Origin of the sequence: Streptomyces sp. NPDC046716, from assembly GCF_040645755.1 — a bacterium.
Classification (GTDB): Bacteria; Actinomycetota; Actinomycetes; order Streptomycetales; family Streptomycetaceae; genus Streptomyces.
The window spans coordinates 1-57,671 of the sequence record NZ_JBEYYU010000045.1 but is presented as its reverse complement, the minus strand read 5'-3'; the positions used below and the strand labels follow the sequence as shown (position 1 = coordinate 57,671).

Genomic DNA, 57,671 nt, shown 5'->3' with positions numbered 1-57,671 from the left:
GCCGTCACCGTCGCGACGAACATGGCCGGCCGTGGCACCGACATCAAGCTCGGCGGCAACCCCGACGACCTGGCCGAGGCCGAGCTGCGCCAGTCGGGTCTCGACCCGGTCGAGCACGTCGAGGAGTGGGCCGCGGCCCTGCCCGCCGCCCTGGAGAAGGCCGAGCAGGCCGTCAAGGCGGAGTTCGAGGAGGTCAAGGACCTCGGCGGGCTCTACGTGCTGGGCACCGAGCGGCACGAGTCGCGGCGCATCGACAACCAGCTGCGCGGTCGTTCCGGCCGTCAGGGCGACCCGGGCGAGTCCCGGTTCTACCTGTCGCTCGGCGACGACCTCATGCGCCTGTTCAAGGCGCAGATGGTCGAGCGCGTGATGTCGATGGCGAACGTGCCGGACGACGTCCCGATCGAGAACAAGATGGTCACGCGGGCCATCGCCTCCGCCCAGTCGCAGGTCGAGCAGCAGAACTTCGAGACGCGCAAGAACGTCCTGAAGTACGACGAGGTGCTCAACCGCCAGCGCGAGGTGATCTACGGCGAGCGCCGCCGCGTCCTGGAGGGCGAGGACCTTCAGGAGCAGGTCGTGCACTTCATGGACGACACCATCGACGAGTACATCGGGGCCGAGACCGCCGAGGGCTTCGCCGAGGACTGGGACCTGGACCGGCTGTGGGGCGCCTTCAAGCAGCTCTACCCGATCAAGGTGACGGTGGAGGAGCTGGAGGACGAGGCCGGGGACCGTGCCGGGCTCACCGCCGAGTTCATCGGCGACGCCGTCAAGGACGACATCCACGCGCAGTACGAGGAGCGCGAGGAGCAGCTCGGCTCCGAGATCATGCGTGAGCTGGAGCGCCGCGTGGTGCTCAGCGTGCTGGACCGCAAGTGGCGCGAGCACCTCTACGAGATGGACTACCTCCAGGAGGGCATCGGTCTGCGCGCCATGGCGCAGAAGGACCCGCTGGTCGAGTACCAGCGTGAGGGCTTCGACATGTTCACCGCCATGATGGAGGGCATCAAGGAGGAGTCCGTCGGCTACCTGTTCAACCTGGAGGTCCAGGTCGAGCAGCAGGTCGAGGAGGTCCCGGTGGAGGACGCCGCGCCCACGTCCCTGGACAAGGACGGCAAGGAGGACGCGGTGCCGGCGCAGGCCCGCCCGGAGATCCGGGCCAAGGGGCTCGACGCTCCGCAGCGGCCCGACCGGCTGCACTTCCAGGCGCCGAACGCCGAGGGCGGGGTCGACGAGGGTGACTTCGTCACCGAGGGCGGGCCCACCCGGTCCGCCGCGGACGGCCTGACCCGGGCCGAGCGGCGCAAGCAGCAGAAGGGGCGCCGTCGCAAGAAGTGACGTCGCTTGTCCGAAGGGCCGGGTACCTCGGGGTGCCCGGCCCTTCGTGTCGGGCGCGTGGTTTCCCGCGCCCTTTACGGAGCTTCCGGTTCTCTGGGGGTCCGGCCGTCCAGTTCCACCGCCGTGCAGCGCCAGCGGAGGTCCTCGGCGCGGGTCAGCCGGAAGGCCAGGGCGTGCAGGCGCGGGCCCACCGAGATGCGGGCGAAGACCTCGAAGGTGCCGGTGTCGGGTTCGTAGTGGCCGACGTCGTGGATCCTCGGGCGCGGGCCCGTGCGGTCCAGCGGGCGGTGGGCCAGGAGCCAGAGCAGGTCCTCGAAGGCGTGGCCCCGCGTGTGCCGGGCGAACCAGACCGCGGGCCGGTGGCCGGTCAGGACCAGCAGGAGCAGGTCCGTGAAGTGTTCGGCGGGGTGCGGCGGCTGCTGCGGCCGCACCCGGGGCGCGGCGGGCCGCCGGGTGTCCCGGCGTGCGGGGGGACGGCTGGTCCGTCGAGGGCCTCGCCTGGAAAGCACCTTCTGCACGTCGCCTCCGGATAGGTACCAGTCGGTAACTCTTCGTGATCACCTTCTACGAGGTCGGGGAACGGCTCCGCAAGAGCCGGCGGCCGGCCGGGGAGGGGCACCGGGGATTCACTTATCCGGGTGACGCCGGGGCGCGCGGGGCCCGTGCGGCGGGGCGGGGGCGGGTGACGCGGCGGAGCCGGGGTGACAGGGGGCGGCGAGGTGGGCGGCAGCCCGAAGGGGGACCGTCGCACGTATCCTGAAGGCCTCCGGGACGATCACCGACGACTACGAAAGCGGACCGTCATGCGCGTGTACGTACCTCTCTCCCTGCCGCGACTCGCTCAGGCGTACCAGGCGGGCGAGCTGGGGCCCGCGCCGCTCACCGCCTACGCCGTCACGCCCGCGCTGCGCGAGTGGTACCTGTCGGACGACATCGAGGAGCTGGAGTACGCCGCCCTCAACCGGGCGGGGCTCGCCTCCCTGCGGCTGCTCGCGGGGGAGCCGGACGCGGCGCGGCGACGGGTCGTCGTCGCCGTGGACGTCGCGGACCGGGCCGCCGTCGCCGATCCGGACCGCGGGCTCGACCCGTCCTCCCTCGGTGAGGTGACCGTGCGCGAGGTCGTGCCGCTGGCCAAGGCCGCCGCCGTGCACGTGGACGCCGACGACGCGGAGGCCGATGTCGCGGCCGCCGCCGATGCGCTGGGCGCGGCCGATCACGGCGACGACGACGCCCAGTTCGTCGTGGACGGTGCCGAGGACCACGAGCTGCTCTGGTTCGCCACGCAGGAGATCCCGAACCTGGTCGGTCAGGGCGACTGAATCGGGGCGCACCCGTGCGGGGTACGTTCCCGGTATGGGGAAGCACATAGCCGGGGGCTCGTTCGGTCCGCCTGCCGGGCACATCGTCTGGGACTGGAACGGGACGCTGTTCCACGACATCGACGCCGTCATCCACGCCACCAACGCCGCGTTCGCCGAGCTGGGGCTCGCGCCGATCACGCTGGAGAAGTACCGGGCGCTGTACTGCGTACCGATCCCGAAGTTCTACGAGCGGCTGATGGGCCGGCTGCCCACCGAGACCGAGTGGCTCGTCATGGACGAGGTCTTCCACCGGCACTACGCGCACCACTCCGTCGACTGCCGGCTCGCCGACGGTGTGGAGCCGCTGCTCGCCGGGTGGCAGGACGCCGGGCGCAGCCAGTCCATTCTCAGCATGTACGGGCATGAGGAACTGGTGCCGCTGGTCGGTCGGTTCGGGATCGCCGAGCGGTTTGTGCGGGTCGACGGCCGGGTCGGGCCCTCCGGGGGGAGCAAGGCCGAGCACATGGTGCGGCATCTCGCGGCGCTCGAGAGGTCTGCCGGGGTCGCGGCCGAGCAGGTCGTGGTGATCGGTGATGCGGCCGATGACGCGGTGGCTGCGCTGGCTGCCGGGGCGCGGGCTGTGCTTTATACCGGGGGGTCGCACGGGCGGGCCAGTCTTGAAGGGGTGGGGGCGCCTGTGGTGGATTCGTTGGCGGAGGCTGTGCGGGTCGCTGCCGCGGGGTAGTGGGTTCGGGTAGCCGTCGGTGGGGGGGCTTGCGCAGTTCCCCGCGCCCCTGGCGGGGCTGCGTCTGCCCCGTGGGGTTCGGTGCTGTGTGCTGGGCGGTGGGTGCTTCTCGCGCGGTTCCTCGCGCCCCTGGCGGGGCTGCGTCTGCCCCGTGCCGTTCGGTGCTGTGTGCTGGGCGGTGGGTGCTTCTCGCGCGGTTCCTCGCGCCCCTGGCGGGGCTGCGTCTGCCCCGTGGGGTTCGGTGCTGTGTGCTGGGCGGTGGGTGCTTCTCGCGCGGTTCCTCGCGCCCCTGGCGGGGCTGCGTTTGCCCCGTGCCGTTCGGTGCTGTGTGCTGGGCGGGGGGTGCTTCTCGCGCGGTTCCTCGCGGCCCTGGAGGGGCTGCGTCTCGGGCGCTTTTGCTTACGCTCCGCTTGTGGGTGCGTACGCTTGGTGTGTGGTGGGAGAGAGTGGGGGGAGCGCGGCATGGGCTTTGGGTTCGGGCAGCGGCGTGGTGGGCAGCTTCCGGTCGAGGTGACCCCGTTCGTCGGGCGGGCGGCCGAACTCGCGCAGGTGCGGGCCGCGTTCGCCGGCGCCAGACTCGTGACCCTGGTGGGGCCCGGAGGGGTGGGCAAGAGCCGGACGGCGTTGCGGGGCGCGGCGGAGCTGGCGGGCGGGTTCGCGGACGGGGTGGTGCTCGTCGAGCTGAGCGCGCTGCGTGATCCCGAGCTGATTCCGGTGACGCTCGCCGCGGTGCTCGAACTGCCGGAGCAGGCGGGGATGGAGCCGCTGGACGCGGTCGTCGCCCATCTGCAGGGCCGGCGGATGCTCGTCGTGCTCGACACCTGCGAGCATCTGGTCGACGCGTGCGCGATGCTCGCCGATGTGCTGCTGCGGGAGGCGGCCGGGGTGCAGGTGCTGGCCACCAGCAGACAGCCGCTCGACGTGCCGGGCGAGCACTGCGTCCCGATCGCGCCGCTGGAGCCCGACGACGCCCTGGAGCTGTTCGTGCAGCGGGCCGCCGCGGTGGTCCCCGGGTTCGCCGCGCACGACGGCAACCGGGAGCAACTGGCCGCTCTGGCGAAGAGGCTGGACGGGATTCCGCTCGCCCTGGAGCTGGCCGCGGTGCGGCTGCGGGCCGTCTCCCTCGATCAGCTGGTGGAGCGGCTCGGGCAGCGGTTCGAGGTGCTGACCGGGGGGCGGAGGACCGCGCTGACCCGGCATCAGACGTTACGGACGGCCATCGGCTGGTCGCACGAACTGTGCACCCCGCGCGAGCGGCTGCTGTGGGCGCGGCTCTCGGTCTTCGCCGGGTCGTTCGAGCTGCGGGCCGCCGAGTACGTGGGCGCGGGCGAGGAGCTGTCCGGCGGCGAGGTGCTGGAATGCCTCATCGGGCTCGTCGACAAGTCCGTCGTGCAGCGGCTCGGAGTGGACGGCAACCGCTACCGGCTGCTCGACACCATCCGCGAGTACGGCGCCGAATGGCTGGTGGAGTCCGGCCGGGCGGACGCCGTGCGGGCCCGGCACTTCGCGTACTACCGGGATCTCGGGCAGCGCTACTGGGACGAGTTCCTGACCCCGGCGCAGCCCGTCCTGCACCGGGCGCTGCGCACCGAGAGCGCCGATGTGCGGTGCGCGCTCGAGTACGCGTACGGCCCCGCCGGGCCGGCCCCGCAGGGGTTGTGGCTCGCCGCGCAGCTCGGGCCGTACTGGCGGGCGCTCGGCGCGCTCTCCGAGGGGCGGTACTGGATCGAGAAGGGGCTCGCGCTCGTCGACGAGGTGGGCGAGGAGCAGGCCTGGGGGCAGTTCATGGTCGCCCTGTTCTCGGTGTGGACCGGGGATCTGCCGACCGCGCTCGAACAGTTCCACCGGGCGCTCCGGATCGCCCGGGACGCCCGCAACGACCGGGTCGAGCTGTTCTGCGACGCGTACCTCGGCGGGCTCGGCGCGCTGTGCGGCGAGCCGGACGGGCCGGCCGCGCTGGAGGACGCCCGGCAGCGGATCCTGGCGCGCGGCGACGGGCTCGGCACCGCCGTCATCCACTACGAGGGCGCGCTGGTGCTCGGCGTGCTCGGCGACGCGGAGGCCGCCCTGGAGTGGTGCCGCACCGGGCTCGCGTATCTGGAAGGCACCGGGGAGCGGCAGATGTACGCGTCGACGCTCACCGTGCAGGGGCTGATCCTGTGGCTCTCCGGGGAGCGCGAGGAGGCCGTCGGGCTGCTGGGGCGGGCCCTGGAGGCCGCCGCGGAGATCGACGAGATCCTGGTCGCCGCCATGTGCTGCCTGATGCTCGCCTGGTCCGCGTCGGCCGAGGAGCGGCATGTGCGGGCGACCTGGCTGCTCGGCTACGCGGAGAACGCGCGGCGGCTCGGCGGCGGTGACCCGGTCGGCATGCTTCCCTCGCTCTTCGACGAGCAGGAGGCCGTGCGGGCCGGGCTGCGGCGGGCGCTGGGCGACGAGGACTACGAGCGGTGGCACGCGGTCGGGGCGCGGCTCTCCGGGGCGCAGGTGCTCGCCGCTGTGCGGGAGGGGGCCGATGTGCCCGGCGACCGGGTGCCCGCGGCGCGGGGGGCCGGGGTGGACGCGCTGACCCGGCGGGAGCGGGAGGTGGCCGCGCTGGTGGCGCGGGGGCTGTCCAATCGGGAGATCGCGGAGCAGTTGGTGATCTCGAAGCGGACGGCCGACGCGCATGTGGAGCATATTTTGGCGAAGTTGGGGGTGGGGTCGCGGACGGAGGTGGCCTCCATCGCCGGGGGTGGGGAGCGGGTCGAGAGTTCGGGGGGCTGATTTCCGGGGATCAGGGGAGCGTTGTCGGGTGCGGGCCGGTGGCCTCTTCTCGCGCAGTTCCCCGCGCCCCTGAGGGGTTGTCGTTCGTCTGCGGGCCGGTGGCCGCTTCTCGCGCAGTTCCCCGCGCCCCTGTCGGGGCTTTCTCTAGGTATACGGAGATCGCCCCGGCCCCGGACATGCGTATACCGGTCTCCGGCGATACCGATGTCCGTCGGCTCTGGCTGAGGGTTAGCTGAGGGTGTGCCGCGGGGCTTCGGGAGGAAGCGGTGCGGTGGAGCGTCGGGCAGTAATGGTCAACTCCCCACGGCTGTCGTGGCAACGGCCCTCCGTCGTGGCGCCCGGAGCGCGGCACACCCGGTGGCTGCCCTCGTCGGCGGGGCAGCCACCGCACAGGGGCTCAGACCGCCGGGGCCTTCGCCCGCAGCACCTTCAGGAACTCCCGCATCCAGGCCGCGTGGTCCGGCCAGGCGCGGGACGAGACCAGGGTGCCGTCGACGACCACCTCCGTGTCGCGGAACGCGGCGCCGGCCGTCTGCATGTCCGTCTCCAGCGCCGGATAGGCCGTGACGCGCCGGCCCCGCAGACCGTCCACCGCCGCCGTCAGGAGCGGGCCGTGGCAGATCTGGGCCACCGGCTTGTCGGTGTCGAAGAACGCCTTGACGATCTTGCGCAGCTCGGCGTCGCCGCGCAGGTACTCGGGCGCGCGGCCGCCCGGGATCACCAGAGCGGCGTACTGGCCCGGGTCGACTTCGGCGAAGGCCAGATCGGCCGGCCAGGTGTATCCCGGCTTCTCCGTGTACGTGTCGAAGCCGGGCTCGAAGTCGTGGATCACGAAGCGGAGCTTCTTGCGGGTGGGGGCCGCGATGTGGACCTCGTAGCCCTCCTCCAGCAGACGCTGGTACGGGTAGAGGACCTCCAGCGACTCCGCCGCGTCGCCGGTCACGATCAGGATCTTGAGTGCCATCGGTCACACGCTCCCGGGTCGGTCGTGGGCGATGCGGGCCGAATCCGCCGCCGTGCCCAACGTGCCGCCGCCCGGGAGTCCTGACAAGAGGCGCCGTTCTGTGCAGAGTGTCAAAGTTCGGCCACCGGATTTGTACACATGCGGCTCATGACGTGCCCCCCGTAGGGAGCGATAGCCTGGTCCCGTGATCAGCGCGATATCTCGCGGGGGCATCGTCGCCCCCTGCCCGCGCCGGGAGAAGACGGACCGCCACAGCGGCCGCCCCCGGCGCTCGGACGCTGATCGTTTCCGGCGGATGGCCAGTTCGTTGAAAATGGCGCATTACCGTCCGCTCTTCTCCCAATCCGGCATAACGTCGAAGCAGACCGGACACCCCGCGTCGCGGCGTTACGTCGAGCCAAACATGTCTACGTCACGCAACGGCGCGCGACAGGAGCCAGAGGACAATGCAGACCAAGCTGGACGAAGCCAAGGCCGAGCTGCTCGAACGGGCCGCCCGGGTTGCTGAGAACAGCCCGGTAGGGGGGCACCTACCGACGGGCGAGGGCACGCACACCGTCGAGAACATCGACACCGTGCTCACGTTCCTCCAGCGCTACTACCTGCACACCGCGCCCGAGGACCTGGCCGACCGTGACCCGGTCGACGCCTTCGGAGCCGCCTACTCGCACTACCGGCTGGCCGAGAACCGGCCACAGGGCACCGCGAACGTACGGGTGCACACCCCGACGGTCGAGGAGAACGGCTGGACCTGCAGCCACTCCGTCGTCGAGGTCGTCACCGACGACATGCCGTTCCTCGTGGACTCGGTGACCAACGAGCTGTCGCGGCAGGGCCGGGGCATCCACGTCGTCATCCACCCGCAGGTCGTCGTGCGGCGTGACGTCGCGGGCAAGCTGCTCGAGGTGCTGCCGGCCGGGACCACCGCCGAGGGCCACGACGTGCTCACCGAGTCGTGGATCCACGTCGAGATGGACCGCGAGACCGACCGCGCCGACCTCAAGCAGATCACCACCGACCTGCTGCGCGTCCTGTCCGACGTGCGCGAGTGCGTCGAGGACTGGGAGAAGATGCGCGACGCGGCGCTGCGCATCGCCGACGAGCTGCCGGGCGAGCCCACCGCGGGCGACCTGCGCGACCAGGAGGTCGAGGAGGCCCGCGAGCTGCTGCGCTGGCTCTCCGCCGACCACTTCACCTTCCTCGGCTTCCGCGAGTACGACCTCACCGACGACGACTCGCTCACCGCCGTCCCGGGCACCGGCCTCGGCATCCTGCGCGCCGACCCGCAGCACGACGGCGACGACCTGCACCCGGTGTCGCCGTCCTTCAACCGGCTGCCCGACGACGCCCGCGCCAAGGCCCGCGAGCACCGCCTCCTGGTGCTGACCAAGGCCAACAGCCGCGCCACCGTGCACCGGCCGTCCTACCTCGACTACGTCGGCGTGAAGAAGTTCGACGAGAACGGGAACGTGGTCGGCGAGCGCCGCTTCCTCGGTCTGTTCTCCTCCGCCGCGTACACCGAGAGCGTCCGCCGCGTCCCCGTCATCCGCCGCAAGGTCGCCGAGGTCCTCAAGGGCGCGGGCTTCTCGCCCAACAGCCACGACGGCCGCGACCTGCTCCAGATCCTGGAGACGTACCCGCGCGACGAGCTGTTCCAGACCCCGGCCGACGAGCTGCGGTCCATCGTCACGTCCGTGCTGTACCTCCAGGAGCGGCGCCGGCTGCGGCTGTACCTGCGCAAGGACGAGTACGGGCGCTACTACTCCGCGCTCGTCTACCTGCCGCGCGACCGGTACACCACCGGCGTCCGGCTGCGGATCATCGACATCCTCAAGGAGGAGCTGGGCGGCGCCAGCGTCGACTTCACCGCCTGGAACACCGAGTCGATCCTCTCCCGGCTGCACTTCGTCGTCCGGGTCGCGCCGGGCACCGAGCTGCCCGCGCTCACCGACGCCGACTCCGACCGCATCGAGGCCCGGCTGGTCGAGGCCGCCCGCTCCTGGGCGGACGGCTTCGCCGAGGCGCTGAACGCCGAGTGCGGCGAGGAGCGCGCCGCCGAACTGCTGCGCCGCTACGGCCAGGCATTCCCCGAGGGCTACAAGGCCGACCACTCGCCGCGCGCCGCCGTCGCCGACCTGGTCCACCTGGAGCAGCTCAGCCACGGCGACCGCGAGGGCAAGGACTTCGCGCTCTCGCTGTACGAGCCGGTGGGCGCCGCCCCCGGCGAGCGCCGGTTCAAGATCTACCGCACCGGTTCGCCCGTCTCGCTCTCCGCCGTCCTGCCGGTGCTCCAGCGCCTGGGCGTCGAGGTGACCGACGAGCGCCCGTACGAGCTGCGCTGCGCCGACCGCGCCACCGCGTGGATCTACGACTTCGGCCTGCGGATGCCGAAGCCGGGCAACGGCAACGGCGGGGAGCTGGGCGCCGACGGCCGCGAGCGGTTCCAGGAGGCCTTCGCCGCGACCTGGACCGGACTCGCCGAGAACGACGGGTTCAACGCCCTGGTCCTGGGCGCCGGGCTGAACTGGCGGCAGGCGATGGTGCTGCGCGCGTACGCCAAGTACCTGCGCCAGGCCGGCTCCACCTTCAGCCAGGACTACATGGAGGACACCCTCCGCACCAATGTGCACACCACGCGCCTGCTGGTGTCGCTGTTCGAGGCGCGGATGTCGCCGGACCGCCAGCGGGCCGGCACCGAGCTGACCGACGGGCTCCTCGAGGAGCTCGAGGGCGCGCTCGACCAGGTGGCCTCGCTCGACGAGGACCGGATCCTGCGGTCCTTCCTCACCGTCATCAAGGCGACCCTGCGCACCAACTTCTTCCAGAGGGCGGCGGACGGTGCCCCGCACACGTACGTCTCCATGAAGCTGGACCCGCAGGCCATCCCCGACCTGCCCGAGCCGCGCCCCGCCTACGAGATCTGGGTGTACTCGCCGCGCGTCGAGGGCGTCCACCTGCGCTTCGGCAAGGTCGCCCGCGGTGGCCTCAGGTGGTCCGACCGCCGCGAGGACTTCCGTACCGAGATCCTCGGGCTCGTGAAGGCGCAGATGGTGAAGAACACCGTCATCGTGCCGGTCGGCGCCAAGGGCGGCTTCGTCGCCAAGCAGCTGCCCGACCCGAGCGTGGACCGGGACGCCTGGATGGCCGAGGGCGTGGCCAGCTACAAGACGTTCATCTCGGCGCTGCTCGACATCACCGACAACCTGGTCGCCGGCGAGGTCGTGCCGCCGTCCGACGTCGTGCGCCACGACGAGGACGACACCTATCTCGTCGTCGCGGCCGACAAGGGCACCGCGTCCTTCTCCGACATCGCCAACGGCGTCGCGGAGTCGTACAACTTCTGGCTGGGCGACGCCTTCGCGTCCGGCGGCTCGGCCGGGTACGACCACAAGGGCATGGGCATCACCGCGCGCGGCGCCTGGGAGTCCGTCAAGCGGCACTTCCGCGAGCTGGGCGTCGACACCCAGTCCGAGGACTTCACGGTCGTCGGCGTCGGCGACATGAGCGGTGACGTCTTCGGCAACGGGATGCTGCTCTCCGAGCACATCCGCCTGGTCGCCGCCTTCGACCACCGGCACATCTTCATCGACCCGAAGCCGAACGCGGAGACCTCGTACGCCGAGCGCCGCCGCATGTTCGAGCTGCCGCGCTCCTCGTGGGCGGAGTACGACAAGGAGCTGATCTCGGCGGGCGGCGGCATCTTCCCGCGCTCCGCCAAGTCGATCCAGCTCAACGCCCACATCCGCGAGGCCCTCGGCATCGCGTCCGGCCAGGCCAAGATGACCCCGGCCGAGCTGATGAAGGCGATCCTCCAGGCGCCGGTCGACCTGCTGTGGAACGGCGGCATCGGTACGTACGTGAAGGCGGCCTCGGAGTCGAACGGGGACGTCGGCGACAAGGCCAACGACGCGATCCGCGTCGACGGCCAGGACGTCCGCGCCAAGGTCATCGGCGAGGGCGGCAACCTCGGCGCGACCCAGCTGGGCCGCATCGAGTTCGCCCGCACCGGCGGCAGGGTCAACACCGACGCCATCGACAACAGCGCGGGCGTGAACACGTCCGACGTCGAGGTCAACATCAAGATCCTGCTCAACGGCCTGGTCTCCGAAGGGGACATGACCGTCAAGCAGCGCAACAAGCTGCTCGCCGCGATGACCGACGAGGTCGGCCATCTGGTGCTGCGCAACAACTACGCGCAGAACACCGCGCTCGCCAACGCCGAGGCGCAGTCGTCGTCCCTGCTCCACGCCCACCAGCGCTTCATGCGCCGGCTCGGCAAGCAGGGCCACCTCGACCGCGGCCTGGAGTTCCTGCCGAACGACCGGCAGATCAAGGAACTCCTCAACAACGGCCGCGGCCTCAGCCAGTCGGAGCTGGCCGTCCTCCTCGCGTACACGAAGATCACGGCCGCCGACGAGCTGATCCAGACGTCGCTGCCCGACGACCCGTACCTGCGCCGGCTGCTCCACGCGTACTTCCCGCAGGACCTGCGCGACAAGTACGGCGAGGCCATCGACGGGCACGCGCTGCGCCGCGAGATCATCACGACGGTGCTGGTCAACGACACGGTGAACACCGGTGGTTCGACCTTCCTGCACCGGCTGCGCGAGGAGACCGGCGCCTCGCTGGAGGAGATCGTGCGGGCGCAGCTCGCCGCGCGCGAGATCTTCGGCCTGAGCGAGGTCTGGGACGCGGTGGAGGCGCTCGACAATGTCGTCGCCGCCGATGTCCAGACCCGGATCCGGCTGCACTCGCGGCGGCTCGTCGAGCGCGGCACCCGGTGGCTGCTCAACAACCGGCCGCAGCCGCTCCAGCTCGCCGAGACGATCGACTTCTTCCGGGACGGTGTCGCCGAGGTCTGGGCCGCGCTGCCCAGGATGCTGCGCGGCGCGGACGCCGAGTGGTACCAGTCGATCTTCGACGAGCTGACCGGTGCCGGGGTCCCGGAGGAGCTGGCGCGCCGGGTCGCCGGGTTCTCGTCGGCGTTCCCGACGCTGGACATCGTGCAGATCGCGGACCGGATGGGCAAGGAGGCGCTGGACGTCGCCGAGGTGTACTACGACCTCGCCGACCGGCTCGGCATCACCCAGCTCATGGACCGGATCATCGAACTCCCGCGGGCCGACCGCTGGCAGTCGATGGCCCGTGCCTCGATCCGCGAGGACCTGTACGCGGCGCACGCGGCCCTGACGGCCGACGTGCTCGCGGTGGGCAACGGCGCGGCCACGCCGGAGCAGCGGTTCAAGGCGTGGGAGGAGAAGAACGCGGCGATCCTGGGCCGGGCGCGCACGACCCTGGAGGAGATCCAGGGCTCGGACGCCTTCGACCTGGCGAACCTGTCGGTGGCGATGCGCACCATGCGCACCCTGCTGCGCACGCACTCGTGACGCGCCGGGCCTAGCCCGTACGTTCACCGGGGCGCCCCGGGCCACTGCGGCCCGGGGCGCCCCTGTGTCGTTCCGCTGATCCGTCATCTGCCGTTCCCGCAGGCGCAGTTGGCCGCGCGGCGGCCGTGGCTCCCCGGGCCCGGCGCCGTATTCTGCCCCTGTTCTTGACGTGCTCTTGCCTGCCTCCTGACGTCGTCCGGCTTGATGGACTCCCTGCCCCCGGGGCCACGTCTCGGGGCAATGCGGGACATTGCGTCTAAAGTGGACTCCGATTGTCTGATGACCGCTCAGGGAGAGCCGATGCCGTCGAAGCCAGCCGATTCGCCGAGGTCGCCCCGGACGGCGGACCGCGCCCTCGCGCTGCCCGACACCTGGGCCGCGACCCCGCTCACCGTCGTGATGCCCACGTACAACGAGGCCGGGAACCTGCCCGGCATGGCGGATGCCCTGATGGGGCTCGAGCTGGCCGGGCTGCGGCTGCTCGTCGTCGACGACTCCAGCCCCGACGGCACCGGCGACATCGCCGAGGAGTACGTGCGACGCTTCGGCGCCGACCGGATCGGCGTGCTGCACCGCGCGGGCAAGGAAGGACTCGGCCGCGCCTACGCGGCCGGGATGAGCCGGGCCGTCGCCGACGGCGCGCGCTACGTCCTGCAGATGGACGCCGACGGCAGCCACCCGGTGGCGAAGGTCCCCCAGATGCTGGGGGTCGCCCTGGCCACCGGCGCCGGGGTCACCATCGGCAGCCGCTACGTCCAGGGCGGCACCCTCTCCGACGCCTGGGGCGCGCACCGCCGGCTGCTCTCCCGCTGGGCCAACGCCTACGCGGGCACCATCCTCGGCACCCGGGTCCGCGACATCACCGGCGGCTTCAACCTGTGGCGCGAGGACACCCTGCGCGCCATCGACCTGGCCTCCGTCGACAGCGCGGGCTACAGCTTCCAGGTCGAGATGAAGTACCGGGCGCTGCGCCGCGGACACGGCGTCGTCGAGATCCCCATCCACTTCGAGGACCGCACGGTCGGCGAGTCGAAGATGAACCTGATGGTGCAGCTGGAGTCGGTCGCGATGCCGTGGAAGCTGCGCGCGAGGGCCCGTTGACCGCTGCGGAGGCCGCGCGCGAGGGCCCGTTGACCGCCGCGCCCGCCCGCATCGCGGCCGGCGCCGCGGCCTGCGGTGTGCTCGTGCTGCTGCTCGCCGTCGTGCTGCGGCTGCCCTGGGCGGGCGACCTCGGCATCCACGCCGCCACCGTCGAGCGCCTGCGCCACGACCTGCTCGACCCGGGCGATCCCCTGGTCAGGGCCGACGCCGACAGCCCGTACTACAGCCCCTGGACGCTGCTGCTCGGCCTGGTCGCGAAGGTGACCGGCCTCGGGGTGTTCGTCGTGCTGCGCGTCGGGGCGTTCGTCTCGCTCGCGGTGCTCGCGGGCGGGGTGTGGGCGTTCACCGGTACGTTCCTGGAGCGCGCGGCCGCGCGCTGGCGGCGGGCCGCCGCGGCGGGGCTCGTCCTGCTCTGCCTGGTCCTGCTGTGGGGCACGACGCTGTTCAACTGGAGCGGCTACTCGGGCCTCAACTCCCTGGCCCTGTGCGTCGCCTACCCGAGCACGTTCGCGCTCGGCGCCTCGTTCTGGCTGTGGACGCTGCTGCGCCGGGCGACCGCGTGGACGCACTTCCTGGGCGCCGGGGTGCTGTGGGCGGTGATCCTGCTCAGCCACCAGTTCACGGGCGTCGTCGCCTCGCTCGGCGCCCTCGCCATGGTCCTCGGCGCCCGCCCGTGGCCCCGACCGCCGCACTGGCTGCGGCTCGCGGGCGGGCTCGCGACCGGGCTCCTCCTGCTCGCGCTGTGGCCGTACTACTCGTTCTTCGCGCTGTTCGGCGCGGGCGACAACCTGGAGGCCATCCACCGCTCGCTCTACCGGGACCTGCCCGCCCGGCTGTGGCTGGTGGCGCTCGTCGGCGGCGCGGCGCTCGTCCTGCGGTGGCGGCGCGACCGGCGCGACCCGCTGGTCCTGTTCTGTCTGTCGGGCCTTGCCGTGTTCGCGGCCGGCGGCCTGACCGGTCACTGGTCCTGGGGCCGGGCGCTGCCGGCCGTCCTCGTCCCCGCGCAGGTCGCGGCCGGCGTCGAGGTGTTCCTCGCCCCGCGCAGGGCGGTGCGGCTCGGCCTCGGCTGGGCGGTGGCGGCGGCGCTGGTGCTCGGCGCGTGGACCCAGTCGGGGACGCTCGGCTATGTGCTGCCGCGCTCGGCGCTGCCCGCGACCGTCGCCGCCAAGTACCGCGAGCCGTGGGGCGGTTACCACTGGATCACGCCCTGGGCGGCGTACGGCGACGTGGTGCTCGCCAAGACGTTCCCGGCCCGCCAGATCCCCGCCTACGGGCCGTACACGGTCGCCCCCGGCTATCCGGACTTCTTCCTCGCCGACGAGCGGGCGCGGGAGGCCGCCGTGGAGACGTACTTCGCGGCCGGGACCGCACGCCGGGACCGGCTCCGGGTGCTGCGCGAGTACGGCGTGCGGTGGGTCGTCGCCTATCGCGGTGACGGCGGGCTGCGCGCCGGGGACCCGGCCCTGGAGCGGGTGGCCGTCGGTCCCCGGGGGCAGCAGCTGTACCGGGTGCGCGTCAGCGGGTGAGGACCGACACCAGGCGTACGGCCCGCCGCACCCGCCGCGCCATCGGGTTGCGGCCCACCTTCCGCGCCACGGGCCGCACCACGCGGGCCGTCAGTCCGACCGCCGCCCAGCGCACCTGGAGCCGTCCGGCGCCGCGCCCCTCCGGTTCCACCGTCACCCGGTGCTGGTGGAACTCCGACGTGAACGACGGGAAGTCCAGCGGCGCGAGCAGCAGCCCCGTGTTGCGCAGTCCGCCCGGCGCCTGGAGCTGGAGGAGCGGGTGCCGGGTGCCGTCGAAGCCCTGGGCGGGCAGCGCGGCCTGTGTGAGGTCCAGGTCGACGCGGCCCTCGAAGACGCCGGGGCGCACCGGGTCGAGCCGGAAGCGGACCGTGGTGCGGCGGCGCCCGGGGGAGAGCAGCAGCGCGGCGACCTGCGGGCCGACCGGCAGGCGCAGCGCCGGGTCGTGGGTGCGGATGTGCAGGGCGAGCGAGGCCGGGCCGGGATTGCGCTTCACCGAGACGATCTCGTGCCGGAACTGGGCGCCGGGGAACGGCCGGGAGTCCAGCGCCAGGTCGTCCAGGACCAGCTCGCGGCGTGCCTCGGGTGTGGCGGGGAGCGTGCCGCCCCAGTAGAGGCTGCCCCCGTCGTCCGTCACCGCCTCGCGGGGGGCGACCCCGTGGCCGAGGCCGCGCGCGGCGAGCCGGGCCTCGTCGAGGCGGCCGTCGCGGACCAGCTGGAGGACGACGCGCTCGGCGCGCGGCAGCCGTGCGTAGGCGCCGGGGGCCAGGCCCGCCAGATACGGGTTCACGATCCCGGCGAACCCTTCGAGCCAGTCGTCGGCCCGGTAGGGCAGGTCGCCCGCGTACATCCGGAAGTCGTGCTTGAGGAACTTGTAGTCCTTGGCCTCGCGCACCGCGTCGCTGAAGCCGCCCTGCTCCAGGAAGGCGTCGATGAGGGTCTGGACGTGGACCCGGTCACGGACGTTGGCCAGTTTGTGCCGCTGGTTGGAGATGGAGGCCGCGGACTCGGCCGCGTACGGCGCGATGTACCAGCGGTAGACGGTGTCGGGGACGACGGTGAAGGATCTCGCGAGGCCGTACGCCTGCGCCGAGAACAGCTGGTCCTCGTAGTGGATGCCCTCGGGGAAGCGCAGGCCGTGGCGGTCGAGGAAGGCGCGCGCGTACATCTTGCTCGTCGACAGGTGCTCGAAGAGCAGCGCGGGCTCGGCCTCGATGCCGGGGACGCTGCGGCGCTCGGCGACCAGGTGCGGCATCCACGTCGAACGGTGGCCCGTGTCGACCCTGATCCGCTGCACCGCGCCCATCGCGAAGTCGATCGCCGGGTTCTCGCGGTGGGCGGCGAGCAGTGACTCGACGGCGCGCGGCGGGAGTTCGTCGTCGCTGTCGAGGAACATCAGGTACGGGGCGCGGGCGATGTCGAGGGCGCGGTTGCGCGGGGCGCTGCACCCGCCGCTGTTCTCCGGCAGCCGCAGATACGTGATGCGGTCGTCCTGCGCGGCCAGTTCCCGGGCCACCTCGGGCGTGCGGTCCGTCGAGTGGTCGTCGCTGATGACGATCTCGATGTTGTGGTGGGTCTGCGCCTGGAGCGAGGCGACGGCGCGCGGCAGCCGCTCGGCGTCGTTGAAGACGATCACGGTGACGGTCACGTCGGGGGTCTGCGCGGGCATCAGCCGGTCGCCTCCTCGGGGGTGGGAGCGGGGGTGCGGGACTCGACGGGGAGCACCGGCGGCAGGCTCTCCTCCGGCTCGCCCAGGAAGACGCGGCGCACGACGCGCTCGGCGGCCCGCCCGTCGTCGAACTCGCAGAACCTGCGCCGGAAGTGGGCGCGCATCTTCGCCGACGCCTCGTCGCGCCAGGCGTCCGTCGCGAGGATCTCGGTCAGGTCCTCCTCGGTGCGTGCCACGTGGCCCGGCGGCTCGGCGAGCAGGTCGAAGTAGGTGCCGCGGGTGCGGGCGTACGTCTCCCAGTCGTCGGCGAAGCTGATGATCGGCCGGTCCAGGTTGGCGTAGTCGAACATGATGGACGAGTAGTCCGTGACGAGCGCGTCGGAGGCCAGCGCCAGCTCCTCCACCGGGTCGTACGCCGATACGTCGATGACCCGGCCGGTGCGCCGCAGGCCCGCCAGCGGGGAGGCGCCGCCGCCGTAGAAGTAGTGGCCGCGTACGAGCAGGACCGTGTCGTCGCCGAGCCGCTCGGACAGGGCCGCCAGGTCCAGGCGCGGGGTCCAGCTCGCCTCGTAGTCGCGGTGGGTCGGCGCGTACAGGACGGCCCGGCGGCCCGGGGCGATGCCGAGGCGGTCGCGGACGGCGCGGATGTCGGCGGCGGTCGCCCGGTAGTAGACGTCGTTGCGGGGATAGCCGTGGTCCAGGGAGACGTAGTGCGACGGGTAGGCGTGCTCCCACATGCGGGTGGAGTGGCTGTTGGCGCTGACGCTGAAGTCCCACTTGTCGACGCGGGCGAGCAGGGCGTCGAAGTCGAGGCCGCGGGAGGCCGTCGGGTAGGCGCGCTGGTCCAGGCCCATCTTCTTCAGCGGGGTGCCGTGGTGGGTCTGGAGGTGGATCGCGCCGGGGCGCTTGACCACGGCGTTCGGGAAGTTGACGTTGTTGGTGAGGTAGCGGGCGCGGGCCAGCGTCTCCCAGTAACGGCGGGTGCCGGGCACGATGTGGTCGGTGCCGGGCGGGACGAGCGGCTGGGCCGCCTTCGACACCACCCACACCGGGCGGATGTGCGGGGCGAGTTCGCCGAGTTTCGCCGCGATCGCGGCCGGGTTGCAGGCGATCCCGCGGTCCCAGTAGGCGGAGAAGACGGCGAGGTCCGGGTCGACGGGCTCGCGCAGGGCCTTCTGGTAGTGGTGGTCGAGGACCTTGGCGCCCAGCTGCCGCTTGCGGGTGCGCAGGGTGGTGCGCAGGCCGCGCCGCCGCTGGTTGGCCGCCTGGAACGCCCGGTACTTGGCGTACGCGTCCTCTTCGAGCAGTCTGCGCCGGATGCCCTCCATGCCGCCGGGGCGCCGGTATCCGGCGGGCTTCCAGCGGACGGCCGCCGCCGAGGCGCGGTGGAAGAACTCCCGCGCCACCGCGTCCGGCATGGTCTCGCGCGCCACGACCCGCATCGTCTCGGTCGCCATCAGGTCGTACAGGACCGCGCGCGGCCGGGGCGCGGACTCCCGCCGGTGCAGCAGGCGCTGGAGGCGGTCGTAGGTCTCGACGAGTCCGTAGCGCTGCTCGGCGGTCACCGCGGGCAGGCTCTCGCGCCGCAACTCCCGCACCTCTACGACCACTTGGTCGAGGCAGGCGATCCGGTCGGCGAGGGCCAGGGCGGCGCGGGCGGCGAACATCTCGTCGGGGTCGGCCAGTTCGGCCTCGTGGGTGCGCCAGAAGGCGGCGCGCAGGGCGCGCTTGGCGAGCAGCGGGGTGACGCGGAGCAGGTCGGGGGCCTGGTCGAGGGTGACGTCGCGGCGGGCCACGCGGGCGAGCCGGCCGGCGTCGGCGCCGGACGTGCCGGTGGAGCGCCAGGTGGTGCGGACATGGTCGGCGACCACCACGTCGACCGCCGGGTCCACCTCGGCCAGCCGGTCGAGGAGCGTCCGCACCGCACCCGCGGGCAGCCGGTCCTTGGCGGGCACGAACCACAGCCAGGTGCCGCGCGCCCGCTCGGCGCCGGCCGCCCGTGCCGCCGCGTCGCCGGTGTCCCCGGGCAGCGGCAGGACCGTGCCGCCGGACCGTGCCGCCACGTCCTGCGCGTCGTCCCCGACGGCCGCCGTCACCAGCTCGGCCTCGGGTGGCAGCTGGGCGGCCACGCCGTCGAGGCAGACGCCGAGCAGTCCCTGCACGTCACGCCCGTACACGATGATGCTGAGCAACGGCTCGCCGGTCCGGGTTATCTGCACAGGGACTCCTCGCTTCTTCTGGTCCTCTTCTGGCCACCGCCCATGAGTCATATTTGCACTAAGCGGACAAAAGGGTAAGCGCAGTTGTGCCTCACTGGGCCTCATGGGGGAAGAGGCGGCCCGGTGAGGTCAGGTTCCCTTTGCGGTGTTCTTGCCGGTTGCGGGCGTCTTGGGCTTCTTGGCCGGGTTGGTGAACGCCTCGTAGGCCGCGAGGACCTCCTCCGTCGGTCCGTCCATCCGCAGCTCGCCGCGCTCCAGCCAGAGCACCCGGTCGCAGGTGTCCCGGATCGACTTGTTGCTGTGGCTGACCAGGAAGACGGTGCCCGCGCGCCGGCGCAGTTCCTTGATCCGCTGCTCGGAGCGCTTCTGGAAGGAGCGGTCGCCGGTGGCGAGCGCCTCGTCGACGAGGAGGACGTCGTGCTCCTTGGCGACGGCGATGGAGAAGCGGAGCCGCGCGCCCATGCCCGACGAGTACGTGCGCATCGGCAGGGTGATGAAGTCGCCCTTCTCGTTGATGCCGGAGAAGTCGACGATCTCGTCGTAGCGGTCGCGGACCTGTTCGCGGCTCATGCCCATGGCGAGGCCGCCGAGCTTGACGTTGCGCTCGCCGGTGAGGTCGTTCATCAGGGCGGCGTTCACCCCGAGCAGGGAGGGCTGGCCGTCGGTGAAGATCCGCCCGTTCTCCGTGGGCAGCAGTCCGGCGACGGCCTTGAGCAGGGTCGACTTGCCCGAGCCGTTGGTGCCGATCAGGCCGATGGCCTCGCCGCGGTAGGCGGTGAACGACACGTTCCGCACGGCGTGGACCTTGCGGACGCCCGCGCGCCGCTCGACCTTCTTGCGGCCGCGCAGGATGCGGCTGAGGGCGGCGGTCGCGGCGCCGCGGCCCGCGCCGGTGCCGTTGACCCGGTAGACGATGTCGACGCCGTCGACGATGACGGTGGGGACGCGCTCGTCCTGGGGTTGCGGGGTCTTGTCGTGGAGGGCGATCGCCTCGGTCCGGGTCTCAGTCACGGCCGTACGTCTCCTCTGCCTTCCAGAAGTAGATGAACCCGCCGACGCCGGCGAGCAGCGCCCAGCCGAGGGCGAAGGCCCAGACGTGGGGCGGAAGGTTGTCCGCGGTGAAGCTGTCGATCAGGGCGAAGCGCATCAGGTCGATGTAGACGGCGACCGGATTGAGCTGCACGGCCTGCTGGACGGCCACCGGAAGGTCGGTCTTCGGCAGCTTGTCGCTGAGGCTGAACATCACGCCGGACAGGTACATCCACACGCGCAGGATGAACGGCATCAGCTGGTTGAGGTCGGGGGTGCGGGCGCCGAGCCGCGCCATGACCAGGGCCAGGCCCGCGTTGAAGACCGACTGCAGGGCCAGGGCGGGCAGCACCAGGATCCAGGAGGGGCCGGGCGGCACGCCGAAGGCGAGCAGGATCACGATCAGCGCGACCATCGAGAACAGCAGCTGCTGGAGCTGCTGGAGGCAGTACGACAGCGGCAGCGAGGCGCGCGGGAAGTGCAGGGCGCGCACCAGGCCCATGCTCCCGGAGATCGCCTTCACCCCGGACATCACCGAGCTCTGCGTGTACGTCCAGATGAACACCCCGGTCACCAGGAACGGGATGTAGTCCGGGACGCCTCTGGAGGTCTTCAGGATGACGCCGAAGATGAAGTAGTAGACGGCGGCGTTGAGGAGCGGGGTCAGCACCTGCCAGAGCTGGCCCAGGCTCGACTTGCTGTACTGCGCGGTCAGCTTGGCGGTGGCGAAGGCGGTGATGAAGTGCCGCCGCGCCCACAGCTGCCGCACGTACGCGGACAGCGTGGGGCGGGCGCCGCTGACGCTCAGGCCGTATCTGGCGGCGAGGGCCGCGGCGTCCTCGGTGGCGGCGGCCGGGGGCGCCGGCGTGGGAGGTGTGTCCCTGGGAGGCGTGTCCAGAACCTGACTCACGTCCGCTGCTTCCTTCGATGGCTTCGGTGAATGGAGGACGACGGGCGTTCACCTCCCGTTTACGTCGGGACGGGTCCGTATCGTCGTCACGTGATGGCGATGACGATAGGGCGGATCTACGTCGGAACGCAACCGTTTCGTCGTTACGCCTCTATGCTTTGCCATATGACGACCAACGCCGACCCCGCCCATGACAAGGCCAAGCCGACGCGTCGCCGGGCCCCGGCCGGGGCCGCCGTCCTGCGCGAGGACGTGACGGACGCCATCCGCGCCGCCGTCTTCGAGGAGCTGGCCTCCGCCGGCTACGCCCGGATGTCCATCGAGGGCATCGCGCGCCGCGCCGGGGTCGGCAAGACGGCCGTCTACCGCCGCTGGCGCTCCAAGCTGCACCTCGTCCTCGACCTGGTCTCCGCGATAGCGGTGCAGGGCCTGCCCGCGCCCGACACCGGCTCCCTCCAGGAGGACCTGCTGCTCCTCTACAAGGTCACGTCGCGCGCGCTGCGCCACCCCGTGGCCGGCCAGATCATCCCCGACCTCCAGGCGGAGGCGGCCCGCAACCCCGAGATCGCCGAGGCGATGCAGAAGGCGCTGCGCGAGGGCCAGCACGGGGTGGCGAGCGGGATCGTGCGGGCCGCCGTGGACCGGGGCGAGCTGCGCGAGGGCCTCGACGAGGAGCTGGCGCTCGACCTGATCTCGGGCCCGCTGTACTGGCGCTCGGTGGTGGTGCGCACGCCCGAGCTGCCCAAGGGGCATCTGAAGCGGCTCGCGGCGGCCACCGCGGCGGGGCTCAAGGCGCTGTGAGGCACGGCGGTTCACGCCGAGCAGGATCCCGGCCGAAGTTTCATGAAAGGTAAGGGCGGCACACAGCCCGGGTAAAAGTTCGCCCGGCACAGTCCTCGTCATGGGAACTGTGAAAACCGGGATACGGCGCAGGGCGCGCCTGCTGAAGGAGGCGCTGAGCGCGCCGGCATCGAGGGCGACGGAGCCGGTGACTCCGCCGGCCGGCGGCCGGCGGCCGCCCAAGCGGACGGTCCCCCTGGAGGTGGCGGTGCCGCCCGCGCCGCGCCTGGTGGAGAGCCCGGTCTTCGTCCTGACCCCGGTCCGCGCGGGCTCCACCCTGCTGCGGATGCTGCTCAACAGCCACTCCCGCGTCCGCGCCCCGCACGAGCTGCACCTGCGCAGCGTCGAGGTGGACCTCGCCCCCGACTTCTCGGGCCGGGCGCTGCGCGCCCTCGACCTGGACAAGGCCGAGCTGGAACACGTCCTGTGGGACCGGGTGCTCCACCTGGAGCTGGAGCGCTCCGGCAAGGACGTCGTCGTCGACAAGACCCCCGGCAACGTCTGGGCCTGGCAGCGTCTGGAGCACGCCTGGCCGCGGGCCCGCTTCCTCTTCCTCCAGCGCCACCCGCGGGCGATCATCGACTCGCTCGACGGCCGCAGGGGCAACACGGCGACGACGGCGGAGAACGAGCGCAACGTCCTGAAGTACCTCGGCCCCCTCGAAGAGGCCCGCCGCCGTCTCGACCCGGCGCTCACCCACACGGTCCGCTACGAGGAGCTGACCGCCGACCCGGCCGCCGTCACCCGGTCCGTCACCGACTGGCTCGGCCTGGACTGGGAGCCCGGCATGCTCGACTACGGCTCCCACGCCGACGAGCACGGCCCGCTGCTGCCGAACCTCGGCGACCGCAGCGACAAGATCCTCTCCGGCCGCGTCCAGCCCGCGCCCGTGCCGCCCGGCCTCGACGGGCTGTCGCCGCGGGTGCGGGAGGTGGCGGAGACCTGGGGGTACGGGGGCCCGCTCGCAGCGTAGCGGTTGTCCGCATCGCGGGACCGTCTCCGCCCGCTGCCCCAAATGGGCTAAATGTCCATTACGCTCCATCCCTATGCGTGTGACGACCGACACCGAGGCCAGCGCCACGCCCTGGCTGACCGGAGCGCTGCCCCGGCTGCGCGGCCTCGAACCCACCAGGAACTACGGCTACGCCGGTGAGCTGCTGCACGACGACGGCCGCGCCGACATGGAGGCCTACGGCGCCCGCGTCGCCGATCTCGCCATCCGGCTCGGGGACGCCCTGCTGTCGTACGGCGGTTCGGCGGAGGAGGCCGTCGCCGGGATGCTGGTGACCGCCGAGACGTTCGGGCTCAGTTACTGCGAGCCGGGTGTCACCCTCTCCGAGGTGGTGCTGTCCGGCTACGCGCCCGGAGAGCTCACCCCGCTCCACGCCCGCCGGGTGATCCGCAGATACGGCACCGACTACCGCGCCCTGGGCCGCGTGCACCGGCTCGTCGACCGGATCGGCGCGCGGGAACTCACCCTGGACGAGGCGCGGGCCGAGACCGCGCGGATCCTCGACGCGCCGCCGGGCGGCGGGCGGTGGGCGCGGTGGCGGGTGCCGGTGCAGACCGGGTTCGTCGCCGCCGGCGCGGCCGTCGTCTTCGGGGGCGGGCCGCGGTCGCTGCTCTGCGCGTTCGTCGCCGGGCTTCTCGGGGGGCTGCTGTGCGGCTGGCTCGGGCGGCACGGGGTGCCCGCGTTCTACCGGTTCGCCGTGGCCGCCATGCCGGCCGCCGTCATGGCGCTCGCCGTGAGCCGGATCGCGCCGCCGTCCGTCGTGCCGGCCGTCGTCGTCGCCGGGGTGCTCGGGCTGCTGCCCACGGTGACGTTCGTCAGCGCCGTGCAGGACGCGCTCACCGGGCACTATCTGACCGCGCTCGGGCGGTTCTGCGACGCCGCGCTGATCTTCGCCGCCGTGGTCACCGGGGTGGTGATCGTGCTGGGGGTCGGGGATCTGCTCGGGTTCGGGGTGCCGTTGGTGCCGGCCGTCAGCGTGGGCCGGGCCGGACATCTCGGGGCGCCGGTGGCCGGGGTCGTGGTGTTCGCGGTCGCGGTGGCGGCCCGTGCGCGGACGCCCCGGCGGGACTGGTTGCCGGCCGCCGTGCTCGGGGTGATCGGGTTCGTGGTGTCCGTCGAGTTCCGGGTGCTGGGGTTGTCGGCGCTGGTCGGTACGGCGTTGGTGGCGGCCGGGGTGGGGTGTGCCGGGCACTGGGTGGCTCGGCGGCGGCGGGAGTCGGCGTTGCCGTTGGTCGTCCCGGCGATCGCTCCGCTGTTGCCGGGTGGGGTGCTGTACGGGGCGCTGGGGGCGCTGGCCTCCGGGCGGACCATCGTGGGGCTCGGGGGGATGGTCAATGTGGCGGCTGTGACGTTGGCGTTGGCTGTGGGGGTGGGGTTGAGCGGTGAAGTGGGGCAACTGGTTCGCCGGGTGCGGGCTGCCGGGTTCGGGTGAGTGTGTCGTCTCCGGGTCCGTGGGGGCTGGCCGCGCCCCTGGGTGGTTCTTCGTGTGCGGCCCGGTGGCCGCTTCTCGCGCAGTTCCCCGCGCCCCTGAGATGCGCACTTCGCGCGCCATCTCATCGAGAGAGGCGCGGCGGAGCCGCAGCCTCCGGGGGAAGGCTGCGCGCAGCGCATGCCTTCAGGGGCGCGGGGAACTGCGCGACCAGCCACGACGAGAGCCGCGCGTGGGGGTTGCGCGGGATGGGGGCACCGGTGCGTAGAGGGGAGGCGGAGCTCGTCGCGGGTTACGGCGAGTGGGGCCAGCCCGCCCAGGCCGAGGCGATCATTTCGGGGACGTCGTGCTTGGCCGACCAGCCCAGTTCGGCGGTGACGCGGGCAGCGGATGCGACCACGCGGGGCGGATCGCCCGGGCGGCGGGAGAGGACGGTCGCCGGGACGTCCAGGCCCGTTTCACGGACGATGGCGTCGATCATCTCGCGCACCGAAACACCCACCCCGCGCCCGATGTTGAGCGTGAGATCGGTGCCCGGCGCCGCCCCGGCGAGCCGCTGCGCGGCGGCGACATGGGCCTCGGCCAGATCGGCGACGTGGATGTAGTCACGGACACAGGTGCCGTCCGGCGTCGGATAGTCGGCGCCGAAGATGCGCGGAGCGTCCCCGGCGGTCAGCCGCTCGAAGACCATCGGCACGATGTTGAAGACCCCGGTGTCGGCCAGCGCGGGCGAGGCGGCGCCCGCCACGTTGAAGTAGCGCAGGGACGCGGTGGCGAGCCCGGTGGCCCGGCCCGTCGCCCGCACCAGCCACTCACCGGCCAGCTTCGTCTCGCCGTACGGGGACATCGGCGCGCAGGGCGTGTCCTCGGTGACGAAGCCGCCGGTCAGCGAGGCGTCGTCCGGCATCCCGTACACGGCGGCCGAGGAGGAGAACACGAACGCGCGGACCCCGGCCGAGGTCACCGCGTCGAGCAGCACCCGCAGCCCCTCGACGTTCTCCCGGTAGTAGTGCAGCGGCCGCGCCACCGACTCACCGACCTGCTTCTTGGCCGCGAGATGGACGACACCGGTGACGGACCGGCCGGCGAGGGTGCGCTCCAGCAGCGCCCGGTCCAGGGTGGAGCCGACCACCAGCTCGACGCCGGCCGGCACCCGGCCGGCGATGCCCGTGGACAGGTCGTCGTAGACGAGCGCCTGTTCGCCCGCCGCGCGCAGCGCGCGCACCACGTGCGCCCCGATGTAGCCGGCCCCGCCGGTGATCAGCCAGGTCATGTCGGAGAGATCCCCTCGTGCAGAGAAGCAGGCGGAACGCCTTGCGGTCAGTGAAGCAGGCGCCGTGCCCTGCGCCCCACCACCGACACCACCCCGCGCAGCCCCGGCGCCGTGCGCAGGGCGAGGGCGCCGGAGTGGGTGGCGTACGGCTGGGCGAGCAGCACGCCGTGGCGGCGGCTCGGGACGGCTGCGCGGCGCAGCAGCCCCGGCCCCCGGACGGCGTGGGCGGTGGTGTCGCGGTGGCTGCCGTCGGCGAAGTGCAGCCGGAGCCGGATGTCCCAGGTGCCGGGCCGGCCCAGCGCGGAGAGGTCGAGCAGGACCGTCGCCGCCCACTGCGCGTCGGGCAGCGCGGTGACGGCGGCGGTGCGGCGCTGGACGACGCCGCCGCGCTGCCGGTCGACGAGTTCCACGTCCATCGTGCGCGGTCCGGCGTCGGCGACCCGCCCGTACAGCTCGTGTATGCGCAGGGAGAGGCGGGTGCCGCGGGGGCTCGGCCGCAGCTCGCCCTCGACGGCGACCGGGAGCAGATGGACCGGCCGGTGCAGCAGATGGCCGAGCGTGACCTGCGGCAGCTCCGCGGACCAGGCGGGGGTGCCGTCGGGCGCGTACGCGTACGGCGGCAGGAGACGGGCCGGGCGGGCGGCGAGTTCCTTGACGCGGGGCAGGTCGCGCGGCTCCTCGGTGGCCTCGACGACCCGGCCGACGACGCGGCCCGGCGCGGGCGCCAGCTCGAAGTCGGCCGTGTCGAAGGTCTTCAGGTACGTGCGGGTCCTGGTCCACCACTCGGTGCGGTACTCGGGTCCGCGCAGATCGAGTTCACGCGCGTACATGCGCAGCGAGTGGTCGAGGAAGTGGGCCCGCGCCGCGCGCGCGAGCCGCTTCTGCTCCGCGCCGAGGAGGATGTCGACGGCCGTGCGGTGGGCGTCGAGCCGGGCCTGCCAGTTGTCGATGCGGGCCCGGTCGAGGGAGAGGGAGAGCCGGTCGGCGGTGCGGCGCACGTGCCACACGTAGACCGGGTCGGGGATCAGGGCCATGCGCGGCCCGGCGGCCAGCACCCGCGCGGTGAACACGAAGTCCTCGTAGACGAAGCGTCCGTCGGGGAAGCGGATGCCGTTGCCGCGCAGAAAGTCCGTCCGGTACAGCTTGTTGACGCACAGCGTGTCGTGGACCAGGCGTCTGCGGCGCGCGGGGTGCTCGACGACGGCCGGCCGCGCGTACAGCTCCGGCTGCCAGGGCACCTCGCGCCCGGACGGCAGTTCGCGCCGCACGCACAGCCCGGCGGTCACCTCGGCGCCGTGCCGCTCCGCCGCGCCGACGAGCGCGGCCGCCGCGCCCGGCGGCAGTGCGTCGTCGCTGTCGAGGAACATCACGTACGGGCGGGTGACGCGGGCGAGTCCGTCGTTGCGCGGGGTGCCGCAGCCGCCGCTGTTGTGCTCGCGGTGCACGACCGTCAGCCGGGGCTCCCGGGCGGCCAGTTCGTCGAGGAGGGCGCCGCTGCCGTCCGTCGAGCAGTCGTCCACCGCGACGACCTCGGCCACGGCGGGCCCTTGGGCGAGGGCCGAGCGCACCGCGTCGGTGACATGGGCGGCGTCGTCGAATCCGATCACGACGACCGAGACGGCCGGAGATGGCGAGATTTCCACGGCTGAATCTTAGGTGTTGTTGGTAAATGTCCGGTAAGCCGGAAGTTTTACTCTTCCGTTCCTTTTCGAAGGGAACGGAAGGAGAGGAGAACCGCTCCGACGAGCAGGGCGTTGCGCGCCGCCGTCACCGCGCAGCCCGTCCAGGTCCCGGCGAGCACGTCCGCGTAGAGCACCGGGTACGCGAGCGAACTGAGCCCCGCCGCGGCGAGGATCAGCGGGGCCACCCGGGCCTGCGTGGTGTACCGGGAGGTGAGGCAGACGGCGGTGAGCCCGAGCAGCCAGACCAGGTACTGCGGGCTGATGACGCGACTGGTGACGGTGAACATCAGCACCGCGCACAGGGCGGCGTCGTACGGCGTCGCCTCCGACCACGCGCGGGCCCGCGTCCGCCACCACAGCAGCACCGCGAACGCCACGACGGTGAGCGCCAGCGCGGCCGCCGCGACCAGTTCCACGTGCGGCCCGACGACCTCGAACGCCCCGTACCGGTACCGGACCCGGCCCGGCCACCCGAAGTGACGCGCGATCATCAGCGCGGTCCCGCCCAGCGACTCGATCTGGACACCGCGCCCGCTCTGCCCGCTCAGGAACGACAGCGGCGCGTCGAAGGCGAACGTCAGGACGAGCAGCAGCGCGGCCCCCGACACGACGGCCGCCGTCCACGCCTCCCGCGCCGAGCGCCCCCGTTCCGTGCCCAGCAGGGTCAGCGCCGGCCAGACCTTCACCAGGGTGCCGAGCGCCGCGAGGACGCCCGCGGTGCGCGGTGAGCGGCCCGTCATCAGCAGGGCGAGCACGGCGAGCGCCGTGACCTGGACGTCGAAGCGGGCCAGCGGGATGTGCAGGAGCAGCGGCAGCCCCGCCACCCACAGCCACGCGCCGCGCGGCTCCCGGCCGCCGCGCGCCAGGACGTACGTGATGAGCGCGTCCGCGACGAGGGTGAGCGCCACGAAGGCGTGGACGTAACCGAGCCGGGGGAGCAGTCCCGGCGCGAGCAGCACCGGGCCCGCGCCCGGCGGGTACTGCCAGAGCGGGTCGCCGGAGGGGAACGCGCCCCGGGCGAGGATCCCGTACCAGTGGGTGTAGAGCCCGGACACCTCCCGGGTCACACCGCCGGTGCCGAGCCCGTCCCACAGGAGGAGCAGGACCATCGCGGCGCGGGTGGCCAGCCAGACGGCGGGGAGGGCGGCGCGGGCCAGCGGGCCCGGGCGGACCCAGGTGGCGAAGACGGGGGCCGGGATGCTCGGCCGGGTGTCGAGAGTCACGGTTCGGGAGCGTATGTCCCGCCCGGAAGATCCCTAAATGTCCGCGCCGTCCGCTGCGTGCGCGTCACCCAGGGTCTGGATGTCCGCGCCGTCCAGCGCCTCGGTCAGACGGTTGAGCCGCGCCCTCAGGTCGTCCAGCTCGGCCAGGTCGAACCCGGTGGCCGCCCCGATCGCCCGCGGCACCTCGGCCGCCCGCTCCTTCAGGGTGACGCCCGCCCCGGTGAGCGTCACGACCACCGACCGCTCGTCGCGCGCGCTGCGCTCCCGGCGCACCAGGCCGTTCGTCTCCAGGCGCTTGAGCAGCGGCGACAGGGTCCCCGAGTCGAGGCGCAGCCGCTCGCCGAGCCGCTTGACGGGCAGGCCCGCGCCGTCGGCCTCCCAGAGCGCGAGCATCACCAGGTACTGCGGATAGGTGAGGCCCAGGTCCTTGAGGAGGACGCGGTAGACGCCGCCGAACGCGCGCGACGCGGCGTTCAGGGAGAAGCAGATCTGCCGGTCGAGGCGGAGGTACTCGTCGCGCTGGGTCATGGCTCCAGGGTAATCCCTCAGGCGATTTAGTTGTGCACAATTGAATTGCGTGCTCTACTTGGGGACGTAAGAAGGCGGGCGCAGGAAACCGCCGGACGCATCAGCTCTCGAAGGGCAGGCCCCTCATGGACGCCATCTACACCGCTGTCGCCACCGCCACCCACGGCCGCGACGGCCGCGCCGTCTCCTCGGACGGCGTCATCGACCTCCAGCTCGGCATCCCCACCGCGATGGGCGGCAACGGCCAGGGGTCGAACCCGGAGCAGCTCTTCGCCGCCGGTTACGCCGCCTGCTTCGGCAGCGCGCTCGGCCTGGTCGGCCGCAGCGCCAAGGTGGACGTCACCGACGCCGCCGTCACCGCCGAGGTCTCCATCGGCAAGCAGGGCGAGGGCTTCGGCCTCGCGGTCGTGCTCCGCGTGGAGCTGCCGGACGACGTGGACGCCGAGACCGGCCGCAAGCTGGTCGAGCAGGCCCACCAGGTCTGCCCGTACTCGAACGCGACGCGCGGCAACATCGACGTGCAGCTCGTCGTCGAGTAGTCGGCGGGGCCCGCTCGCGTAGGAACGGGTGACGTTGTGCGGCACATGCCCCACTATCGCCGGTATTAGTCGGTCTGTCGTACAGGCTCGGCACATGTCGCTGATCACGCACCCCGGGCCGGCGCGCGCCCGGGCCCTGGCCGTCGCCGTCCCCGGTGCCGTGGCCCTCGTCCTCGGACTGTGGGGGCTCGACCGGGGGACGATGTGGCGGGACGAGGCGGCCACCGTCATGGCCGCGTCCCGCTCGCTGCCGCAGCTGTGGCAGCTGCTGGGCACGATCGACGCCGTGCACGGCGTCTACTACCTGCTCATGCACTTCCTGCTGCCGCTGCACCCGGGCGAGGTGCTGCTCCGGCTGCCGTCGGTGTGCGGCGCCGCCGCGGCGGCCTGCCTGGTCGCCGCGATCGGCACCCGCCTGGTCCGCCCCCGCACCGGACTGTGGGCCGGACTGCTGTACGCCGTCGCGCCGTTCACCCAGTACTACGCGCAGGAGGGCCGCTCCTACGCGCTGGTCGCCGCCGGTGCCGCGGCCGCGACGCTGCTGTGCGTCCGGGCGGTGCGCGCACCGACGGGCCGGGCCTGGGCCGCGTACGCGGCGGCCGTCGCCTGCACCGCCTGGCTGCACGAGTTCGCGGTGCTCGTGCTCCCCGCGCACGCCGTGACCCTGGCCGTGAGCCGGGTGCCCCGGCGCGTGTGGCGCGGCTGGGGCGCGGCCGCCGCGGCGGCCGCCGTCTCGCTGCTGCCCCTGGTCCTGGTGACCCGGGGGCAGAGCGCCCAGGTCGGCTGGATCCGGCGGCCCGGCCGCGCCGACGCCGAGGCGCTGCTGCGGATGGCCACCGGTGGGCACGGGCTGCTGTACGCGGCGACCCTCGCCCTGGTCGCGGTCGCCGTCTCCCGCCCGCCGGCCCGTGCCGCGAAAGGGGCCTGCGGCATCGTCGCGACCGCGCTGCCGCTGGCGCTGCTGCCACCGCTGACCCTGCTGGCGCTCTCCCAGTGGCACCCGCTGTACGCGCCGCGCTACGCGTTCTTCGCCTTCGCCGGGGTGCCGCTCCTGGTGGCGGCCGGCGCGGAGGCGCTGGTGTCCCGGGTGCCGCGCCTGGCCCCCGCCGCGACCGCCCCGGCCCTCGCCGGGCTCGGCCTGATCGCGGTCGCCTTCCTCGCCCAGCTCCCGCTCCAGGAGCACCAGCGCTCGGTCCACGCCCGCCGCGACGACCTCGGCTCGGTCGCCCGCATGCTGTCGCGCCAACTGAAGCCCGGCGACCCGCTGTTGTACGTCCCGAAGACCGGCCGCAAGTACGCCGAGGCCTACCCGGTCTCCGTCTCCGGCACCCGGGACGTGTCCCTGCTGGCCTCCGGCGCCCGCTCCGGAACCCTCTACGGCCGCGACGTCCCCGCCGCCGAACTGCGCGCCCGAATGGCCTGTCTGCCCCGGCTGTGGGTCTACTTCGACGCCGAGGCCGCCCGCCCGGGCTGGCGCTCGCGCACCTCCGCCGACGCCGCCAAACTCGACGTGCTGCGGCAGGACTTCAGGCCCGTGCGCCAGGACCGGCGGCAGAGCGGCATGGTGCGGCTGTACGAGCGGGTGGGCGGCGCCGCGCCGGGCTGTCCGGCGGCTCAGGACGCCTCCGCAGGACCCCGGAAGTCGCCTTATCCGACACTTCAGCCGATGGGGTGATTGCGTAAAGGGCCGGAAAACTCCGGTCGTCCTGAAGGAGTTGACCTCGCGCCGAGTTGTCATCTCCGGACGGAGTGTTGCCAGTGATGTCAGTGATGTCCACAAGGGGGGCTCCCGAACCGATCCCGCCCGCGCGCCCCGTCATCGGGGACGCCGAGATCGAGGCGGCCGTACGCGTCCTGCGCACCGGCCGTGTCGTCCAGGGGCCCGAAGTGGCCGCGTTCGAGGAGGAGTTCTCCGAGATCGTCGAGGGGCGGGCCTGCGTCGCGGTCAACTCCGGCACCTCCGCACTCCAGTTGACCCTCCTCGCGCTCGGCGTCGGCGGCGGCGACGAGGTGATCGTCCCCTCCTTCTCCTTCGCCGCGACCGCCAACGCCGTCCGCCTGGTCGGGGCCGAACCCGTCTTCGCCGACATCGACCCGCGCACGTACTGCGTGGACCCGGACGCGGTCGCCGCGCTGGTCGGCCCGCGCACGGCGGCGATCATGCCGGTCCACCTCTACGGGCACCCCGCCGCGATGGACCGCCTGACCCCGATCGCCGAGCGGCACGGCCTCGCCCTCGTCGAGGACGCCTGCCAGGCGCACGGCGCGACCCTGCACGCCCGCCCGGCCGGGGCGCACGGCGTCGCGGGCTGCTTCAGCTTCTACCCGACCAAGAACATGCACGCGCTCGAAGGCGGCATGATCACCACGTCCGACGCCGAACTCGCCCGCACCCTGCGGCTGTTGCGCAACCAGGGCATGGAGCAGCCCTACGTCAACGAGATCGTCGGCGCCAACATGCGGATGACGGACGTGAACGCCGCCGTCGGGCGCGTCCAGCTCGGCCGGCTCGCGGAGTGGACCGAGCGGCGCCGCGCCAACGCCAAGCGGCTCGACGCGCTGATCACGGCCGACGCGGTGACCACGCCGTACGTCGCCGACGGGGCCCGGCACGTGTACCACCAGTACACGCTGCGGGTGCCGGAGCGGGACCGCTTCAAGGCGGAACTGGCCGCGCGGGGCGTGGGCAGCGCCGCCTACTATCCGACGCCCATCCACCGCCTCGCCCCCTTCAGCACCGGCGACCGGCTGCCCGAGACGGACCGGGCGGCCGCCGAGGTGCTGTCGCTGCCGGTCCACCCGACGGTCACGGACTCCGAGATCGAGCGGATCGCGGCCGCCGTCGACGACGTCGCCGGGAGCCTGTGATGGGCGCCGCCCGGCTGCGCGCCGGACTCGTCGGCCTCGGCGCCATGGGCCGCAACCACGCCCGCGTCCTCGGCCTCCTCGGCGGCGTCGACCTCGTCGGCGTGGCGGACCCGGCGGGCGGCACCCTCGCCGACGGCACCCCGGTCGTGCCAACCCTCGGCGAACTCCTCGCGCTGCGCCCTGACTACGCCGTCGTCGCCTGCCCGACCGCCCTGCACGAAGAGGTCGGGATGACCCTCGCCGCGCACGGCGTGTGCGCCCTGATCGAGAAGCCCCTCGCCCACTCGGTGGTCGCCGCTCGCCGCCTCGTCGACGCGTTCGAGGCGCAGGGCCTGGTCGCGGGCGTCGGGCACATCGAGCGCTTCAACCCGGCCCTGCGGAGCCTGCGCTCGCGTCTGGAGGCCGGCGAACTCGGCGAGGTCTTCCAGGTCGTCACCCGCCGCCAGGGCCCCTTCCCGCACCGCATCGCCGACGTCGGCGTGGTGAAGGACCTGGCCACGCACGACATCGACCTCACCGGCTGGGTGACGGGACAGGAGTACGCGTCGGTGTCCGCCCGCACCCTCAGCAAGAGCGGCCGCGAGCACGAGGACATGGTCACCGTCACCGGCGACCTCACCGACGGCACCCTCGTCAGCCACCTCGTCAACTGGCTCAGCCCCCTCAAGGAGCGCTTCACGGCGGTGACGGGGGAGCGGGGCTGCTTCGTCGCGGACACCCTCACGGCCGACCTGACCTACTACGCCAACGGCGCCGTCACCACCGAGTGGGAGGCGCTCCGCGCGTTCCGCGGGGTCAGCGAGGGCGACATGATCCGCTACGCGACGCCCAAGCGGGAGCCGCTGCTCGTGGAGCACGAGCAGTTCCGCGACGCGGTCGCCGGTGGCGACTCGTCCGGGATCGTCACGTTGCGGGAGGGGCTGCGGACGGTTTCGGTCGCGGCGGCCGTTCTGGAGTCGGCCCGGGAGCGGGGGTCTGTGCGGTTGCCTGCGGCGCGTCGGGGGGTGGCGGGGGCGTGATCGGGGCCGTCGCCGTCGCCGGGGCCGGGCGCGGTTGTCGTTCGGCTGCGGGGCGGTGGGGCTTCTCGCGCAGTTCCCCGCGCCCCTGAGGCATGCGCTGCGCGCAGCCTCCCCCCTGAGGCGGGCGCTGTGCGCTGCCTCCCCCCTGAGGCGGGCGCTGTGCGCTGCCTCCCCCCTGAGGCGTGCGCTGCGTGCTGTCTCTCCTTTGGTGTGCTCCACATGGGTGAGGGCACGTGCCCGGTTCGGTGGATGGTCGTTGCCCGGACGGAGGCGGGGCGGCCCGTCACCCGTGGGCGCTTTCCGCGGCCCCGCCCCAGCGAGGAAGCAAGGACTGAGCGTGCGACACGACACGGCCCCCGAACCGGCCGGGCTCCCCGAGAGCGGCGGCCGCCGCGTGGTGATGCTCGTCGACAACGCCGTCGACGGAGACTCCCGCGTACAGAAGGCGGCCCGCTCCATGGCCGACGCGGGCTGGCAGGTGACCCTGCTGGGGCAGTCGCCGGACCGCAGACCCCGGCACTGGACGCTCGGCGACGCCGAGGTGAGGCTGCTGCCCCTCGAACGCCGGCTGGGCCGTCGCCGCCACGAGTTCCGCCGCTCCTGCCTGCGCCATCCGCTGGCCTACCGGCCGGGCGGCATCGCGGCCTACCGCGAACGGCAGGCCGACGCCTGGCGCGCCGACCTGCTGGTGCGCAGGGAGACCGAGGGACGCGGCCTCTTCCTGCGCCGGCTCGCCGCGAAGCTGCTGGTGCGCTGGACCCGGCTGCGGCGCGGCCAGCTCAAGCGCGCGCAGGAGCGCCGCAAGCACCTCGACACCCTCGGCGACCGGATGTGGACCGCCGCCGTGCGCGCGGTGATGCGCGAGCGCAGCTGGCGACGGCTCGAACCGTACCTGTGGGACTACGAGTTCGCGTTCGGCCCCGAGATCGACCGGCTGCGCCCCGACCTCATCCACGCCAACGACTTCCGGATGATCGGCGTCGGCGCCCGCGCGGCCGCCCGCGCCCGGAGCCGGGGACGCACCGTCAAACTGGTGTGGGACGCCCACGAGTACCTGCCCGGCATCAAGCCCCGTGCGCAGCACCACCGTTGGCTGCCCGCGCACTGCGCCCACGAGCGGGAGTACGCCGCCCGCGCCGACGCGGTCGTCACCGTCTCCGCGAGCCTGGCCGAGCTGCTCCGCCGGGACCACGGGCTCCCCGAGCTCCCGGCCGTCGTCCTCAACGCCCCGGGCGGCGAGGGCCCCGTCGAGACGGCGGCCGAGCCCGCGCCCGATCTGCGGGCCCTGTGCGGGATCGGCGCGGACGTCCCGCTGATCGTCTACAGCGGCGCCGCGGCGGAACAGCGCGGACTGCGCACGGTGATCGAGGCGCTGCCCGAACTGCCCGGCGTGCACGCGGCGTTCGTGGTGCTCGCGCCCCGGTGCGCGTACATGAAGGGACTGCTCGCCCGGGCCGCCGAGCTGGACGTGGCGGACCGCGTCCATGTGCTGCCCTACGTCCCGCACTGGCAGGTCGTCGGCTTCCTGTCCGGCGCGGACGTCGGCCTCATCCCGATCCACCACTGGCCCAACCACGAACTGGCCCTCATCACCAAGTTCATGGAGTACGCGCACGCCCGCCTGCCCATCGTCGTCAGCGATGTGCGCACCATGGCCGACAAGGTCCGCGAGACCGGGCAGGGCGAGGTGTTCCGCGCCGAGGACACCGGCGACTTCGTGCGCGCGGTGCGCGAAACCCTCGCGGCGCCGGACCGCTACCGCGCCGCGTACGACACCCCGGGCCTGCTGGACGCCTGGACCTGGCAGGCGCAGGCCCAGGTTCTCGACGGCGTGTACCGGAGCCTGCTGTGCGCCGAGGTGCCGGAACCGGCCGCCGCGCCCACCTCCCCGATCGGAGTCAACTAGTCATGCGTATCTGTGTAGTGGCCCTCGGCAAGATCGGCCTTCCGCTGGCCGTCCAGTTCGCGTCCAAGGGCCACGAGGTCCTCGGCACGGACGTCGACGAGCGCGTCGTGACCCTCGTGAACGACGGGGTGGAGCCCTTCCCCGGCGAGCACGAACTCGACGTACGCCTGAAGAAGGCGGTGGCCGACGGCAGGCTGAGCGCCACGACGGACACGGCGTCGGCCGTCGCGGTCTCCGAGGCCGTCGTCCTCGTCGTCCCGCTGTACGTCGACGCCGACGGCACCCCCGACTTCGACTGGATGGACGCCGCGACCCGCGACGTCGCCAAGGGACTGCGGCCCGGCACCCTCGTCAGCTACGAGACGACGCTCCCGGTCGGCACGACCCGCACCCGCTGGGCGGCGATGCTGGAGGAGATCTCGGGGCTGCGCGCGGGCCGCGACTTCAGCCTGGTGTTCAGCCCCGAACGGGTCCTGACCGGTCGGGTGTTCAGCGATCTGCGGCGCTACCCGAAGCTGGTGGGCGGCGTCGACGTGGCCTCGGCCCGCGCGGGCGTCGAGTTCTACGAGTCGGTCCTCGACTTCGACGTACGCGACGACCTGCCCCGCGCCAACGGCGTCTGGGACCTGGGCTCGGCCGAGGCCGCGGAGCTGGCCAAGCTGGCCGAGACGACGTACCGCGACGTGAACATCGGCCTGGCCAACCAGTTCGCGCGGTTCGCGGACAGTGCCGGGATCGACGTCCTGAAGGTCATCGAGGCCTGCAACTCCCAGCCGTACAGCCACATCCACCAGCCGGGCATCGCGGTCGGCGGGCACTGCATCCCCGTCTATCCGCGGATGTACCTGTGGAACGACCCCGGCGCGAGCGTCGTCGCGGCCGCGCGCGAGGCCAACGCCGCGATGCCCGGGTACGCCGTCACCCGGCTCGCCGAGGCGTACGGCGACCTGGCGGGCGCCGAGGTCCTGGTGCTCGGCGCCGCCTACCGGGGCGGCGTCAAGGAGACCGCCTTCTCAGGGGTGTTCGGCGTGGTCGGCGCGCTCCGCTCGGCCGGGGCCGTTCCCTGCGTCAGCGACCCGCTGTACTCCGAAGAGGAACTGGCCGCCCTCGGCCTCACCCCGTACGCGGGCCAGGAGGTGACGGCCGTCGTCGTCCAGGCGGACCACGCCGAGTACCGGGAGACGGGCGTCGCCGACCTCCCCGGCGTCCGGGTCCTGGTCGACGGCCGCCGGATCACCGACCCGGCCCGCTGGCCCGGCGTCCGGCGCATCGTGCTGGGCGCCCCGGCCCCCGCGTAGCGGTCAGTCGCCGAGGGCGAGCCGCACGCCGAACGCGGCGATCACCGTCCCGGTCACCCGGTCCAGGACGCGCCGGGCCCGGGGCCGCGCCAGCCAGCCGCGCAGCACCCGGGCACAGGCGATGAGCACGGTCGCCCAGAGCAGGCCGAGGGCGACGTGCACACCGGCCAGGGCGAGCCCCATGACGAAGTGGTTGGCGTCCGCCGGGACGAACTGCGGCAGCATCGCGACGTAGAAGGCGCCCATCTTCGGGTTGAGGATGTTGGTCAGCGTGCCCTGGCGCCAGCCGGAGCGCAGGGAGTCCGCGCCCGCCGCGGCGCCGGACTCCGCGCCCCGCGGCGCCGGGCGCCCCCGGAACGTGGCGTACAGCATCCGCGCACCCATCCAGACCAGGTACGCGGCGCCGGCCCAGCGCAGGATCTCGTAGGCGAGGTGGGAGGCGGTCAGCAGGGCCGTCACGCCGAGGGCGCTCAGCGCGCCCCACAGCAGGGTGCCGGTCTGGATGCCGAGGACGACGCCCCAGGCGCGCCTGCGACGGCCGAGGGCCGAGGTGCGCAGAATCAGCGCGGTGTCGAGTCCGGGGGTGAGTGTGAGGAGCCCCACGACCAGGGCGAACGACCAGAGTGCGGTGGTTATTGCCATGGACGTTCAGCGTACGTGACGCTTCTCAGGCCTCGGTGAGGCGGCCCTGGGCGGGCTCCTCGTAGCGGGCGCCGGTGCGCGGGCACTGCCAGGTGCCGGGCGCGACCTCGTCGAGCCGCTCCCCGGCCCGCCCCACCCAGCCGATCCACCGCGCCGGGACGCCCGCCACGAGCGCGAAGTCCGGGACGTCGCGGGTCACGACCGCGCCCGCCGCGACCATCGCCCAGCGGCCGATCCGGACCGGCGCCACGCACACCGAGCGCGCCCCCAGCGACGCGCCCTCCGCCACCGTCACCCCGACCGGTTCCCAGTCGGCGGCGCCCTTCGCGCGGCCGTGCGGATCGACGGCGCGGGGGTTGTGGTCGTTGGTGAGGACCACGGCGGGCCCGACGAACACGCCGTCGGCCAGGGTCGCCGGCTCGTACACCAGGGCGTAGTTCTGGATCTTCACGTTCGAGCCGACGGAGACGCCCGTCCCGAGGTACGCGCCGCGGCCCACCACGCAGTCCTCGCCGAGCCGCGCGCCCTCGCGGATCTGCGCCAACTCCCAGACCCGGGTGCCGGATCCGAGGGTCGCGGAGTCGTGCACCTGGGCGCCGTCGGCGATGCGGACAGAGGTGCTGGGAACGTTCGTGGTCGTCATGGACTGTGCAACGAGTGACGTGCACGGTCGTTTGCACCACATGCAGAACATTCCCGGCCGCGCGCCGGATGTCACGGCCCCCCAGGACGGCCCTGACATCCCGGACGTCAGTGTCGTCGTCGCCGTCTACAACACGATGCCGTACCTCACCCGGTGCCTGACCTCGCTCGTCGAGCAGACCATCGGGACGGAACGCATCGAGATCGTGGCCGTGGACGACGGGTCGACCGACGGCAGCGGCGCGGAACTCGAACGGTTCGCCCGGCTCCACCCCGGCGTCCTCACCGTCGTCCACCAGGCGAACTCGGGCGGCCCCGCGGCCCCCAGCAACCGGGCGCTCGACCTCGCGCGCGGCCGGTACGTGATCTTCGTCGGGGCCGACGACCACCTCGGCCCCGAGGCCCTGGAGCGCATGGTGGCCGCCGCCGACCGGCTCGGCTCCGACATCGTGCTCGGCCGGATGGTCGGCGTGAACGGCCGCTGGGTGTCGCAGGCGGTGTACGGCGAGAGCCGCGACGACGTGACGCTGTACGAGTCCGCGCTGCCCTGGGCGCTGTCCAACACCAAGCTGTTCCGGCGGCGGTCGATCGAGGAGCACGGGCTGCGCTTCGCCGAGGACCTGCCGGTCCTGAGCGACCAGCCGTTCACCCTGGAGGCCTGCTTCCGGGCCGGGCGGATCACCGTGCTCGCCGACTACGACTACTACTTCGCGGTGCGCCGCGACGACGAGACCAACGCCACCGTCTCCTTCCGCGCCCTGGACCGGCTGACCGGCACCCGGCGGCTGTTCGAGCTGACCCGGCGCATGTCCGAGCCCGGCCGCGGCCGCGAGTGGATCCACCAGCGCCACTTCACCTGGGAGGTGGCGCGGCTGATCAGCCCCGAGTTCCTGGACCTCGGCGCCGACGAGCAGCGGCAGGTGTGCGACGGGGTCGGCACGCTGCACCGCGAGTACGCGAGCCCGTACGCCCTGAAGAAGCTGTCCGCCCAGCAGCGGCTGCTGCTGAGACTCGCGGAGAAGGGCCATCTCGACGCCCTGAAGGACGTGTTGCGCTGCGCGGCCGGGGGCGGGCCGCCGGTCGTCGTCGACGACGAGCGGGCCTACGCGGGCTACCCGTGCTTCCGCGACCCCGGACTCGCCCTGCCGGACGCCTGGTTCGACATCACCAAGAACACCCGCACCCGGTTCGCGGAGCAGGAGTTCACCCCGGCCGAGACCCGGCTGACCGGGACCGGCCTGGAGATCGTGGCCCACAGCTCGCTCGCCGACCTCGCGGACTTCGGCGCGGGCACGGTACGCGCCGAGACCGCCCTGGAGCGGTCCGGCGAGCGGGTGGTGAAGTCCTACGACGCGGTGGTCGCCGCCGACGGCGAGGGCAGCGTCGTCCGGTTCACACTGCCGCTGAGCGAGCTGTTCCCGCACAAGGGCGCGCCCTGGGAGCGGTGGAGCGTGCGCCTGGTCGCGAGCGCGCTCGGCGAGAGCCCGCGGGTGCCGGTCGCGCCGCTGCCCACGGAGGCCCGGGTGCCCCGGCCGCGCCGGCACCGGATGCGGCCCTACGGCGTCGGGGTCGCCACCCCCGGGGCGAGCGAGCTGCGGATCACCGTGCGCCAGCTTCCGGTGCGCGAGCTGCTGCGGGCACGGTCCTGATCACCCGGGTGGTCTAGCACAAGTGACCGAACCGGCGCTGCGGTGTTGGGCAGTGGATGAAGATCTTGCTGCGCCCTCCCACGGCGACCGCTCTGACCGCGTGGACGGCCCTGGTCCGCCCGTCCTCCCCCCGGGTGCCCGCCGCCCGCCGGCCCGGTGCCCCGCCGGGCCGCGGGCCCGCGCGCTGGGCCGTCCCCGCCGCCGTCCTCGCCGGCACCGCGCTGGTCGGTCTGCGGGCCGCCTCGCTCGGCCAGTGGATCGTCGACGACGCCGCCGTCACCTTCGCCTACGTCCGCAGCGTCGGTGAGGGCCTCGGCCCGGTCCAGCAGGCCGGGTCCGCGCCCGTCGAGGGGTACTCCAACCCGGCATGGCTGCTGCTCCTGCTCATCGGCCGCGCCCTGCGCCTCTTCGACCGGGGCGGCTGGGCGGGCGTGAGCGACCTCGCGCTCTTCCCCAAGGCGCTCGCCCTCGCCTGCGTCGCGGGCACCCTCGCCTGCGTCGCGGGTGTGGCCCGCGCGGCACTCCCGCGCCGCGCCTGGCTCGTGGTCCTCGGCACGGGGGCGCTGCTCGCCGCCAACTTCTCCTACGTGGTGTGGTGCTTCTCCGGTCTGGAGAACTCCCTGTACGGGCTGTGCGCCGCCGCGCTCGCCCTGGTCCTCGTGCGGGGCAGCGGGCTCAAGGGCGCCTGCGCCGCCGCCGGGATCACCCTGCTCGCCGCGCTCACCCGCCCCGACGGCGCCGTCCTCGCCGCCGCCTACCCGGTGGCCGTCCTGCTGCTGCGCCGCCCGCGCGCGCTGCGCCTCGCCGCCCTCAACTGCGCGCTGTTCGGCGCCGGTTACGGGGCCTTCCTGCTGTGGCGGCGCTGGATCTTCGGGCTGTGGGTGCCCAACACGGCCGTCGCCAAGGCCCAGCAGCCGCCGGAACTCGCCGACCTGGCGAAGGTGGGGGAGCTGATCGGGTACGCGGGCTGGGCGCTCGTCCTCGTCGGCGCGGGCTGCGCCGGGCTCGTCCTCGGCCGGCCCGGTCCCGCCCGCCGGGTCCTCGCCCTGCTGTGCCTGCCGCTCACGCTCGCCCTCCTCGCGTACGGGTCGCTCGCGCCGGACTGGATGCCGCTCTACCGGTTCGCCACCCCGGTGTGGGTGCTCGGCTCGTCCGTCGCCGCGCTCGCCGTCACCGCCGCCTGCGACACCGCGCGGGTGCGCGCCAGGGCCCTGGCCGCCTGCGCGCTCGGCGGGGCGCTCACCCTGTCGCTGGCCGGACAGGACGTCCGGGACAAGGAGTTCACCGCCGAGCCGACCCTGTCCATGTGCTGGGTCGCCGACCGCTACGGCCGCCTCTTCGACTCCTACGCCGACCGGCTCGGCCTGCCCCGCGACGCCACCGCCGCCCTTCCCGACCTCGGCGGCACCCTCCTCACCAGCCGGCTGAAGGTCGTCGACGTCGCCGGGCTCACCGACCGGCGGATCGCCAACGCGTACGCCGCCCACGACAGGGCCGCCCTCACCGGCTATCTGCTGAACGAGGTGCGCCCCGAACTCCTGCACGTCCACGCGGCCTGGCCGGGCCGGTCCGGGCTGACCGCCGAGCGGCTGACCGACGCCGGATACGTACGGCTGTACCGCGAGGAGAACGGCGGCGACTGGGTCCGCGCCACCGCCGTCCCCGGCGGCATCGCGCGCATCGACGCCGTACGCGCCTGGGCCGAGCCCCGCGTCGACCGCATGCGGCACGCCAAGCACCACCTGCGCGGCGAACTCGGCGACTGCGGCGCCCGTCTCGTGCCGGGACAGGCCGCCCGGGCCGCCGTCGCGGAGGTCCCGCCGCCGAGGCCCGGCCCGCCCGGCCGGCTCGTGCCCGCGCGGCCCATCCCGCTGGCCCCGCCGCACGCCCCGGCCGCGCCCGCGCCCGCCTCCGTGCGGGAGGCGTGATGACCAGCGCCCTCCTCCCGCAGCAGCCCGCGCTGCGGCCGCGCTCCACCGTGCCGCGCGCCGACCGGCTCGACTCGCTCACCGGGCTGCGCTTCCTCGCCGCGCTCGCCGTGTTCACCCACCACTTCACCGGCGCGAGCCCGGCCGGCGGCGTCGCCCACACCCCGGCCCTCTTCCCGTACTCGACGATGGGCGTCAACGGCGTCGGGTTCTTCTTCGTGCTCTCCGGGTTCCTGCTGGCCTGGGGACACCGCTCGGGAACACCGGCCCGGACCTTCTACTGGCGGCGCGCGGGCCGGGTCCTGCCGCTGCACCTCGCCGCCACGATCCCCTGCATCTGGGTGTTCCACCTGTGGGGCGGGGTGCCCTGGGACCTGCCCAGCTTCCTCGCCTCGCTGGTACTCGTGCAGACCTGGTTCCCCGGCGTCGTCCCGATGTTCCCGGGCAACGGCGTGTCCTGGACGCTCAGCGTCGAGGCATTCTTCTACCTGCTGTTCCCGTTCGTGATCCGCGGCGCCTACCGGCTGCGCACCCGCACCCTGTTCGCCCTGTGCGCCGCCGGTCTCCTCGCCATGTGGGGCGTCGGGTTCTGGGCCGCGACGCACCTCTCGCCGTTCCTCGCCGAGTGGGTCATGCGGCTTCCGGTGGCGCGGCTGCCGGAGTTCGCGCTCGGCACGAGCCTGGCGCTCGCGGTGGGGCGCGGGCTGCGGATCCCGGTGCGGCCCGGCCCGCTGACCGCCGCCTTCGCCGCGTACACGATCGTCTATGCCCACCGCGGCGACTGGTTCGGTCCGGGCGTCGTCCAGCAACTCGACTGCTCCGTGCGGCCGTTGGTCGCCCTGTTCTCGGGGCTGCTGATCGTCGCGTGCGTGCGGCGCGAGCGCGACGGGGTGCGGGGCTGGCTGTGCGGGCCGGTGATGGTGCGGCTCGGCGCCTGGTCCTACGCCTTCTATCTGCTGCACCAGACCGTGAACCGGTTCGTCCTCGACCACTGGGGGCGCGCGGCACCGGGCGACCAGAACGTGCTCACGCTCATCGGGGTCGCCACCCTCGTCGTCGGCCTGTCCTGGGCCGCGTACACCTACGTCGAGGAACCCGCCCGGCGATGGTGGTACCGCCGTCAACCTACATAGAGTGACGGAGGATTGACGGATCGTGACATGGAGGGTGAATTGCGCGTAGTGTCCCGCCCCATGGCATGGAAGAACGCAGTCAACGGCGCCCTCCGCACCCTGACCGGTTACCAGCTGACCCGCCCTCAGGTGCCCGCCCCGCGCGTCGCCGCCCAGCCCGCCCCCGCCGCGCCCGAGCGGCCGAAGGTGCTCAGACTTCCGGCCGACTACGACGACGAGGCCAAGGAGATCATCCGCGCGGTGAAGCCGTGGACCATGACGTCCCCGGAGCGGCTCAACGCGTTCGTCCTCGCCACCCGGCACGTCGTCAGGCACGGCATCCCCGGCGACATCGTCGAGTGCGGCGTGTGGCGCGGCGGCTCCATGCAGGCCTGCGCCAGGACGCTGCTCGGCTGCGGCGCCACCGACCGCGACCTGTACCTCTTCGACACCTACGACGGCATGACGCCGCCCACCGACGAGGACCTGCGGCGCGACGGCACCCCCGCCTCCGACATCCTCGCCCGCAACTCCAAGGACAAGGCGATCTGGGCGTACGCGACCCTCGACGACGTCAAGTCCGGCTTCCAGGAGGTGCCCTACCCCGCCGAGCGCGTCCACTTCGTCCGGGGCAAGGTCGAGGAGACCGTGCCCGGCCGCGCCCCGGAGCGGATCGCGGTGCTGCGCCTGGACACCGACTGGTACGCCTCCACCAAGCACGAACTCGACCACCTCTACGACCGGTTGGTCCCCGGCGGCGTGCTGCTCATCGACGACTACGGCTACTGGCAGGGCTCCCGCCAGGCCGTCGACGAGTTCCTGGAGGAGACCGGCGCACGGCTGCTCCTGCTCCGCATGGACGAGGGACGGATCGCCGTCAAGCCGTGAGCGGGACCGCACCCGGTCCGCCCCGCTCACCCGAATGGCGCAGGCCGGGTGACCGGGGCGGACGTCGCCGGTTGTTAACGAGTGAGCCATCTCCAGCACACCCGGCTCACCCGGCTCCGGAAGGAATGTGCGCCGCGCATGACACCCCGACTCACCGTCGTCGTCCCCATCTACAACGTCGAGGACTATCTCGGCGACTGCCTGGAGTCGCTGTCGGCGCAGACCATGCGCGACCTGGAGGTCGTGATGGTCGACGACGGCTCCACCGACGGCAGCGGGACGATCGCGCGCGCCCACGCCGAGCGGGACACCCGGTTCCGGCTCGTCGAGCAGGCCAACGCCGGGCTCGGCGCCGCCCGCAACACCGGGATCCGGCACGCCACCGGTACCCACCTCGCCTTCGTGGACAGCGACGACGTGATCCCCGAGGGTGCCTACGAGCTGATGCTCGACACCCTCGAGGCCTCCGGCTCCGACTTCGTCACCGGCAACGTCTTCCGGCTGCGCGCCGACGGCTCCACCGCCCAGTCGCCGATGTTCCGCAAGATCATGGCCACCACCCGCACCGCCACCCACGTCACCCGCGACTGGGGCCTGCTCGCCGACCGCATCGCCTGCAACAAGGTGTTCCGCCGCGACTTCTGGCAGGAGCACTCCCTCGCGTTCCCCGAAGGAGTGCTCTTCGAGGACATCCCCGTCGTGCTCCCCGCCCACTTCCGGGCACGCACCGTCGACGTCCTGTCCGACACCGTCTACCTGTGGCGCGACCGCGACGGCTCGATCTCCAACAAGCGCGCCGTCCCGCGCGCCATCCAGGACCGCACCGCCTCCTGCGCCGCCGCCAGCCGCTCGCTCGCCGAGCGCGAGGAGTGGCAGGAGGGCAAGCGGCGCTACGACGCCAGCGTCGTCGCCGGCGACCTGTGGATGTTCATGCAGGCGCTGCCCGACGGCGACGCCGCCTTCCACGAGGCCTTCCTCGACCACGTCAACTCCTATGCGGACGGCGTCGACCCGGGCATCTTCGACGAACTGCCGCTCGGCCTGCGGGTGCGCTGGCGGCTGATCCGGCAGCGCCGGATGTCCGAACTCCTCGCCTACATGGCGTACGAGAAGAGCAACCCCGGCGCCTTCACCGCCCGCCGCGGGCTGCGCGGCCGCCGCGCCGACTTCCCCGTCCTCGGCGGCCGGCTGCCGCGCTCCGTCGTCGGCCTCGCCAAGACGGACCTGCCGCTCGACGCCCGGATCACCCGGGCCTCCTGGGACGAGGACGGCAGGCTGCGCCTCCAGGGCTACGCCTACGTGCGCAACCTGCCCGCGGGCCGGCTCACCGCCCGCGCCCGCGTCGCCTGGCTGCGCGCCGGCAAGCGCCGGGCCGTGCCGCTGCGGCTGCGCACCGTCCGCTCGCGCGAGGCCACCCTCGCCTCCAAACAGGGCCTGCACAACTACGACCGGGCCGGCTTCGAGACCGTCGTCGACCCGGCGAAGCTGGTCACCGGCCGCGCCAGCACCACCTGGAACCTGGAGCTCGGCGCCTGGGCCGGCGGCCTGCTGCCGCGCACCGGACCGGTCCGGCTGAGCGGCTCCGGCTCCGTCCCGCTGCGCCACCTCGACGACGATCTGCGGGTCGTGCCCACCCTCAGCGACGGCCGACTGCGGCTGCGCGTCGAGCGGCTCCAGGCCCGCCTCGCCGAGCACAGCGGTGATGGCGAAACCATCCGCCTCACCGGCGCCCTGGCCGCCGGCGCCCCCGGCACCCCGCTCGCCGTCCGCGTCGAGAACTGGCGCACCAAGGAGTCCCACGACCTGCCCGTGACCACCGACGGGCGCACCTTCACCGCCCGGGTCCCGCTCGCCCTGTTCGGCGGCGACCGCGACGCGGCCGACCCGTGGGGCGTCGCCCTGGTCCGCGAGGGCGCCACCCCCGGCAAGCCCGCCAAGGCCGTCTCGCTGCCGGTGCGCCCCGACATCGCCCCCGGCCGCTACGGACTCGGCGGCGGCCGCGAGCTGATGGTGCTCGCCAACCCGTCCGGCAACACCGAACTCCGCGACCAGGTCGTGCGCCCCGTCGTCGACACCGTCCGCTGGGAGGAGTGCGGCGAGGGCAGCGCCTGCCGGGACTGCGCGGACTGCCGCGAGCCCGGCCACCTGCTCCTCGCGGGCAGCTATCCGCTCGGCGGGGAGCGGGAGCTGGTCCTCGCCCACGACGGCCACGGCGAACAGGCCGTCACCCCGGTCACCGTCGCCGACGGCCGCTTCGAGGCCGTCCTGCGCCCGCACGCCGTCCCCGGGCAGGCCGGGATCCTGCCGCTCGCCGAGGGCACCTGGCAGCTGTACCTGCGCGCGCCCGGCGACAGCGACCCCGACCGGCGCGTCCCGCTGCTGATCGCCCCGGCCCGCCACGCCGACCTGCCGCTGCCGCGGGCCCTGCGCGGCCGGACCTTCACCGTGCAGCGCCGCCACCACGACCAGCTCGTCCTGCACTCCGGCTCCGCGCTGCCCGAGCAGGACCGCGGCCGCGCCGCCCAGGCCGCGCTGCGCGAGCGGTACGCCGCCCAGCGCACCCTGCCCCGCCGCGACGCGGTCCTCCACATCAGCTTCGACGGCCGCCAGTACTCGGACTCGCCGCGCGCCGTCCACACCGAACTCGCCGCCCGCGACACCGGCCTCGAACACCTCTGGGTGGTCCGCGACCAGCAGGTCGACCTGCCGCCGGACGTCACCCCGGTCGTCCTGTGGAGCGCCGACTGGTACGAGGCCCTGGCCCGCTGCCGCTACGTCGTCACCAACACCCACCTGCCCGAGTGGTTCGAGCGCGCCGACGGCCAGTACGTCGTCCAGACCTGGCACGGCACCCCGCTCAAGCGCATCGGCCGCGACCTGCTCGGCAGCGCCAGCGCCGACCCGAAGTACATCGCCACGCTGCCCGCCCGCGCCGACCAGTGGTCGCTGCTCGTCTCCCCGAACAGCTTCTCCACCCCGGTGCTGCGCGAGGCGTTCGGCTACACCGGCGACGTGCTCGCCTCCGGCTATCCGCGCAACGACCTCCTGCACGCCCCGGACCGCGACAAGCTGACCGCCTCGGTGCGCGAACGGCTCGGCGTGCCCGACGGGAAACGCGTCATCCTCTACGCCCCGACCTGGCGCGAGAACCAGCGCCGCACCGGCGGCAAGTACGGCCTCGACCTCCAGCTCGACCTGACCGCCGCCGAGGCGGCCCTCGGCGACGACCACGTCCTCCTCGTCCGCCGCCACTACCTCGTCGGCGGCGCCCTGCCCGAGAACGACTTCGTCCGGGACGTCTCCCGCCACCCCGACGCCGCCGAACTCCTGCTGATCGCCGACGTGCTGGTGACCGACTACTCCTCCATGATGTTCGACTTCGCGCAGACGGGTCGGCCGATGCTCTTCCACACCTACGACCTCGACCACTACCGCGACACCCTGCGCGGCTTCTACTTCGACTTCGCCGCGAAGGCGCCGGGACCGCTCCTTGGCACCAGCGACGAGGTGATCGCCGCGCTGCTCGACGCGGACGCCGCCGTCGCCGCGCACCGCGACGCCTACCAGCGCTTCCGCGAGGCGTTCTGCGACCTCGACGACGGCACCGCCGCCGCGCAGGTCGCCGACGCGATGCTCGCCCACGACATGCACGGGAGCAGCCGATGAACAGCGTGGAACCCGACGTCAGCGTCGTCCTCGACTGCCCGCCCGGCACCGCCGCGGCCGCCCTGCGCGACAGCGTCCGCTCGGTGCTCGACCAGACCCTCACCGCCACCGAGGCCGTCCTCACCGGGGCGGGCGCCGCCGAAGCGGGCGCCGCCCTCACCGCCGACCACCCGCGGCGGGTGCGCACCGGCGCCCCGCGCGGCACGCTCGTCCTGCCGCTGGCCCCGGGCGAACTCCTGGAGCGCAACGCCTGCCGCAACCTCCTCGCCGCCGCCCGCCGCACCGACGCCGACCTGATCGCGGGCCGCTGGACCCGGCGGACCGGTCACGGCACCAAGGACACCAAGGAGCACAGCCCCGCCTGGCAGCGGGAGCTGTACGGGCGCTCGCGCGTCGTCACCGATCCGGCCGAGGCCCCCGAACTGCTCGTCCGGGACGCGCTCACGGCCGGCTACGCGGTCCGGCGGCCCCGCTGGGCGGAGGGCGGCACGGGCTTCGACCTCGCCCTCACCGCCCGCAGGACCGCCCTCGTCCCCAACCTGATCACCACCCGGCGCCCCGCCCCCGACCCGCTCGGCGACCTGCCCGCCGCCGCCGCGGCGCAGCGCCACGCCCTCGCCCTGCTCACCGACCCCGCGCTGCGCGCCGCCCGCGCCCGCGCCTTCCTCACCGACCACGTCGTGCCGTGCGCCCGCGCCTTCCTCGGCGCCGCACCCGCCCGTCGCGCCGAACTCGCCGCCGCCTACGGCCCGTTGCTCGACGGTCTGATCGACGAGGGCGCGCTGCGGGACCTGGAAACCCTGGAGCGGATCGCCGCCGCGCTGCTCGCCGACGGGGACGCGCCCGGGGTGCACACCGCCGCGTACGCCCTGGCCCGGCCCGGCACCGTCGTCACCGCGCAGGTCCGCCACGAGGGACGCGCCTACTGGAGCGCGGAGCACCTGCATCCCTCGTACGACGTCGACGAACTCGGCGACGAACACCGCCCGTTGGCCGGACTGAAGCTGCTCAACCGCGTCACCCGGTGCGCCCGGGAGGACGGGCGCCTCGTCGTCGAGGGCGCCGTCGTGCTCCCGCCCGCGCTGCGCGACACCGAGCGCACCCATGTGCTCACCGGCAGCCTCGAACTCGTCGCCCGCGGCTCCCGCGCCCGGACCGTCACCGTGCCGCTCGACGACGTACGGCTGCGCGAGGACACCATCGCCTGGCGCGCCACCGTCCCGCTCACCACCGTCCTGCGCCCGCGCGGCATCGGCGACCGGAACCACGATCCCCGGCTGCTGCTCGGCATCGACGGCGAACGGCTCGCGCCGCTCGACCTGTTCGCCGAGAAGGCGGTCGTCGACACGAAGGCGACCGCGCTCCCGGCCCGCCCCCGCCTCGGCCGCCTCACCGCCGACACCTGGCAGCCCTACGTCACCGCCGGGCACCATCTCGCGGTCTGCCTGCTGCCCCGGCGCCGCCCGGCCCGCACGGCCAACAAGCTGGCCCACTACGCCACGAACTTCCGCCCGGCCCGCGTCGTCAAGCAGCGCTGGAAGAAGCTCCGCAAGAAGTTCGCGGCCCTGCACTCCCGGCGCACCAAGACCAGCGTCTACCGCCACCTGCTGCGCCGGCTGCCCGTCAGCCGCGGCACCGTCGTCTTCGAGAGCCACATGGGCACGTGCTACGGCGACAGCCCGCGCGCCGTCCACGAGGAACTGGTGGCGCGCCGCCGCGGCGCCCGCGTCGTGTGGTCCTACGCCGAGGACCCCACCGGGTTCCCGAAGGACGCCACGCTCGTGCGCCGCTGGTCCTGGCGGTATCTGTGGGCGCTCGCCCGCGCCGAGTGGTGGGTCGACAACCAGGGCTTCCCGCACGCCCTCGACAAGCCGGGGCACACCACGTACCTCCAGACCTGGCACGGCTCCGCGTACAAGCGGATGGGCTACGACGAGATCCGCCACAAGATGCAGAACGCCCCGCAGCGCGAGCAACTGATGCGCGCCGTCGGCCGGTTCGACCGGTTCCTCGTCCGCTCCGAGCACGACGTGACCACGCTGGCCCGCGCCTACCGCATCCCCGAGGAGCGGCTGATGCGCGTCGGCTATCCGCGCAACGACCGGCTCGTCGCCGCCCGCGCGCGCGACGAGCGCGAGGGCCGCTTCCCGCGCCCCGCCCTCGCCGCACGGCTGGGCATCCCCGACCACCGGACGATCGTCCTGTACGCGCCCACCTTCCGCGGCACGCCCAAGAACAAGAAGGCCCGGCTTCTGCTCGACGTGCGGAAGTTCGCCGAGCGGTTCGGCGACACCCACACGCTGCTCGTGCGCGCCCACTACATGGAGGCGGCGACCCTGCCCGTCACCCCGCCCGGCACCGTCCTCGACGTCTCCGCCCACCACGACGTCAGCGAACTCCTCTGCCTCGCCGACGTCCTGGTCACCGACTACTCGTCGATCATGTTCGACTACGCACTCCTGGACCGGCCCCTCGTGCACTTCGCCCCCGACCTCGACGACTACAGCGCGGAACGCGGCAGCTACTTCGATCTGCGGGCCCGCGCCGGCGGCCCGGTCGTCGACACCCAGGAGGAGCTGCACGCGGCCCTCGCCCGGATCAAGGAGACGGACGCGGACTGGCAGGAGGCGCGGCGCGCGTTCGCCGCCGAGTTCGGGGCCTACGACGACGGGGGCGCCGCCCGCGCCGTCGTCGACGCCCTCTTCACCCGGAAGGCGGGCCGGTGATGACGACGACCACCACGGCGACCCGGGAGCGGGACCTCTACCTCGTCGCCAACAGCACCGACGAGCTGGGCGGGGTCACCGCCTGGACCCATCAGATGGCCCGGCTGTTCCAGTCGGCCGGACACCGTGTGCACGTCATCGGCGTGCACAAGGCCGACCTGAAGATGGCCGTGCCCGAGGCCCCCGACTACCCGGTCACCGCGCTGTATCCCGAGCACCCGCTCACCGCCCGCCCGATGCGCGGCCGCCGCCGCTTCAGCGTGCCCGCGCGGCGCCGCGAGGCCCGCAGGCTGGAGGCCAAGAAGCGGGCCCTCGCCGAGCTGGACACGATCCTGGGGCAGGCGCGGCCAGGCTCCGTCGTCATCGTCACGCAGGTCTGGCCGATGGAGTGGCTGCGCGAGACCGACACCTCGCACCTCACGCTCATCGGCATGAGCCACGAGTCGTTCGCCTACTCGCGGGCCTGCCACCGCTACCACTGGGTGAAGCGGCACTACCCGCACGTCGACCGCTGGCTCGCCCTCACCCAGGAGGACGCCGACATCTGGACCGCCGAGGGCCTCGACAACGTCGGCTTCATGCCCAACGCCCTCGCCCACCTGCCCGCCGTGCCCTCCCCGCGCACCGCGAACGTCGTCTGCTCCATCGGCCGGCTCGCCGACCAGAAGGGCATCGACATGCTCCTCGACACCTGGGCCAAGGTGCTGCCGCACCGGCCGGACTGGGAGCTGCACCTGTACGGGGCGGGCGCCGACGAACCCGAATTGCGCCGCCAGGCTCTTTCGCTGGGCATCGAGGGCTCCGTGCGCTGGCAGGGCCGCACGGACGATGTGCCGGCCGCTCTCGCCGCCTCCTCCGTGTTCGTGCAGTCCTCGCGCGGCGAGGGGTTTCCGCTCGCGCTGATGGAGGCGATGGCCAGCGGGGTGCCGTGTGCCGCGTTCGACTGTGCGCCGGGGGTGCGGGAGATCGTGCGGGACGGTGAGGACGGGTTGCTCGCGCCGGCCGGTGACCTGGACGCGCTCGCCGACCGGTTGCTGCGGTTGACCGGTAATCCGCGGTTGCGGGACGCGATGGGGGAGCGGGCCCGGGTGAACGTCCAGCGCTTCTCCGAGGACCAGGTCCTCGACCAGTGGGAGGACCTGTTCGCCCTGCTGGAACGCTAGTCGGTCGGCTGCGGGTGCGTGGTGGCTGGTCGCGCAGTTCCCCGCGCCCCTGAAGGCATGCGCTGCGCGCGCCTTCCCCTGGACGAGCGAAGCTCGTCTCAGGGGCGCGGGGAACTGCGCGAGAAGCGGCCACCGGCCCGCGGGCGGGCTCAGACCCGGGGTGCCGGGGCCGGTTCGGCGCTCTGGTGGGGGACCGGGGCCCCGGCCACGGGCTCGCCGAACACCACCCGCCGCACCACCCGCTCCCCGGCACCCCCGTCCTCGTACGGACAGAACCGCTCCCGGAACGCGGCCCGCAACTGCGCGGAGCGCGACCCGCGCCAGTGCCCCGTGGCGAAGATGTCGATCAGCTCGTCCTCGGACCGGGCGACGGCGCCCGGCGGGAAGGAGCGCAGGTCGAAGTAGGTGCCACGGGCGGCCTCGTACGCCTCCCAGTCGTCGGCGTGGATGACGATCGGGCGGTCCAGGGCCGCGTAGTCGAACATCAGGGACGAGTAGTCGGTGACCAGCGCGTCCGAGGCGAGGCAGAGCGATTCGACGCTCGGGTGGTCCGACACGTCGATGAGCCGGGCGGCCGGGACACCGGTGAGCGGGGCCGCGTAGCTGTGGTGCGCGCGGGTGAGGAGCGTGAAGCGCGGGCCCAGGGTACGCAGCATCCGCTCCAGGTCCAGCGGGAGGCGCTGGCTGATCCGGTAGTCCCGGTGCGTGGGCGCGTAGAGGATCGCGATCGTGTCGCGCGGGATGCCGAGCGTCTCGCGCAGCCGGGCGGTCTCCTGCGAAGTCGCTGCCCGGAAGCGGTCGTTGCGCGGGTAGCCGTATTCGAGGGTCGTGTACGCGGCCGGGTAGGCGCGCTCCCAGGTCAGCGTGGAGTGCCGGTTGCCGGACAGGACGTAGTCCCACTTGTCGGCGTTGGCCAGCAGCTGCGCGAAGTCCGTGCCGCGGGCCGCCGCCGGGTGGTCCTGGAGGTCGAGGCCCATCTTCTTCAGCGGCGTCCCGTGCTGGGTCTGCACGAAGACCTGCTCGCGCCGCTTGACCAGCCGCCGGTCGAAGTTGACGTTGTTGACGAGGTACTTGGAGCGGGCGAGCGCCGTCCAGTACGCGGCCGTGCCCGGCGTCAGCCGCTTGGTGGCGGCCGGGATCGTGTGGTGGTGCTCCGGCGCCGCGATCCAGGACGTGCGCACGTGCGGGGCGTGGACGCGGAAGGCCTCCTCCAGGGCGCCCGGGTTGCAGCCGTGGCCGCGGCCCCAGTACGAGGCGAACACCGCGTCGTTCTCCCGTACGGGCAGCCGCAGCTGGATCCGGTAGTGGAGCTGGAGCGCGGCCGCCCTCAGCGAGCGGCGGGCCGACGCGAGGGCGCGGGACAGGCGCCGGCCGACCGCCATCGCGGCCCACAGGGCGCGGTAGGTGCGGTGGGTGCCGAGCCGGACCAGGGCGTGCCGCAGCCGGGTGCGACGGCTCACGCGGGCGCCCGGGGTGCGGAACCGGGCGTAGTGGCCGCGGGCCCGGCGCAGGAACTCGGCGCGGCTGCGGCGGGGGAGCCGGCCGCGCTTGGTGAAGAGCGTGGAGAGGTGGTCGACCATCCTGCGGAACATCGGCGCGCGCCACTGGGCGTCCAGGTCCGGGTGCTGGTCGAGGAACTCGAAGACGCGCTCGTACTGGTCGAAGATGTCGAAGTGGCGGCGCGAGGTCGTGCCGAGGATGTTGCCGCCGCGGCGCTGGCGGTAGTGCACGCAGACCCGGTCGAGGGTCGCCAGCGACTCGGCCGCCATCAGGACCGGATAGGTCCAGGGCGTGTCCTCGTAGTAGCCGGGCGGGAAGGTGAAGCCCTCGCGCTCGATGAACTCCCGGCTGTACGCCTTGTTCCAGACCACCATCAGCAGCTTCAGCAGGCCGGGCCGGTCGGCGAGGGTGAAGGGCGCCGGGCCGTCCTGGGCGAGCAGGTGCGCGAACTGGTTGCGCACCTCGCGGCCGTCCCAGAAGGTGCGCGCGTAGTCGAAGAGGAGGACGTCGGGGGAGCCCGCCTCCTTGACGCGGTCCGCGACCGCCCGCAGCGCGCCCGGGGTGAGGGTGTCGTCGCCGTCGAGGAAGAGGACGTAGTCGCCGGTGGCGTGCTTGAGGCCGGCGTTGCGGGCGCGGCCCAGACCCACGTTCTCGTCCAGGTGGACGGCCCGGACGCGGGCGTCGCGTGCCGCGAACTCGTCGATGATCTCGCCGCAGGCGTCCGGCGAGCAGTCGTCCACCGCGATCACTTCGAGGTCCGTGAAGTCCTGCTCCAGCACCGAGCCGAGGCATGCGTGCAGATACGCCTGCACCTTGTACGCGGGGACGATGACACTGAACCGGGGCAAGGTGACACATCCAGGGAGTCGGCGCGGGCATTCTGCCCGGGAACGGCCGACACGCAGGGAAGTTACGCACGATGCGGCATTCGGGGGAACGGCGCGGAGACGGCCGGGGGCGGGCCGGTGAACACCCGGCCCGCCCCCTCAACCACGCCTGTCGGGCGGCTACTTCACCGCGCCCGCCATCACGCCCGAGACGAACTGCCGCTGGAAGGCGAAGAACACCGCCAGCGGGATGATCATCGAGATGAACGCGCCGGGACCGAGCACGTCGACGTTGTTGCCGAACTGGCGCACCTGGGTCTGGAGCGCGACCGTGATCGGCTGGCTGCCCGCGTCCGTGAAGACCAGCGCGACCAGCATGTCGTTCCACACCCACAGGAACTGGAAGATGCCGAGCGAGGCGATCGCCGGAGCGGCCAGCGGCATCACGACCCGCACGAAGAGCCGCAGCTCACCGGCGCCGTCGAGGCGGGCCGCCTCCAGCAGCTCGCGGGGGATCTCCGCGAAGAAGTTCCGCAGCAGGAACACCGCGAACGGCAGCCCGAACGCGACGTGGAAGAGGACCACGCCGAGCACCGACCCGAAGATGCCGATGTCGCCGAAGAGCTTGGCGATCGGTACGAGGGCCAGCTGCACCGGCACCACCAGCAGCCCCACCACGATCAGGAACCACCAGTCGCGGCCGGGGAACTTCATCCACGCGAACGCGTAGCCCGCCAGCGAGCCGATCACGATGACCAGCAGGGTCGCGGGCACCGTGATCAGGATCGTGTTGAGCAGGGACTTCGTGATGTCGGAGTTCTCGAGGAGCTTGCTGTAGCTGTCGAAGGTGAGCTGCGACGGCTTGGAGAACACCTTCCACCAGCCGCTCGCCGCCATCTCCTCGGGCGAGCGCAGTGAGGAGAGCAGCAGTCCGACGGTCGGCACCAGCCAGAGCGCGCCGACCACGAGCAGCACGAACTGCACCAGGCCGCCGCTGACCTTCTCGCCGATCCGCCCCGCGAGCGACCGCTTGGCCCGCACCGTGTCGTCGAGGGTGCTCATCGCCGCGCCTCCTGCCTGAGTCTGCGCATGTTGAACCACATCACCGGGATCACGAGGAGCAGCAGGAGCACCGCGATGGCGCTGGCCAGGCCCTCGTTGTTCTCGTTGAACGCCGACAGGTACAGCTGCAGCGCCAGGACGTTGGCGTCGTCCTGGCTGGAGCCCGGCGCGATGATGTAGACGAGGTCGAAGATCTTCAGAACGTTGATCATGAGGGTGACGAGGACGACCGCGAGCACCGGCGCGAGCAGCGGCACCGTGACCCGCCGGAACACCTGCCACTCCGTGGCCCCGTCCACCCGGGCCGCTTCGAGCAGCTCCCGCGGGATGCCCGCGAGTCCGGCGCCGATGAGCACCATGGCGAAGCCCGCCCACATCCACACGTACGCGACCATGATCGACGTCGTCACGATGTTGAGGTAGAGGTCGAAGCCGCCCAGATGGACGGTGAAGAACTTCTTGTCGCCGAGCCAGTCGACGCCGTTGTACGCCTCCTTGAAGTTCGCGGCGGGCAGCCGGAGTTTCGCCCCGTCGGCGGCGGCGGGCAGGGTGAAGGTGCCGTCGGCGGCGGCCGTCGTGGACGCCACCACCTTGCCGCCCTTCACGGCCTCGATCCGCATGCCGGGGTAGCCCACCTCGGTGGAGTCGACGGCCTTCGCCTTGCCCACGCCCTTGCCGAGCGTGAAGTCCTGCCAGAGCGTGCCGGTGACCTTCCCCGGCGAGACCGCCGCCGCCTTCGCGGGTTTCGCGCTGTCGGGCATCTGGTCGGCGGCGACGCCGACCAGCGGCAGCAGATACGCCGTACCGGCCTTCACCGGTTCCTTGGTGAGGTACGGGCCGCCCGCCCTGCCCGCGAGCGGGTCGTTGGCGCGCGGATGGGCCTTGGGGAACGCGGAGGCCGAGCTGAACGTGTCGTGGACCGAGGTCCACACCGCGTTCACCGCGCCCTTGCCCGGGTCCTGGTCGTACACCAGCCGGAAGATGATGCCCGCGGCCAGCATCGAGATCGCCATCGGCATGAAGACGACCAGCTTGAACGCCGTGCCCCAGCGGATCCGCTCGGTCATCACGGCGAAGATCAGGCCGAGTGCGGTGGCGACCGTCGGGGCGAGCACCACCCACCAGATGTTGTTGTTGATCGCGGCCTTGGTGTCGGAACGGGTGAACAGGGTCTGGTAGTTGTCGAACCCGATGAACGAGCTGCCCGAGGCGTTGAAGAAGCTGCGCACGACGGAGTACCCGATCGGGTAGACGACGAGCGCGCCGAGCAGCACGAGCGCGGGCAGCAGGAAGAAGAACGCGACGGACCTGCGGGTACCGGTCACGCTCTTGAAGCGGCGGAGGACGGGGGCGGACCCGGGTGTCGCCGACGCGGCCCGGTCGGGCGGTGCGTCGGCGGGAACACCCGGGCCGCCGTCCTTGTCGGGTCCGGCGGCCGGGGTGGTCATCGCCGGATCAGTCCTTGTACGCCTTGACCGCGTCGGCCTCCAGCGTCCGCTGGGTGCCGGCGATGTCCTTCGGGTTCGTCAGGAAGTCCTGCAACGCCTTCCACTCGCCCTTGCCGGGCGTGCCGCCGAACGCCTGCGGGGTCTGGTCCGACATGTCGAAGCGGAAGCTGTCGCCGGAGTCGACGAGCGCCTTCGCGATCGTGCGCTGCACCGTGTTCGGGTACGCGGACAGCTCCACGTTCTTGTTCGGCGAGAGGTAACCGCCCAGCTTGGCCTGGATGGTGGCCGCATCGGGGGAGGCCAGGAACTTCACCAGGGCCTGCGCCGCCGGCGAGTCCTTGAAGATCACCGCGGCGTCGCCGCCGCTGACCACGGGCGCCTGGTCGCCGACCGCCGGGAACGGGAACACCTTCGCGTCCGTGCCGACCTTCGCCTTGGTCTGCTGGATGTTGACCTGCACGAAGTCGCCCTCGTAGACCATGGCGCCCTTGGGCTGGTCGCCGCCGGTGAAGGTCTGCTCGACGGACTTGGTGAACTCGGTCTGCACGGCGCCCTTGTTGCCGCCCGCCAGGTAGTCGCTCTTGCCCCACAGCTGGGCCAGCGTCGTCAGGGCCTGCTTGACCGACGGGTCCGTCCACTTGATCTTGTGCGCGGCGAGCTGGTCGTACTTCTCCGGGCCCGCCTGCGAGAGGTAGATGTTCTCGAACCAGTCGGTGAGCGGCCAGCCGTCGGCGCCGCCGACCGACACCGGCGTGACCCCGGAGTCGTAGAGCGCCTGGCAGGTCGTCAGGAACTCCTTCCAGGTCTTCGGCTCCTTCGCCGCCGCGTTCTCGAAGACCGCCGTGTTGTACCAGATCAGCGACTTGTTGGCGGCCTTGTAGTAGGCGCCGTAGCTCTGTCCGTCGACCTTGCCGAGGTCCTGCCAGCCCTGGCTGTAGTTCTTGGCCAGCTCGGCCTGCACGTCCTTGTCGAGCGGCTTCGCCCACTTCTTGTCGACGGCCTGCTTGATGGCTCCGGGCTGCGGCAGCATCGCCACGTCGGGCGGGGAGCCGCCCGCGACCTTCGACCCGATGAAGTTGATGATCGGGTCCTGCGCGGGTACGAACGTGACCTTCGCGCCCGTCCGCTTCTCGAACTCCGCGAGCACCTGCTTGAAGTTCTTCTGCTCGTCACCGGTCCACACGGCGGCGATCTCCAGCGTCTTGCCGTCCAGCTTCGGCAGTTGGAGGGAGGACCCGGAGGACTTCGACGGGTCCTTCCCGCTCGGCTCGTCGCCGTTGTCGTCGCCGCCGCACGAGGTGAGCGCGACGGCCAGTGAGCCCACGGCCAGGGCCACGGCTGCTCTGCGAAGGGTGGGTGTCCGAAGGGTGCTGCGCATCACTGCCCCGTTCTCGTCCTGAAGGCTGAACGTACGTACTGAGCGCTGTACTTCTGGCGTGTCGTGCGCTCTGGTCTACGCCCGACCAGGGAGGACCGGCAAGGGTGCCTGTCGCCTCCGGCGGGTGATCGTGACGGGGTCGTGATGGTGAACGTCGATAGGGGGCGCGGGAGTTGGGGTGGGGGTGAGGTTCGGCGCGTGGCGGGGTACGGGTGCCACCGCGGCTGCTCGCGCCGTTCCCCGCGCCTCTGAGGGGGTTGTCGTTCGGGTGCGGCTGGGTGGGGCTTCTCGCGCCGTTCCCCGCGCCCCTGAGGGGTTGTCGTTCGGGTGCCGCTCGGTGGGGGCTGGTCGCGCAGTTCCCCGCGCCCCTGAAGGCATGCGCTGCGCGCAGCCTTCCCCTGCCCCTGGGCGAGCGGAGCTCGCTTCCAGGGCGACCAAGTTCCTGGGCGGACACGGCACAGCGATCGGCGG

Annotated in this window: 39 protein-coding genes (1 of these 39 running past the window's edge); 23 read left to right on the top strand and 16 right to left on the bottom strand. The window is 72.9% G+C overall.

Annotated features, from left to right (window positions below):
- Window positions 1-1,341, top strand: the end of a protein-coding gene (gene secA / locus ABZ930_RS28890) for a preprotein translocase subunit SecA (RefSeq protein WP_361553860.1). The gene continues 1,470 nt to the left of window position 1, outside the view; 1,341 of the gene's 2,811 nt are visible here — the last part of the coding sequence; the start codon falls outside the window, past its left edge; it ends in the stop codon at window positions 1,339-1,341.
- A gap of 74 nt (window positions 1,342-1,415) precedes the next feature.
- Here secA and ABZ930_RS28885 read toward each other — a convergent pair whose 3' ends face one another.
- Window positions 1,416-1,772, bottom strand: a complete 357-nt coding sequence (locus ABZ930_RS28885) for an Rv3235 family protein (protein ID WP_361553857.1) — start codon at window positions 1,770-1,772, stop codon at window positions 1,416-1,418.
- A gap of 372 nt (window positions 1,773-2,144) precedes the next feature.
- Between ABZ930_RS28885 and ABZ930_RS28880 the strand changes: the two genes are divergently transcribed.
- The 3 genes from ABZ930_RS28880 to ABZ930_RS28870 all read left to right on the top strand — a co-directional run bounded on the left by ABZ930_RS28880 (window position 2,145) and on the right by ABZ930_RS28870 (window position 6,150).
- Window positions 2,145-2,660, top strand: coding sequence for a hypothetical protein (locus ABZ930_RS28880; protein WP_361553854.1), 516 nt, complete (start codon window positions 2,145-2,147; stop codon window positions 2,658-2,660).
- Between the two features lie 34 nt (window positions 2,661-2,694).
- On the top strand, window positions 2,695-3,387 hold the full coding sequence (locus tag ABZ930_RS28875; RefSeq protein ID WP_361553851.1) for an HAD hydrolase-like protein: 693 nt from the start codon (window positions 2,695-2,697) through the stop codon (window positions 3,385-3,387).
- Window positions 3,388-3,849: 462 nt separating this feature from the next.
- On the top strand, window positions 3,850-6,150 hold the full coding sequence (locus ABZ930_RS28870) for a LuxR C-terminal-related transcriptional regulator (protein WP_361553848.1): 2,301 nt from the start codon (window positions 3,850-3,852) through the stop codon (window positions 6,148-6,150).
- Between the two features lie 397 nt (window positions 6,151-6,547).
- On the opposite strand, the gene ABZ930_RS28865 is transcribed toward ABZ930_RS28870, so the two are convergent.
- On the bottom strand, window positions 6,548-7,114 hold the full coding sequence (locus ABZ930_RS28865; protein WP_361553845.1) for a DJ-1/PfpI family protein: 567 nt from the start codon (window positions 7,112-7,114) through the stop codon (window positions 6,548-6,550).
- A 446-nt stretch (window positions 7,115-7,560) separates the two neighbouring features.
- On the opposite strand from ABZ930_RS28865, the gene ABZ930_RS28860 reads away from it, so the two are divergent.
- From ABZ930_RS28860 to ABZ930_RS28850, 3 genes are all read left to right on the top strand, one after another.
- On the top strand, window positions 7,561-12,501 hold the full coding sequence (locus ABZ930_RS28860) for an NAD-glutamate dehydrogenase (RefSeq protein WP_361553842.1): 4,941 nt from the start codon (window positions 7,561-7,563) through the stop codon (window positions 12,499-12,501).
- Window positions 12,502-12,801: 300 nt separating this feature from the next.
- Window positions 12,802-13,602, top strand: coding sequence for a polyprenol monophosphomannose synthase (locus ABZ930_RS28855; protein ID WP_361553839.1), 801 nt, complete (start codon window positions 12,802-12,804; stop codon window positions 13,600-13,602).
- 29 nt (window positions 13,603-13,631) lie between these two features.
- Complete coding sequence (locus tag ABZ930_RS28850) at window positions 13,632-15,128, top strand: hypothetical protein (RefSeq protein ID WP_361553907.1); 1,497 nt, start codon at window positions 13,632-13,634, stop codon at window positions 15,126-15,128.
- Here the strand turns inward: ABZ930_RS28850 and ABZ930_RS28845 are convergent.
- The 4 genes from ABZ930_RS28845 to ABZ930_RS28830 all read right to left on the bottom strand — a co-directional run bounded on the left by ABZ930_RS28845 (window position 15,118) and on the right by ABZ930_RS28830 (window position 20,952).
- On the bottom strand, window positions 15,118-16,794 hold the full coding sequence (locus ABZ930_RS28845) for a glycosyltransferase (protein WP_361553836.1): 1,677 nt from the start codon (window positions 16,792-16,794) through the stop codon (window positions 15,118-15,120). The genes ABZ930_RS28850 and ABZ930_RS28845 overlap by 11 nt on opposite strands.
- Entirely contained in the window at window positions 16,794-19,013 is a 2,220-nt protein-coding gene (locus ABZ930_RS28840; RefSeq protein ID WP_361553833.1) for a CDP-glycerol glycerophosphotransferase family protein, read from the bottom strand. The genes ABZ930_RS28845 and ABZ930_RS28840 overlap by 1 nt, the downstream gene beginning before the upstream one ends.
- 129 nt (window positions 19,014-19,142) lie before the next feature.
- Window positions 19,143-20,000, bottom strand: a complete 858-nt coding sequence (locus ABZ930_RS28835) for an ABC transporter ATP-binding protein (RefSeq protein WP_361553904.1) — start codon at window positions 19,998-20,000, stop codon at window positions 19,143-19,145.
- A 16-nt stretch (window positions 20,001-20,016) separates the two neighbouring features.
- The gene (locus tag ABZ930_RS28830) at window positions 20,017-20,952 is read right to left on the bottom strand and encodes an ABC transporter permease (RefSeq protein WP_361553831.1); all 936 of its coding nucleotides are present in this window, start codon (window positions 20,950-20,952) and stop codon (window positions 20,017-20,019) included.
- Between the two features lie 165 nt (window positions 20,953-21,117).
- Between ABZ930_RS28830 and ABZ930_RS28825 the strand changes: the two genes are divergently transcribed.
- The 3 genes from ABZ930_RS28825 to ABZ930_RS28815 all read left to right on the top strand — a co-directional run bounded on the left by ABZ930_RS28825 (window position 21,118) and on the right by ABZ930_RS28815 (window position 24,236).
- Window positions 21,118-21,753, top strand: a complete 636-nt coding sequence (locus tag ABZ930_RS28825; protein ID WP_361553828.1) for a TetR/AcrR family transcriptional regulator — start codon at window positions 21,118-21,120, stop codon at window positions 21,751-21,753.
- Between the two features lie 100 nt (window positions 21,754-21,853).
- Window positions 21,854-22,765: a sulfotransferase gene (locus tag ABZ930_RS28820; protein WP_361553825.1), complete on the top strand. Its 912-nt coding sequence runs from the start codon at window positions 21,854-21,856 to the stop codon at window positions 22,763-22,765.
- 73 nt (window positions 22,766-22,838) lie between these two features.
- Window positions 22,839-24,236, top strand: coding sequence for a threonine/serine exporter family protein (locus ABZ930_RS28815; RefSeq protein ID WP_361553822.1), 1,398 nt, complete (start codon window positions 22,839-22,841; stop codon window positions 24,234-24,236).
- A 289-nt stretch (window positions 24,237-24,525) separates the two neighbouring features.
- Here the strand turns inward: ABZ930_RS28815 and galE are convergent, their stop codons facing one another.
- From galE to ABZ930_RS28795, 4 genes are read right to left on the bottom strand one after another with little or no spacing between them, the layout of a single operon-like run.
- On the bottom strand, window positions 24,526-25,506 hold the full coding sequence (galE, locus tag ABZ930_RS28810; protein WP_361553819.1) for a UDP-glucose 4-epimerase GalE: 981 nt from the start codon (window positions 25,504-25,506) through the stop codon (window positions 24,526-24,528).
- Between the two features lie 47 nt (window positions 25,507-25,553).
- Window positions 25,554-27,143: a glycosyltransferase family 2 protein gene (locus ABZ930_RS28805; protein WP_361553901.1), complete on the bottom strand. Its 1,590-nt coding sequence runs from the start codon at window positions 27,141-27,143 to the stop codon at window positions 25,554-25,556.
- A 53-nt stretch (window positions 27,144-27,196) separates the two neighbouring features.
- The gene (locus ABZ930_RS28800) at window positions 27,197-28,411 is read right to left on the bottom strand and encodes a glycosyltransferase family 87 protein (RefSeq protein ID WP_361553817.1); all 1,215 of its coding nucleotides are present in this window, start codon (window positions 28,409-28,411) and stop codon (window positions 27,197-27,199) included.
- A 33-nt stretch (window positions 28,412-28,444) separates the two neighbouring features.
- Complete coding sequence (locus ABZ930_RS28795) at window positions 28,445-28,939, bottom strand: MarR family transcriptional regulator (RefSeq protein ID WP_361553814.1); 495 nt, start codon at window positions 28,937-28,939, stop codon at window positions 28,445-28,447.
- Window positions 28,940-29,064: 125 nt separating this feature from the next.
- On the opposite strand from ABZ930_RS28795, the gene ABZ930_RS28790 reads away from it, so the two are divergent.
- The 6 genes from ABZ930_RS28790 (at window position 29,065) to ABZ930_RS28765 (ending at window position 36,569) form a co-directional block, all read left to right on the top strand.
- A complete protein-coding gene (locus ABZ930_RS28790) occupies window positions 29,065-29,478 on the top strand; it encodes an organic hydroperoxide resistance protein (RefSeq protein WP_361553811.1) in 414 nt (137 codons plus the stop codon).
- Window positions 29,479-29,572: 94 nt separating this feature from the next.
- Window positions 29,573-31,153 carry a glycosyltransferase family 39 protein gene (locus tag ABZ930_RS28785; protein ID WP_361553808.1) on the top strand — a complete coding sequence of 527 codons (1,581 nt, stop codon included), beginning with the start codon at window positions 29,573-29,575 and terminating at the stop codon, window positions 31,151-31,153.
- An 86-nt stretch (window positions 31,154-31,239) separates the two neighbouring features.
- A complete protein-coding gene (locus ABZ930_RS28780; protein ID WP_361553805.1) occupies window positions 31,240-32,346 on the top strand; it encodes a DegT/DnrJ/EryC1/StrS family aminotransferase in 1,107 nt (368 codons plus the stop codon).
- Window positions 32,346-33,365, top strand: coding sequence for a Gfo/Idh/MocA family oxidoreductase (locus ABZ930_RS28775; protein ID WP_361553802.1), 1,020 nt, complete (start codon window positions 32,346-32,348; stop codon window positions 33,363-33,365). Before ABZ930_RS28780 ends, ABZ930_RS28775 begins: the two co-directional genes overlap by 1 nt.
- Before the next feature lie 337 nt (window positions 33,366-33,702).
- Window positions 33,703-35,271 (top strand): glycosyltransferase, encoded by a 1,569-nt coding sequence (locus ABZ930_RS28770; protein WP_361553799.1) that lies wholly within the window; start codon window positions 33,703-33,705, stop codon window positions 35,269-35,271.
- A gap of 2 nt (window positions 35,272-35,273) precedes the next feature.
- Window positions 35,274-36,569: a nucleotide sugar dehydrogenase gene (locus ABZ930_RS28765; RefSeq protein WP_361553796.1), complete on the top strand. Its 1,296-nt coding sequence runs from the start codon at window positions 35,274-35,276 to the stop codon at window positions 36,567-36,569.
- Between the two features lie 3 nt (window positions 36,570-36,572).
- Here the strand turns inward: ABZ930_RS28765 and ABZ930_RS28760 are convergent, their stop codons facing one another.
- Together ABZ930_RS28760 and ABZ930_RS28755 are read right to left on the bottom strand one after the other, a co-directional pair.
- On the bottom strand, window positions 36,573-37,211 hold the full coding sequence (locus ABZ930_RS28760; RefSeq protein ID WP_361553793.1) for a LysE family translocator: 639 nt from the start codon (window positions 37,209-37,211) through the stop codon (window positions 36,573-36,575).
- 25 nt (window positions 37,212-37,236) lie between these two features.
- Window positions 37,237-37,854: an acyltransferase gene (locus ABZ930_RS28755; protein ID WP_361553790.1), complete on the bottom strand. Its 618-nt coding sequence runs from the start codon at window positions 37,852-37,854 to the stop codon at window positions 37,237-37,239.
- Window positions 37,855-37,894: 40 nt separating this feature from the next.
- Between ABZ930_RS28755 and ABZ930_RS28750 the strand changes: the two genes are divergently transcribed.
- The 7 genes from ABZ930_RS28750 (at window position 37,895) to ABZ930_RS28720 (ending at window position 50,985) form a co-directional block, all read left to right on the top strand.
- Window positions 37,895-39,502 carry a glycosyltransferase gene (locus tag ABZ930_RS28750; RefSeq protein WP_361553787.1) on the top strand — a complete coding sequence of 536 codons (1,608 nt, stop codon included), beginning with the start codon at window positions 37,895-37,897 and terminating at the stop codon, window positions 39,500-39,502.
- A 56-nt stretch (window positions 39,503-39,558) separates the two neighbouring features.
- Window positions 39,559-41,430: a hypothetical protein gene (locus ABZ930_RS28745; RefSeq protein ID WP_361553784.1), complete on the top strand. Its 1,872-nt coding sequence runs from the start codon at window positions 39,559-39,561 to the stop codon at window positions 41,428-41,430.
- On the top strand, window positions 41,430-42,563 hold the full coding sequence (locus ABZ930_RS28740; protein WP_361553781.1) for an acyltransferase: 1,134 nt from the start codon (window positions 41,430-41,432) through the stop codon (window positions 42,561-42,563). Before ABZ930_RS28745 ends, ABZ930_RS28740 begins: the two co-directional genes overlap by 1 nt.
- A 27-nt stretch (window positions 42,564-42,590) precedes the next feature.
- A complete protein-coding gene (locus ABZ930_RS28735; RefSeq protein ID WP_361553778.1) occupies window positions 42,591-43,430 on the top strand; it encodes a TylF/MycF/NovP-related O-methyltransferase in 840 nt (279 codons plus the stop codon).
- A gap of 138 nt (window positions 43,431-43,568) precedes the next feature.
- Complete coding sequence (locus ABZ930_RS28730; RefSeq protein ID WP_361553775.1) at window positions 43,569-47,096, top strand: CDP-glycerol glycerophosphotransferase family protein; 3,528 nt, start codon at window positions 43,569-43,571, stop codon at window positions 47,094-47,096.
- Window positions 47,093-49,822 (top strand): CDP-glycerol glycerophosphotransferase family protein, encoded by a 2,730-nt coding sequence (locus ABZ930_RS28725; RefSeq protein ID WP_361553772.1) that lies wholly within the window; start codon window positions 47,093-47,095, stop codon window positions 49,820-49,822. Before ABZ930_RS28730 ends, ABZ930_RS28725 begins: the two co-directional genes overlap by 4 nt.
- Entirely contained in the window at window positions 49,822-50,985 is a 1,164-nt protein-coding gene (locus ABZ930_RS28720; RefSeq protein ID WP_361553769.1) for a glycosyltransferase, read from the top strand. Before ABZ930_RS28725 ends, ABZ930_RS28720 begins: the two co-directional genes overlap by 1 nt.
- Window positions 50,986-51,134: 149 nt before the next feature.
- Here the strand turns inward: ABZ930_RS28720 and ABZ930_RS28715 are convergent, their stop codons facing one another.
- The 4 genes from ABZ930_RS28715 to ABZ930_RS28700 form a co-directional block, all read right to left on the bottom strand.
- The gene (locus ABZ930_RS28715; RefSeq protein WP_361553766.1) at window positions 51,135-53,333 is read right to left on the bottom strand and encodes a bifunctional glycosyltransferase family 2 protein/CDP-glycerol:glycerophosphate glycerophosphotransferase; all 2,199 of its coding nucleotides are present in this window, start codon (window positions 53,331-53,333) and stop codon (window positions 51,135-51,137) included.
- Window positions 53,334-53,492: 159 nt separating this feature from the next.
- Window positions 53,493-54,374 (bottom strand): carbohydrate ABC transporter permease, encoded by an 882-nt coding sequence (locus ABZ930_RS28710; protein ID WP_361553763.1) that lies wholly within the window; start codon window positions 54,372-54,374, stop codon window positions 53,493-53,495.
- On the bottom strand, window positions 54,371-55,699 hold the full coding sequence (locus ABZ930_RS28705) for a sugar ABC transporter permease (RefSeq protein WP_361553898.1): 1,329 nt from the start codon (window positions 55,697-55,699) through the stop codon (window positions 54,371-54,373). The genes ABZ930_RS28710 and ABZ930_RS28705 overlap by 4 nt, the downstream gene beginning before the upstream one ends.
- Before the next feature lie 130 nt (window positions 55,700-55,829).
- Entirely contained in the window at window positions 55,830-57,200 is a 1,371-nt protein-coding gene (locus tag ABZ930_RS28700) for an extracellular solute-binding protein (protein ID WP_361553760.1), read from the bottom strand.
- Between the last annotated feature and the right edge of the window lie 471 nt (window positions 57,201-57,671).

What these genes read in the sequence shown, in the direction of transcription:
- galE (WP_361553819.1), bottom strand. Translation starts at nt 25,506, where the DNA reads ATGACCTGGCTGATCACCGGCGGGGCCGGCTACATCGGGGCGCACGTG.
- ABZ930_RS28815 (WP_361553822.1), top strand. Translation starts at nt 22,839, where the DNA reads ATGCGTGTGACGACCGACACCGAGGCCAGCGCCACGCCCTGGCTGACC.
- ABZ930_RS28745 (WP_361553784.1), top strand. Translation starts at nt 39,559, where the DNA reads ATGAAGATCTTGCTGCGCCCTCCCACGGCGACCGCTCTGACCGCGTGG.
- ABZ930_RS28720 (WP_361553769.1), top strand. Translation starts at nt 49,822, where the DNA reads ATGACGACGACCACCACGGCGACCCGGGAGCGGGACCTCTACCTCGTC.
- ABZ930_RS28780 (WP_361553805.1), top strand. Translation starts at nt 31,240, where the DNA reads ATGTCAGTGATGTCCACAAGGGGGGCTCCCGAACCGATCCCGCCCGCG.
- ABZ930_RS28735 (WP_361553778.1), top strand. Translation starts at nt 42,591, where the DNA reads ATGGAGGGTGAATTGCGCGTAGTGTCCCGCCCCATGGCATGGAAGAAC.
- ABZ930_RS28865 (WP_361553845.1), bottom strand. Translation starts at nt 7,114, where the DNA reads ATGGCACTCAAGATCCTGATCGTGACCGGCGACGCGGCGGAGTCGCTG.
- ABZ930_RS28855 (WP_361553839.1), top strand. Translation starts at nt 12,802, where the DNA reads ATGCCGTCGAAGCCAGCCGATTCGCCGAGGTCGCCCCGGACGGCGGAC.
- ABZ930_RS28795 (WP_361553814.1), bottom strand. Translation starts at nt 28,939, where the DNA reads ATGACCCAGCGCGACGAGTACCTCCGCCTCGACCGGCAGATCTGCTTC.
- ABZ930_RS28880 (WP_361553854.1), top strand. Translation starts at nt 2,145, where the DNA reads ATGCGCGTGTACGTACCTCTCTCCCTGCCGCGACTCGCTCAGGCGTAC.
- ABZ930_RS28760 (WP_361553793.1), bottom strand. Translation starts at nt 37,211, where the DNA reads ATGGCAATAACCACCGCACTCTGGTCGTTCGCCCTGGTCGTGGGGCTC.
- ABZ930_RS28875 (WP_361553851.1), top strand. Translation starts at nt 2,695, where the DNA reads ATGGGGAAGCACATAGCCGGGGGCTCGTTCGGTCCGCCTGCCGGGCAC.
- ABZ930_RS28825 (WP_361553828.1), top strand. Translation starts at nt 21,118, where the DNA reads ATGACGACCAACGCCGACCCCGCCCATGACAAGGCCAAGCCGACGCGT.
- ABZ930_RS28870 (WP_361553848.1), top strand. Translation starts at nt 3,850, where the DNA reads ATGGGCTTTGGGTTCGGGCAGCGGCGTGGTGGGCAGCTTCCGGTCGAG.
- ABZ930_RS28790 (WP_361553811.1), top strand. Translation starts at nt 29,065, where the DNA reads ATGGACGCCATCTACACCGCTGTCGCCACCGCCACCCACGGCCGCGAC.
- ABZ930_RS28710 (WP_361553763.1), bottom strand. Translation starts at nt 54,374, where the DNA reads ATGAGCACCCTCGACGACACGGTGCGGGCCAAGCGGTCGCTCGCGGGG.
- ABZ930_RS28775 (WP_361553802.1), top strand. Translation starts at nt 32,346, where the DNA reads ATGGGCGCCGCCCGGCTGCGCGCCGGACTCGTCGGCCTCGGCGCCATG.
- ABZ930_RS28700 (WP_361553760.1), bottom strand. Translation starts at nt 57,200, where the DNA reads ATGCGCAGCACCCTTCGGACACCCACCCTTCGCAGAGCAGCCGTGGCC.
- ABZ930_RS28750 (WP_361553787.1), top strand. Translation starts at nt 37,895, where the DNA reads ATGCAGAACATTCCCGGCCGCGCGCCGGATGTCACGGCCCCCCAGGAC.
- ABZ930_RS28755 (WP_361553790.1), bottom strand. Translation starts at nt 37,854, where the DNA reads ATGACGACCACGAACGTTCCCAGCACCTCTGTCCGCATCGCCGACGGC.
- ABZ930_RS28730 (WP_361553775.1), top strand. Translation starts at nt 43,569, where the DNA reads ATGACACCCCGACTCACCGTCGTCGTCCCCATCTACAACGTCGAGGAC.
- ABZ930_RS28765 (WP_361553796.1), top strand. Translation starts at nt 35,274, where the DNA reads ATGCGTATCTGTGTAGTGGCCCTCGGCAAGATCGGCCTTCCGCTGGCC.
- ABZ930_RS28820 (WP_361553825.1), top strand. Translation starts at nt 21,854, where the DNA reads ATGGGAACTGTGAAAACCGGGATACGGCGCAGGGCGCGCCTGCTGAAG.
- ABZ930_RS28785 (WP_361553808.1), top strand. Translation starts at nt 29,573, where the DNA reads ATGTCGCTGATCACGCACCCCGGGCCGGCGCGCGCCCGGGCCCTGGCC.
- ABZ930_RS28740 (WP_361553781.1), top strand. Translation starts at nt 41,430, where the DNA reads ATGACCAGCGCCCTCCTCCCGCAGCAGCCCGCGCTGCGGCCGCGCTCC.
- ABZ930_RS28725 (WP_361553772.1), top strand. Translation starts at nt 47,093, where the DNA reads ATGAACAGCGTGGAACCCGACGTCAGCGTCGTCCTCGACTGCCCGCCC.
- ABZ930_RS28860 (WP_361553842.1), top strand. Translation starts at nt 7,561, where the DNA reads ATGCAGACCAAGCTGGACGAAGCCAAGGCCGAGCTGCTCGAACGGGCC.
- ABZ930_RS28845 (WP_361553836.1), bottom strand. Translation starts at nt 16,794, where the DNA reads ATGCCCGCGCAGACCCCCGACGTGACCGTCACCGTGATCGTCTTCAAC.